Source organism: Rhodobacteraceae bacterium M382 (assembly GCA_025141015.1).
GTDB classification, from domain to species: Bacteria; Pseudomonadota; Alphaproteobacteria; order Rhodobacterales; family Rhodobacteraceae; genus Aliisedimentitalea; species Aliisedimentitalea scapharcae.
Window position 1 is genome coordinate 3,745,727 of record CP081098.1, and the last position, 57,671, is coordinate 3,803,397.

At 58.9% G+C, this 57,671-nt stretch carries 44 protein-coding genes and 2 tRNA genes (2 of these 46 running past the window's edge); 19 read left to right on the plus strand and 27 right to left on the minus strand.

The genetic code is table 11. The annotated features are described in order from the left end of the window. The 3 genes in view from K3727_17410 to K3727_17420 are tightly spaced (at most 53 nt apart) and all read left to right on the plus strand, a layout consistent with a single transcriptional unit that may run on beyond the window. A protein-coding gene (locus tag K3727_17410; protein ID UWQ90525.1) for a DUF1028 domain-containing protein crosses the window boundary here: on the plus strand, positions 1-632 show its 3' portion. It extends 46 nt beyond the left edge of the window; the window shows 632 of its 678 coding nt (coding positions 47-678); its start codon lies off the left edge, out of view; its stop codon occupies positions 630-632. Between the two features lie 53 nt (positions 633-685). After that, positions 686-1,807: a Rieske 2Fe-2S domain-containing protein gene (locus K3727_17415; protein UWQ93440.1), complete on the plus strand. Its 1,122-nt coding sequence runs from the start codon at positions 686-688 to the stop codon at positions 1,805-1,807. 44 nt (positions 1,808-1,851) lie between these two features. Further along, a complete protein-coding gene (locus K3727_17420) occupies positions 1,852-2,790 on the plus strand; it encodes a LysR family transcriptional regulator (protein UWQ90526.1) in 939 nt (312 codons plus the stop codon). Between the two features lie 42 nt (positions 2,791-2,832). On the opposite strand, the gene K3727_17425 is transcribed toward K3727_17420, so the two are convergent. From K3727_17425 to K3727_17455, 7 genes are all read right to left on the minus strand, one after another. Next, positions 2,833-3,180, minus strand: coding sequence for a RidA family protein (locus tag K3727_17425; GenBank protein ID UWQ90527.1), 348 nt, complete (start codon positions 3,178-3,180; stop codon positions 2,833-2,835). An 18-nt stretch (positions 3,181-3,198) separates the two neighbouring features. Beyond that, complete coding sequence (locus K3727_17430) at positions 3,199-4,314, minus strand: FAD-binding oxidoreductase (GenBank protein ID UWQ90528.1); 1,116 nt, start codon at positions 4,312-4,314, stop codon at positions 3,199-3,201. Next, on the minus strand, positions 4,311-5,705 hold the full coding sequence (locus K3727_17435) for an NAD(P)/FAD-dependent oxidoreductase (protein UWQ90529.1): 1,395 nt from the start codon (positions 5,703-5,705) through the stop codon (positions 4,311-4,313). The genes K3727_17430 and K3727_17435 overlap by 4 nt, the downstream gene beginning before the upstream one ends. Further along, positions 5,692-6,003 carry a (2Fe-2S)-binding protein gene (locus tag K3727_17440; GenBank protein UWQ90530.1) on the minus strand — a complete coding sequence of 104 codons (312 nt, stop codon included), beginning with the start codon at positions 6,001-6,003 and terminating at the stop codon, positions 5,692-5,694. Before K3727_17440 ends, K3727_17435 begins: the two co-directional genes overlap by 14 nt. Before the next feature lie 78 nt (positions 6,004-6,081). Next, positions 6,082-7,074 carry a TRAP transporter substrate-binding protein DctP gene (gene dctP / locus K3727_17445; protein UWQ90531.1) on the minus strand — a complete coding sequence of 331 codons (993 nt, stop codon included), beginning with the start codon at positions 7,072-7,074 and terminating at the stop codon, positions 6,082-6,084. A gap of 44 nt (positions 7,075-7,118) precedes the next feature. Next, the gene (locus K3727_17450) at positions 7,119-8,417 is read right to left on the minus strand and encodes a TRAP transporter large permease (GenBank protein UWQ90532.1); all 1,299 of its coding nucleotides are present in this window, start codon (positions 8,415-8,417) and stop codon (positions 7,119-7,121) included. Then, the gene (locus K3727_17455; GenBank protein ID UWQ90533.1) at positions 8,410-8,886 is read right to left on the minus strand and encodes a TRAP transporter small permease subunit; all 477 of its coding nucleotides are present in this window, start codon (positions 8,884-8,886) and stop codon (positions 8,410-8,412) included. Before K3727_17455 ends, K3727_17450 begins: the two co-directional genes overlap by 8 nt. A gap of 146 nt (positions 8,887-9,032) precedes the next feature. Here K3727_17455 and K3727_17460 point away from each other — a divergent pair, with 146 nt between their 5' ends. The 5 genes from K3727_17460 to K3727_17480 all read left to right on the plus strand — a co-directional run bounded on the left by K3727_17460 (position 9,033) and on the right by K3727_17480 (position 14,570). After that, positions 9,033-9,947: a LysR family transcriptional regulator gene (locus K3727_17460; protein UWQ90534.1), complete on the plus strand. Its 915-nt coding sequence runs from the start codon at positions 9,033-9,035 to the stop codon at positions 9,945-9,947. Between the two features lie 140 nt (positions 9,948-10,087). Continuing rightward, a tRNA-Arg gene (locus K3727_17465) sits at positions 10,088-10,165 on the plus strand. Positions 10,166-10,313: 148 nt separating this feature from the next. Next, positions 10,314-11,807 (plus strand): choline-sulfatase, encoded by a 1,494-nt coding sequence (betC, locus tag K3727_17470; protein UWQ90535.1) that lies wholly within the window; start codon positions 10,314-10,316, stop codon positions 11,805-11,807. A gap of 138 nt (positions 11,808-11,945) precedes the next feature. Next, the gene (locus tag K3727_17475) at positions 11,946-12,560 is read left to right on the plus strand and encodes an XRE family transcriptional regulator (protein UWQ90536.1); all 615 of its coding nucleotides are present in this window, start codon (positions 11,946-11,948) and stop codon (positions 12,558-12,560) included. A 45-nt stretch (positions 12,561-12,605) separates the two neighbouring features. After that, positions 12,606-14,570, plus strand: coding sequence for an FAD-dependent oxidoreductase (locus K3727_17480; protein UWQ90537.1), 1,965 nt, complete (start codon positions 12,606-12,608; stop codon positions 14,568-14,570). A 21-nt stretch (positions 14,571-14,591) separates the two neighbouring features. Here K3727_17480 and K3727_17485 read toward each other — a convergent pair whose 3' ends face one another. Together K3727_17485 and K3727_17490 are read right to left on the minus strand one after the other, a co-directional pair. After that, positions 14,592-15,242 carry a 3-oxoacid CoA-transferase subunit B gene (locus K3727_17485; GenBank protein ID UWQ90538.1) on the minus strand — a complete coding sequence of 217 codons (651 nt, stop codon included), beginning with the start codon at positions 15,240-15,242 and terminating at the stop codon, positions 14,592-14,594. Next, positions 15,242-15,895, minus strand: coding sequence for a 3-oxoacid CoA-transferase subunit A (locus K3727_17490; GenBank protein UWQ93441.1), 654 nt, complete (start codon positions 15,893-15,895; stop codon positions 15,242-15,244). Before K3727_17490 ends, K3727_17485 begins: the two co-directional genes overlap by 1 nt. A 413-nt stretch (positions 15,896-16,308) precedes the next feature. Here K3727_17490 and K3727_17495 point away from each other — a divergent pair, with 413 nt between their 5' ends. Beyond that, positions 16,309-17,031: a haloacid dehalogenase type II gene (locus K3727_17495; protein ID UWQ90539.1), complete on the plus strand. Its 723-nt coding sequence runs from the start codon at positions 16,309-16,311 to the stop codon at positions 17,029-17,031. Between the two features lie 291 nt (positions 17,032-17,322). Here the strand turns inward: K3727_17495 and K3727_17500 are convergent, their stop codons facing one another. After that, entirely contained in the window at positions 17,323-19,719 is a 2,397-nt protein-coding gene (locus tag K3727_17500; GenBank protein ID UWQ90540.1) for an FAD-dependent oxidoreductase, read from the minus strand. 3 nt (positions 19,720-19,722) lie between these two features. Continuing rightward, positions 19,723-20,346, minus strand: a complete 624-nt coding sequence (locus K3727_17505; GenBank protein UWQ90541.1) for a cupin domain-containing protein — start codon at positions 20,344-20,346, stop codon at positions 19,723-19,725. A 59-nt stretch (positions 20,347-20,405) separates the two neighbouring features. On the opposite strand from K3727_17505, the gene K3727_17510 reads away from it, so the two are divergent. The 4 genes from K3727_17510 to K3727_17525 all read left to right on the plus strand — a co-directional run bounded on the left by K3727_17510 (position 20,406) and on the right by K3727_17525 (position 27,825). Beyond that, positions 20,406-21,587: an aromatic ring-hydroxylating dioxygenase subunit alpha gene (locus K3727_17510; GenBank protein ID UWQ90542.1), complete on the plus strand. Its 1,182-nt coding sequence runs from the start codon at positions 20,406-20,408 to the stop codon at positions 21,585-21,587. Beyond that, positions 21,584-22,819, plus strand: coding sequence for a Xaa-Pro peptidase family protein (locus tag K3727_17515; protein ID UWQ90543.1), 1,236 nt, complete (start codon positions 21,584-21,586; stop codon positions 22,817-22,819). The genes K3727_17510 and K3727_17515 overlap by 4 nt, the downstream gene beginning before the upstream one ends. Positions 22,820-23,212: 393 nt before the next feature. Next, positions 23,213-27,079, plus strand: coding sequence for a tandem-95 repeat protein (locus tag K3727_17520; protein ID UWQ90544.1), 3,867 nt, complete (start codon positions 23,213-23,215; stop codon positions 27,077-27,079). A 449-nt stretch (positions 27,080-27,528) separates the two neighbouring features. Further along, on the plus strand, positions 27,529-27,825 hold the full coding sequence (locus K3727_17525) for a hypothetical protein (protein UWQ90545.1): 297 nt from the start codon (positions 27,529-27,531) through the stop codon (positions 27,823-27,825). 231 nt (positions 27,826-28,056) lie between these two features. Here K3727_17525 and K3727_17530 read toward each other — a convergent pair whose 3' ends face one another. Beyond that, positions 28,057-28,734: a hypothetical protein gene (locus tag K3727_17530; protein ID UWQ90546.1), complete on the minus strand. Its 678-nt coding sequence runs from the start codon at positions 28,732-28,734 to the stop codon at positions 28,057-28,059. A 34-nt stretch (positions 28,735-28,768) separates the two neighbouring features. Between K3727_17530 and K3727_17535 the strand changes: the two genes are divergently transcribed. Beyond that, positions 28,769-33,169, plus strand: a complete 4,401-nt coding sequence (locus tag K3727_17535; protein ID UWQ90547.1) for a CHRD domain-containing protein — start codon at positions 28,769-28,771, stop codon at positions 33,167-33,169. A 274-nt stretch (positions 33,170-33,443) separates the two neighbouring features. On the opposite strand, the gene K3727_17540 is transcribed toward K3727_17535, so the two are convergent. Beyond that, positions 33,444-34,514 carry an AraC family transcriptional regulator gene (locus K3727_17540; GenBank protein UWQ90548.1) on the minus strand — a complete coding sequence of 357 codons (1,071 nt, stop codon included), beginning with the start codon at positions 34,512-34,514 and terminating at the stop codon, positions 33,444-33,446. Positions 34,515-34,574: 60 nt separating this feature from the next. Between K3727_17540 and K3727_17545 the strand changes: the two genes are divergently transcribed. Both K3727_17545 and K3727_17550 read left to right on the plus strand, forming a co-directional pair. Further along, positions 34,575-36,071 carry a DUF1214 domain-containing protein gene (locus tag K3727_17545; GenBank protein ID UWQ90549.1) on the plus strand — a complete coding sequence of 499 codons (1,497 nt, stop codon included), beginning with the start codon at positions 34,575-34,577 and terminating at the stop codon, positions 36,069-36,071. 110 nt (positions 36,072-36,181) lie between these two features. Beyond that, the gene (locus tag K3727_17550; protein ID UWQ90550.1) at positions 36,182-38,182 is read left to right on the plus strand and encodes a DUF1214 domain-containing protein; all 2,001 of its coding nucleotides are present in this window, start codon (positions 36,182-36,184) and stop codon (positions 38,180-38,182) included. Between the two features lie 133 nt (positions 38,183-38,315). On the opposite strand, the gene K3727_17555 is transcribed toward K3727_17550, so the two are convergent. The 3 genes from K3727_17555 to K3727_17565 form a co-directional block, all read right to left on the minus strand. After that, positions 38,316-38,843 carry a hypothetical protein gene (locus K3727_17555; protein ID UWQ90551.1) on the minus strand — a complete coding sequence of 176 codons (528 nt, stop codon included), beginning with the start codon at positions 38,841-38,843 and terminating at the stop codon, positions 38,316-38,318. A gap of 342 nt (positions 38,844-39,185) precedes the next feature. Further along, positions 39,186-39,260, minus strand: a tRNA-Gln gene (locus K3727_17560). Between the two features lie 96 nt (positions 39,261-39,356). Continuing rightward, positions 39,357-40,355 (minus strand): NADPH:quinone reductase, encoded by a 999-nt coding sequence (locus tag K3727_17565; protein ID UWQ90552.1) that lies wholly within the window; start codon positions 40,353-40,355, stop codon positions 39,357-39,359. Between the two features lie 88 nt (positions 40,356-40,443). Between K3727_17565 and K3727_17570 the strand changes: the two genes are divergently transcribed. Next, entirely contained in the window at positions 40,444-41,349 is a 906-nt protein-coding gene (locus tag K3727_17570) for a haloalkane dehalogenase (protein ID UWQ90553.1), read from the plus strand. 12 nt (positions 41,350-41,361) lie between these two features. Here K3727_17570 and K3727_17575 read toward each other — a convergent pair whose 3' ends face one another. From K3727_17575 to K3727_17620, 10 genes are all read right to left on the minus strand, one after another. Then, the gene (locus tag K3727_17575) at positions 41,362-43,239 is read right to left on the minus strand and encodes a hypothetical protein (GenBank protein ID UWQ90554.1); all 1,878 of its coding nucleotides are present in this window, start codon (positions 43,237-43,239) and stop codon (positions 41,362-41,364) included. Continuing rightward, the gene (locus K3727_17580) at positions 43,236-44,498 is read right to left on the minus strand and encodes a phosphatase PAP2 family protein (protein ID UWQ90555.1); all 1,263 of its coding nucleotides are present in this window, start codon (positions 44,496-44,498) and stop codon (positions 43,236-43,238) included. Before K3727_17580 ends, K3727_17575 begins: the two co-directional genes overlap by 4 nt. A 42-nt stretch (positions 44,499-44,540) precedes the next feature. Beyond that, a complete protein-coding gene (locus tag K3727_17585; protein ID UWQ90556.1) occupies positions 44,541-46,199 on the minus strand; it encodes a transcriptional regulator in 1,659 nt (552 codons plus the stop codon). A 267-nt stretch (positions 46,200-46,466) separates the two neighbouring features. Then, on the minus strand, positions 46,467-47,390 hold the full coding sequence (locus K3727_17590; GenBank protein UWQ90557.1) for an MBL fold metallo-hydrolase: 924 nt from the start codon (positions 47,388-47,390) through the stop codon (positions 46,467-46,469). 183 nt (positions 47,391-47,573) lie between these two features. Then, the gene (locus tag K3727_17595; protein UWQ90558.1) at positions 47,574-48,746 is read right to left on the minus strand and encodes an ABC transporter substrate-binding protein; all 1,173 of its coding nucleotides are present in this window, start codon (positions 48,744-48,746) and stop codon (positions 47,574-47,576) included. Between the two features lie 44 nt (positions 48,747-48,790). Then, positions 48,791-50,671, minus strand: a complete 1,881-nt coding sequence (locus tag K3727_17600; protein UWQ90559.1) for a long-chain fatty acid--CoA ligase — start codon at positions 50,669-50,671, stop codon at positions 48,791-48,793. Positions 50,672-50,684: 13 nt separating this feature from the next. Further along, complete coding sequence (locus K3727_17605; protein UWQ90560.1) at positions 50,685-51,458, minus strand: ABC transporter ATP-binding protein; 774 nt, start codon at positions 51,456-51,458, stop codon at positions 50,685-50,687. Next, positions 51,458-52,225 (minus strand): ABC transporter ATP-binding protein, encoded by a 768-nt coding sequence (locus K3727_17610; GenBank protein UWQ90561.1) that lies wholly within the window; start codon positions 52,223-52,225, stop codon positions 51,458-51,460. The genes K3727_17605 and K3727_17610 overlap by 1 nt, the downstream gene beginning before the upstream one ends. Beyond that, complete coding sequence (locus tag K3727_17615; GenBank protein ID UWQ90562.1) at positions 52,222-53,307, minus strand: branched-chain amino acid ABC transporter permease; 1,086 nt, start codon at positions 53,305-53,307, stop codon at positions 52,222-52,224. Before K3727_17615 ends, K3727_17610 begins: the two co-directional genes overlap by 4 nt. Positions 53,308-53,310: 3 nt before the next feature. Then, positions 53,311-54,186: a branched-chain amino acid ABC transporter permease gene (locus K3727_17620; GenBank protein ID UWQ90563.1), complete on the minus strand. Its 876-nt coding sequence runs from the start codon at positions 54,184-54,186 to the stop codon at positions 53,311-53,313. 331 nt (positions 54,187-54,517) lie between these two features. Between K3727_17620 and K3727_17625 the strand changes: the two genes are divergently transcribed. After that, positions 54,518-55,150, plus strand: a complete 633-nt coding sequence (locus tag K3727_17625; protein UWQ90564.1) for a TetR/AcrR family transcriptional regulator — start codon at positions 54,518-54,520, stop codon at positions 55,148-55,150. A 208-nt stretch (positions 55,151-55,358) separates the two neighbouring features. On the opposite strand, the gene K3727_17630 is transcribed toward K3727_17625, so the two are convergent. Further along, entirely contained in the window at positions 55,359-57,050 is a 1,692-nt protein-coding gene (locus K3727_17630) for a thiamine pyrophosphate-binding protein (GenBank protein ID UWQ90565.1), read from the minus strand. A gap of 133 nt (positions 57,051-57,183) precedes the next feature. Here K3727_17630 and K3727_17635 point away from each other — a divergent pair, with 133 nt between their 5' ends. Next, positions 57,184-57,671, plus strand: partial view of a GntR family transcriptional regulator gene (locus K3727_17635; GenBank protein UWQ90566.1) — the 5' portion only. The gene runs 217 nt beyond the window's last position; the window shows 488 of its 705 coding nt (coding positions 1-488); it begins with the start codon at positions 57,184-57,186; the stop codon falls past the right edge of the window.

A 57,671-nucleotide genomic window follows, 5' to 3' on the forward strand; every position in this document is an offset into this window, starting at 1 on the left:
GAATGGCGATTTCGTCATCTTCGCCAGCAGTCGCGGCGCGATGTGCCTTTGCCCGGGCGGGCGTGGGCGCGGTGGCGAGCCAGAATGTGACTGATCCCTCGCTGGGGCCTTTGACGCTCGATCTGATGGAGCAGGGGCTGAGTGCGACCGAGGCGATTGCCCAGGTGCAGCGGCGCGGTGCGCATATCGACTATCGCCAGGTTCTGGCTGTGGATGCGCAAGGCGACACGGCGATCCATTCCGGGCCCAACAGTCTGGGCATCTGGACCCAGGCGCAGGGGCGTGATGTGGCGTCGGGCGGTAATCTGCTGGCCAATGACGGGGTCTGCCAGGCCATTGTCGACGGGTTCGAAGCCGCGACTGGCCATATCGGGGACCGGCTGATTGCCGCCATGCGCGCCGGGATGGCGGCGGGTGGTGAGGCCGGGCCGGTGCATTCGGCGGGCATGCTGATCGTCGACACCGTCAGCTGGCCGGTGGCCGAATTGCGCTGTGATTGGTCCCAGGACGCCTGTCCGATCGAAAATATCGCCGCCGCCTGGGACGTCTACAAACCGCAGCTGGACGCCTATATCCAGCGCGCCCTGGATCCCCGAGAGGCACCATCATACGGCGTGCCGGGCGATGAATAACCTAAAACCAAAACACACACCTCAATCCAACAGGGATTAGCACCATGACCCGCATTGACCAGATCCGTCAGGACTTGCAGCAGATCACTGCCCTGCCCGCTGACCGCCCCATGACCATGCCCGGCGCCTTTTACACAGACCCCGAGTATTTTGAGCTGGAGATCCAGACCGTGCTGAAACACGGCTGGCATTGCCTGGGCCGCACAGACGAGGTGCCGGAACCCGGTGACTATTTCACCATTCAGCTGTTCAATGAACCGCTGATCGTGGTGCGTGGTGATGACATGCAGGTGCGTGTGCTGGCCAATGTCTGTCGCCATCGCGGCATGCCGCTGGCCGAAGGTCGGGGCAAAGTGAAACGCTTTGTCTGTTCCTATCACGCCTGGGCCTATGGTCGGGACGGTTCGTTGTTGCGTGCCGCGCGGATGGAGAACGCCGGCTTTGACGCCAAATCCTGTCGTCTGCATGGGTTCAACACGGTGATCTGGCAGGGGTTCGTCTATATCAACCTGGATGATCAGGCCGCGCCCTTTACCGACAACACCGAGGCGCTGGACGCCCAGCTGGTGAATTACGAGGCCGACGATTTCCGTGTGGTGCATGTCGAGGAAGGCATCTGGAAGACCAATTGGAAATGCCTGGTCGAGAATTTCATGGAAGGCTACCACCTGTCTGTGGTGCACCCGCAGACCCTGCACGGATATACCCCCACCGGGTTGGCGCGCAAATCGGTGTCAGGTCCCGGGTTCACGTCCTATTGCGCCAACTACCCCGAAGGCATCGAATCCCGTGGCCTGGGTGGCCCGAACCTGACCGAGGCTGAACGCAACCGCTCGACGCTGTATGCAATCTTCCCGACCCAGGTGACCAGTCAGGCCGCCAGCCTTCTGGTGTCAATCTCGATCTTTCCGCTGTCGGCGGACGAAATCCGGGTAAAATGGACCATGTCGGTGCGCGGCGATGATCTGGACGAAGATACCATCCAGCAGCGGATCGCCCTGTGGACCGAGGTCAACCGCGAAGACCGGGAGAAACTGGAGCGGATGCAGGTCGCGCTAAAGTCGTCCCACGCCGAATCCGGGCCTCTGGCCGGAGACGATCTGGAAGGCACTATTCGCGACTTCCAAATGTGGCTGGCACGAGAAGACACAACACAGTTGCAGGCTGCCGAATAATTGGGGGGCTTGCGTCAGGATAGTACGCGCGGGATACATGGGTCATGACCCTGCGCTACACCCTGAGACAGCTGGAATATTTTGTGGCCGTTGGCGAATGCGGCTCAATCGCGGCCGCCAGCGAAAAGGTCAACGTGACAGCCCCGTCCATTTCTGCCGCGCTGAGCCAGCTGCAAAAGGAATTCGGCCTGCCGCTGTTCGTGCGCAAACATGCGCAGGGGTTGTCGCTGACCCAATCCGGGCGCCATTTCATGGTCCAGGCCAAACAGGTTCTGGCCGAAGCGCATGCCTTGAACCGGGTGGCTGACGGTATTGCCGACAGTGTTCAGGGCCCGCTGAGCATCGGGTGTTTGCTGACCTTTGCCCAGCAGTTGGTGCCGTCGCTGCGACGTGGATTTGCCAGGTCCTATCCCAATGTGCGAATGCGCCAGTTCGAGTTGAACCAGATGGAGATATTCGAGGGTCTGCGCCAGGGCGAGATCGACGTTGCGCTGACCTATGACATGTATCTGCCTCAGGATCTGGAGTTCACCCCGATCCGGTCGCTGCCCTCGTATGCGATGCTGGCAGAAACCCACCCGCTGGCGCATCTGCCAGCAGTGTCGGTCGAAGAGCTCGCCGCCCATCCGATGATCCTGCTGGATCTGCCGATCAGCAGCGAATATTTCATGTCGTTCTTTCGGCTCAAGGGGCTAAAGCCAAATATCGTCGAACGCACCCGTGACGTCGAAGTTCTGCGCGCGCTGGTGGCCAATGAGTTCGGGTTTTCAATTCTGAACATCCGGCCTTATGACGACCGGGCTCCGGATGGACGCAAATTGCGGTTCGTGCCCATGACCGGGTCGGTGCCACCGATGGAACTGGGGCTGATCATGGCACCTGATGCCCGCAACGCAGCGGTCATCGAAGCCTTTTCCAACCACTGCGAGGCGGAGCTGAACGCCTGGGATTTCCCGGGCCAGCCGCTGAAAAAGCTCGGCTGACCCCCGTCCCGTGCCGCGTGGCAATCCACGCAGCCAGCCCATTCAGCCGGCGCAGGCCGCAGTCACGATAATTTCGACCTTCAGGTCAGGGCGGGCCAGCTTGGCTTCGCCACAGGCACGTGCGGGCGCGGCTCCTGCGGGGACCCAGGCATCCCAAACCCCATTCATTTCGGCAAAATCTGCCATGTCAGCCACCCAGATGATGGCCTGTAGAATTTGCTCCTTGGACGACCCGGCTTTGTCCAACAGGGCTTCGACGCGCGACAGGCAATCGCGGGTTTGATCTGCAACCGTGGCACCATCGCCCACCTGGCCGCACAGATAGGCGGTTCCATTGTGTTTAACGATCTTGCTCATCCGTGTGCCGGTGTCGATACGGGTGATGGTCATAAGCGTATTCCTGTTGTGTCAGAGGGTTTTTCGGTCATATCGGTCAATGCGAAACGCATTCAGGTCATAGGGGGTCGCACCGGTCAACACCAGATCGGCCATGACCTGTCCCACGATCGGGCCCATCTGGAACCCATGCGCGGAAAAGCCAAAGGCGTGATAGGCATCCGAGGCATTCACCGCTGGGCCGATCACTGGAAGATTGTCGGGCATATACGCCTCAAGCCCCGCCCACATCCGGTTGATTGACGCGGTTTTCATGATCGGAAAGAAGTCGATTGCGGTTTTTGATGCAACGGCCAATTTGGCATAATCCAGCCGGGTTGTGTTGTGGTCGCGATCGGCAAAGCCCTTGGCCCCGCCACCGATCAGCACTGTGCCGTTCTCAAACTGTTTGAAACTCAGCTGCCGGCTGACGGCCCCGACGACAGGCCCGGCAAAATGCGGCAGGCGTGCGGTAATCATCAGCATCGGCGCTGCATGGCTGAGCGGGACATGGTCCCCGATCATCATTGCCACCCGATCGGCCCAGGCTCCGGCGCAATTCACCACCCTGGCCGCCTCAAAGGTGCCGGTTGGCGTGCGCGCAATCCAGGTCGATCCGACCTGTCTGAGGCTGGTCAGCTCGGCCCCTTCGACAACCTGCGCACCGTGGCGTTCAGCAGCACGACGAAAGGCCGACGTGGCCTTGTAGGGGATCGCATGGCCATCCAGTTCCGAGGTCACGCCGCCGACACAGGAAGGATGCACATGCGGCAGCGCGGCGCGCAATTCATCGCGATCAATGATGCGTTCGTGGGCGTATCCAGCGGCGCGCATCCGGATCTCGCGGGCCTTTAGCGTTTCGATGTCGGTTTCGTCAGCTGCGATATTGATCAACGTCTTGCGGCGAAATCCGGTGTCTTCACCCAGCGTTTCATCCAACGTCTGCCACATCTCCATCGACGCCTTGGACAGGGGCACTTCGGCCATGTCGCGTCCCAACAGGCGCACACCGCCTGCATTCACCCCCGAAGCGTGGCGGGCGACATAATCTTTCTCCAGAACAATGACCGACGCGCCCTGCCGTGCCAGGTGAAAGGCCGTCGCACAGCCTTGGATGCCGCCGCCGATGATCAGGATATCCGCATTCATTCCCCTGCCTCCGGCGTGATGGTCTGGAACCGGCTGAACTCTTCCAGGCTCAGCAATCTTTGGGGGCTGCGCAGCCGGAAATACCCGACATCACCGATGGGTTCACGTCGCCATTGCGCCAACAGACCACTGACAATCGGACCACATTGCCGCCCTTGACACGGGCCCATGCCACAGCGGGTCAAAGACTTGAGCGCATTGGGATCGCGGGCACCGGCGTCGAACCCGTCCCGCAGCGCCTGCACGCTTTGCTCTTCGCAACGACAGACCAATGTGTCCGGCTCCTGCGGGACGCTCAGCGCAGGCACCGGCGCATAGAGCCGGTCGACAAAACCACGGAAGGATGCCAGGTGCCCCAATGCTGCGCGGTCAGGGCGGGCCCACCGATCCCGATCTGCCACCGACACTTCGCCTAGGCGCATCGCGATATTCATTGCGGCCAGCCGCCCCGCCGAGCGCGCTGCATCAGCCCCAATGATCCCGGCCCCATCACCAGCCACCGACACATGCGGGGTCGATGATTGACCCCAGTCATCAGTTTTGACCTGCCAGCTCTGTTGTGCCTCGTTCCAGATGTGATCCAGCCCCATGGCACGGGTCATATTGGTTTGCGGGACCACGCCGTGGTGCAGGAAAACATGCTGTGCAGCAATCTGTTGCGCCCCCTTGCTGTCAAAGGCGAGCCCGCTGGCACGCCCCTGCCCCAGCACCCGCAAATTGGTGGCGGATTTGAACATCGGCACCCGCGCGGTCTTGATCTCGCGCAATAGCCCCAATCCTTTGCGCAGCATCGGCCAAGCACGCAAAGCTGATGGCCCATACGGCAGAGCGGACAAATAGTTTTCATGCGGCGTGGTATCCACCACCGCCGCCACCGGAACGCCAAGGCGCAGATATTGCGCGACAATCAGGTAGAGCAACGGCCCGGATCCGGCGAACACCGCATTCTCGGCCACAACCGCATCAGATTTCAACATCACCTGCGCCGCCCCGGCAGTCATCACACCGGGCAGCGTCCAGCCCGGGATTGGCATCGGGCGTTCCATGGCACCTGGGCACATCAGAATTTCGCGGGCCTGTAACTGGCGGGTTTCGCCATCGTGAGAAAAAAGGATCGTGCCATCTTCGCCCACATGCCAGACATCGGCCCCGGCCATATGGGTCACACCTGAGCGTTCGAATTCGGCAATCAGACCGGCACCATCGGTATAATCCGGCCCCAACACCCCCGCATCAGTCAAGGGGCTGTTGGCTGCCGCGCGAAAGATCTGTCCCCCAGCACCTGCGCCACGGTCCAGGACCACCACACGCAGACCGGTACCAGCCAGCAAGACGGCCGCGCTCATCCCGGCAGGGCCAGCGCCAATGATTGCGCAGTCAAAAATCATCAAGAGGGGCCTCGGTGGTTTCGGTAATCTGTTGGGTTTCAATGATCATTCCGTCACTGATACGACGCAGGCAGGCCTGTTGGTTGGGCAACCCATCGACCTGGACCAGACATTCAAAGCACACACCCATGGCGCAATAGGCGCTGCGGTCTTCGGCGGACAGGGCGGATTTGCGTGTGGTAATCTGCCCGGCCAATGCCATCGTTACCCAGACGGTCTGCCCCTCGGGGGCGGTGATCTGTTGACCATTGACGGTCACGGTAACTGTGTTCTCAGGTGTGCGGCGTAGCGACATGAACATCGGACATTCCTTAATCAACAGGGGGGAAAGGGCGAACCGGGAGGTGCCCGCCCTTTCCAGTGTCGCGCATCAGGGAGCTTACTGCGCGATTTGGTCGAGGATCGATTGCCCCCAGTCCTGGCCCACGTCTTCCAGAACCTGTGGCCATACCTGGGCACGGACATGATCAGCGGTGGCGGCCAGTTCGGCGTCTGTCAGCGCGACGATCTTGGCACCATTGTCGGCCAGTTTCTGTTCAAACGCGCCCTGATCCGCCTCGGCAGTGGTCCAGCGGGTGGCTTCGAATTCCAGCGCGGCGGCTTCCAGCGCGGCACGGTCGCTATCGCTGAGATCGGCCAAAGCGCCGGAATTGACGATCATGTACCAGACTTCGAAATGGGTGTTCACCGGCACATAGGCGGATGTCACATCGCGGAATGACGCGTAATACCCTTCGGCACCGGATCCGACGACACCGTCAACCACCCCGGTCTGCACCGCTGTGAACGCTTCGGAGAACGGAATGGGCGAGCTGATATAGCCCAGCGCATCGGCCGTTAGCTGAAAGCTTTTGATGCCAGGAACGCGGACCTTGATGCCTTTGGCGGCCAGCGGGTCGCCGGGTGAAACCGGATCGGTGTGCAACGCAACACCGCCGAAATACACCGGATAGGCGGCCAGCATGGTGATATCCTGCTTGGCGTAAAGCTCCTTCATCGCGCCGTGGATGGCACCACCGGGGCCATAGATTCTTTTGGCTTCGGCCCAGTTGGCGGCCACATAGGGGAACGCGCTGATCTGCATCCGGCGATCCACGGCGGTCGCGGCAGGCTGCACGGCCATGTCGATAGCACCCACCGAAATGCGTTCCTGCACCGACGTGTAATCGCCCAGCGCCGAGGCCGGGAACAGCTTCAGATCCAGCGAGCCGCCGGTAGCTTCGGACACATTGGCGGCAAAGGCGCGCAATTCATTGTCGATGGTCGCGCCCTGTGGGCGGATATGGCTGAGTTTCAGCGTATCAGCGGCGGCAATCCCGGCAGTGGCCAGCACAGCTGCGGCAAGGCAGGTGGATTTCAGGAAATTCATCATGGGTTTTCTCCTCCAGAGGTATGTGATGATGTGAGTGGTGGTATTCAGTAGCCAAAGAAACGGGGCAGCCCGAGCGACAGGTCCGGCCAAAAACTGGTCAGGAAAACGACCGGCAAATAGCCCAACAAGATCAGGGTCATGGCGGGGCGAATGACCTTGGTCACCGGCACCTTGCCGATGCGTGCGCCCAGATACAGGATCGACGCATAAGGCGGGGTCACGCCGCCCATCGCGGTGTTGACGCCCATGATCGCGGCGAATTGCACCGGGCTGACCCCGATGGCCTGCATCAGCGGCAACAACAGCGGCGCGATCAGGATGATGGCGGTGACATCATTGACAACCATGCCCACCAGAAACAGCAGGATATTGATCAGGATCAGCAGGATCATCTTGTTATCGGTGATCGCAAAGATGGCTTCGACCAGCGCCTGCGGGATGCTCTCCAACACGAACATCTGGCTCAGGATCATGGAAAACAGGATCATCAGCATGATCGCGCCCACGGATGTGGCGGCCTCGCGCCCTGCCCCGAGGAATGTTTTAACATCCAGACCCCGATAGATCAGGAACCCCACGGGGATCGCATAGATCACTGCCACGGCGGCGGCTTCGGTTGGGGTCATGATGCCGCCATAGATGCCGCCCAGAATGATCACCGGCATCAACAACGCCGGGGTCGCCTTGAATCCGCGGCTGCTGGCTTCGGCCACGAAGGCCGCGCCTTTGGGCGGTTCATTCAGTTTCAGAGGAAACTTGCGGGCCATACGGATGTTGACGATGGAAAACGACAGCATGATCAACAGACCGGGCCCCAATGTGGCCAGGAAGCAGGCCAGGATCGACGTGTCCGTTACCCAGCCATAGACGATCATGGTCACCGATGGCGGGATCAACAGCCCCAACAGGGACGCATTGGCGATCAGAGCAGTAGCATATTCACGGGGATAGCCCTGTTTCTCCATCTCCGGGATCAGCAGCGGACCGATGGCCGCGACACCCGTCAGGCCCGAGCCAGAGATCGCACCGATCAGGGCACAGGAAACGGTCGCCACCACGCCCAGCCCACCGCGCAGATGGCCGATAAAGATATTGACGAAGTTCAACAGACTGGCAGCGATGCCCGACACGGACATGATCGTTCCGGCCAGAACAAACAGCGGGATGGCCAACAGCACCGGGTTGCCCAATTGCTGGAACCCCCAGAGCATATTGCCCTTCATCACCACATCGCAGAGGTAATACATCACCATCAACCCGGCGCCAAAACAATAGGGCAGCGGTACACCCAATGTCAGCAGAACAACCAGGATCAGGACGGCAAGGAGAGCAATTTCAACCATCAAAACGGTCCTTTGCAAAAATCGTGCGCAGATGGGTCAGCAGGTGGCCGACGGTGAACAGCATCATCAGGATCAAACCGGCAACCAGCGCCATATCCACCCAGAACGTCGGCAGATACAGCGTCGGGCTTTCGCGCCAGACGCGATGCGAGTATTGGGCAAAATCCCAGGCCCAATAGGTCAGCCACACCCCGATGATCAGGCTGATCACCTCGCCAATGGCGGCCAGAATTTGATGCTGGCGATCTGTTGTCAGGAAAATTTCCAGCACATTGGCCCGGATATGCGTGTTCTCTCGCGACGCATTGACCGCCCCCAGAACGTACAGCCACAGGGTCGGGAACAGCAGGCTTTCCTCTAACCCCATCACCGGGATTTCCAGAACATATCTGGTGATCACCTGCACGAACTGACCCAGCGCCACAACGCAGATCAGAACAGTCAACAGGATGCTTGCAAAGCGTGTCATGAACCCCTCCAACAGATGCGCAATACGGTGCTGCGCGGTTCCCGGAGAGGGTCACGACGGGACAGTATAAAGTCAAAATGATAAAATTGATTACTAAATAGAGTTGCTTTATGGCATGAAAGAAACCTCAAGGAATTCAAAGCGCCATGAACCTCAGTTTTCGCCAACTTCAGGCCTTTCGCGAAGTGATGCGCACCGGATCCGTGTCAGAAGCCGCGCGAATCTTGGGCCGGACCCAACCCGCCGCCAGCGCCCTGATCGCCAATCTGGAAGGCGAATTGGGGCTGGCTCTGTTTCGCCGTCAGCGCGGAAAACTGGTTCCCACCCCCGAGGCGCGGTATTTTCTGCCGGAAGCCGAAGCAATCCTGGACCGGTTGGCGCTGTCGACGCGCACCATGCGCGAAATCGGAGAACTGTCGCAGGGCCGACTAAAGATCGCCTGCATGCCTGCCGCCGCCCCGGTGATGATGCCGCAATTGGTTGCCGAATTTCTTGACGACAAACCGGACGTCAGGGTTTCGCTGATGATGCGGGCGTCATCGGTCATCGAAGAATGGATTTCATCCCAGCAATACGACATTGGCCTGTCAGAAACCCCCAACCCGTCTGGCGCATTGGAGACCGAAGATTTTCGCCTGGCGTGCGTGTGTGCCCTGCCCGCCGATGATCCGCTGGCCCACAAGGAAGACATCACCGCGGCCGATCTGGATCGGCGTCCCATGGCCGCCCTGCAGGACGGACATCCGAATCTGATAGACACCCAAAGAGCATTCGCAGTGCAAAAGGCCAGATTTGTGCAACGGTTCGAATTGCGCAACTTTCAGCCGGCAATGACGCTGGTCGAGAACGGGTTGTGTGCCTGTATCTGTGACCCGATCACCGCGGCCGGGTTTATCAAGGCGCGTCCAGAGCCCCGTTCAGTCGTCTTTCGCCGTTTCACCCCCAATGTGGAGCTGGCGGTTTCAATCCTGCAACCGGCCCATCGCCCGCCATCAACGCTGGCCACCAGCTTTGCCCAATGTCTGAGCACCGAATTGCACGAAATTCAGAACCTGTTCTGAGGCCCCTGGTTCCAACCCGATGTGGTGCTGTGGTCCTGGGCGGGGGCTGATCCGCTCTAGGTTCAGAAAAGTTTCCCAACCGTGCCTCTGGCGGCGTTGACAATGCGGCTGACGTGTAAGAAATGTGGCCCTGAAAACGCGGGCCGTTAGCTCAGCTGGATTAGAGCAGGGAACTTCTAATTCTCAGGTCGGGGGTTCGAGTCCTCCACGGCTCGCCATTCACCCCAATTGATCCAAAATTTTCCGCCGCGGCGCAGCCATCCGTCATTTAACGCCTTCACAGCGTCCGCGCCCTGTTTGATGATGGCCGCAGCAGCCATGTCCCTGACAGGACATTGCCCTGCGCCACACAGCGGAGAAAACACCATGAGCGCCAGACCAAACATTCTGTTCATTCAGGTCGACCAACTGACCGCGTCGGCGCTGCGTGCCTATGGCGATCAGATCTGTCATGCGCCTACTTTGGACTCGCTCGCAGCAGGCGGGGTCGTGTTCGAAAACGCCTATTGCAACTTTCCGCTGTGCGCTCCGTCGCGATTTTCCATGGCCACAGGCCAGCTCTGTTCGACAGTCGCCGCCTATGACAATGCCGCCGAGTTTTCCGCCGAAATCCCCACATACGCCCATTACCTGCGCGCCGCCGGATATCAGACCGCCCTGTCTGGCAAGATGCATTTCATTGGCCCGGACCAATTCCACGGTTTTGAAAAACGCCTGACAGCCGATCTGTATCCCGGTGATTTTGCCTGGGTCCCCAATTGGGAACACGAAGGCAAGCGCGACACCAATGATCCGCGCGCCGTACGCATTGCCGGTATCTGTGAACGCTCGGTTCAGATTGATTACGACGAAGAGGTCACCTTCAAAGCGGTTCAACATATTTTCGATATGGCCCGGTCGGACGATGATCGCCCGTTTTTCCTGCAGGTCTCTTATACCCACCCGCACGAACCCTATCTGTGCCGCAAGGAATTCTGGGATCTTTATCAGGACGTCGAAATCCCCATGCCCCGCGTCGGGGCCCTGCCCGAACAGGACCATGATCCACATTCTGCCCGGTTGCTGCGCGACTTTGGCATGTTGGGAATCCAGTTCAGTGACGAAGACGTCGGGCGCGCAATCCGCTCATACTATGGATCGATCAGCTATATCGACAGCCTGGTAACCCGGGTTCTGGATGCGCTCAAATCCACCGGTGCCGATCAAAACACAGCCATCATATTCACGTCAGATCATGGTGAAATGCTGGGTGAACGGGGCATGTGGTTCAAAAAACACTTCTTTGAAAAGGCGCTGCGGGTGCCGTTGATCCTGTCAGCCCCCTGGATCACCCCGCAACGGGTCTCTGAGCTGTCGTCGCTGGTTGACCTGCTGCCGACGTTCAATGGAATCGCAGGGATCACAGCCGAGGCCGAGCCATTGGAAGGCGTTGACCTGACCACATTGATCGACCGCGGCAACCCGTCGCCGGGCCGGACTGTCTATGCAGAATACCTGGCTGAAGCGACCCCGGTACCGATTTTCATGATCCGGCAGGGCGCGTACAAGTTCATTTCCTCCTCTCACGACGGGCCAATGCTGTTTGACGTCGATGCCGACCCGGATGAACGCACCAATCTCGCCCACAACCCCGAACACAGTGATCTGCTGGCCGAATTTACCCGGCAAGTATCTGAAAAATGGGACGAAGCCGCCCTGACACGCGACATTCTGCTGAGCCAGAAACGTCGCGCCGTCGTGCGCGCGGCCATGGGACAGGGCCAGAAACAGCGCTGGAACCATGGCGAAACCGGCGCGGACCGGGTTCTGTGGTATCGCGGGGAACAGGGCTACAACGAATGGGCGTTCGACTACATCTGATTCCATCAGACCGCCCCTTTGACCTGAAATCAACCATCCGGCGGGTGTCTCATGACGCCTGCCATATACATTTTTATTGACAAAATTCATGATTGTAAAAATATTGGCACAAATTTTTACAAATCACGGTGTCCTCCTGTGCCCAATCACCACGAAGGTCAGCTGCTGGCCACCCCCCTCGATATCGACACATTGGAGAGCGCGCGACTGGATCCCCGGCTGGGCCAGGAGATCCATGATCTGCGCAAAGCCAAGCGCCTGACGTTGGGCCAATTGGCCACGGCCACGGGGTTGTCCACCGGTTTTATCAGCCAGATCGAACGCGGCCACAATCGCCCGTCCGTCACCGCCCTGTTCAAGATCAGCCGCGCGCTTGGAGTGTCGGTCGGCTGGTTCTTTTCCACGACCATCGCCCCCGGCACCTCAAAGGTCGTGCGTCAGGGAGAGCGCCGCGCGATTGAATATGATGACGGTATCCGGGACGAGCTGTTGACGCCGGGATTGGGGGGCAAGCTCGAGCTTTTGTCCTGTGTTTTTGCTCCCGGCAGCGGCGTGGACACTGTGTATTCTCACGAAGGCGACGAAGCCGGGGTCGTCGTGCGCGGCACGCTCGAATTATGGGTCGGAGACGACCACTACCTGCTGAACACAGGCGACAGTTTTGCCTTTAACAGCGCGACACCGCACCGTTATCGCAACCCTTCTGACACGGAAACCCACGTGATCTGGGCGATCACACCGCCGAACTTCTAATCCAGACCGACCCAATTCCCTACCAGGCACCCTCCCGAGGCACCCATGACAGACAAACATTTCCCCAACCTGTTTTCACCGATCACCATCGGCAACCTGACGCTGCGCAACCGGATCGTGTCCACGGGACATGAAACTCATCTGGCGGAAAAAGGGCGCGTTGGAGATGCAATGATTGCCTACCACGAGGCCCGCGCCCGCGGGGGCGCAGGGATGATCGTGACCGAAGTGGCCTTGGTGCACCCCAGCGCGGTGTTTGTCGCCGATCCGATCCGGATCGACACCGATGCCTGCATTCCGGGCTATCGCAAACTGGCCGAAGTGATCCACAGCCATGATTGCGGGCTGATCGCCCAGCTGTTCCACCCCGGGCGTGAAATGCTGGCCTCCGAAGATGGCACCGCGCCCGTGTCCTACAGCGCGTCGCCCACGCCCAACGAACGGTTCCACGTCCTGCCCCGCCCGATGACACCGGACATGGTTGCCGACGTGATTTCGGCCTATGGCGATGCAGCCGCGCGGATGCAAAGTGCCGGGTTGGACGGCGTGGAAATCGTTGCTTCCCACGGGTATCTGCCCGCACAATTCCTGAACCCGCATGTGAATAAGCGCACTGATGACTATGGCGGATCATTGGACAACCGGACCCGGTTCATCCGTGACATTGCCGCCGACATCCGCGCCAAGACCGGTGATGGGTTCGTTATTGGTTTGCGCCTGTCAGGTAATGAGATGAGCCACGAGGGCCTTGAGCACCCCGAGATGCTGGACGCCTGCGACCGCATCGCGGCAGATCAAATGTTGGACTACTTCAGCGTTGTGGCCGGCTCGTCTGCAACCTTGGCCGGATCGATCCATATCGCCCCCCCGATGTCCGAGGCTGTCGGCTATACTGCACCGCTGGGTCAGGCGATCCGCGAACGCACCGGATTGACGACCATCATCACCGGCCGCATCAACCAACCACAAGAGGCGGACCGCATCATCGGTTCCGGTCAGGCGGACATGTGCGGCATGACCCGAGCGATGATCTGCGACCCTGACATGGGGACCAAGGCGCACCTGGGCGCGGTGGACGATATCCGGGCCTGCATAGGGTGCAATCAGGCCTGTATCGGCCATTTCCACGATGGGTACCCGATTTCCTGTATCCAGAACCCGGTCAGCGGGCGCGAGCTGCGCCTGGGCACCCCCCCGATCCTGAATGGCAAACGACGTCTCATGGTGATTGGTGGCGGTCCCGGCGGGATGAAGGCCGCAGCCGAGGCAGCTGCACGCGGGCACGATGTTACGCTCTATGAACGCGAGAGCCAATTGGGCGGCCAGGCCCGACTGGCCCAGCTGTTGCCCCATCGCGTCGAATTCGGTGGCATCATCACCAATCTGGCGCACGAAATGCGCCGGGCTGGGGTAACGGTGCACAAGGGCACCGAGGTAAACGAAGCCACGATTGCCCAATTCGCCCCCGACGCAGTGATCATCGCCACCGGTGCCACGCCCCGCTGGCCGGATTTCGAGGGCCGGGATGACGCCCATGTGGTCGATGCCTGGCAAGTGCTGCAAGGACAGGCCAATGTGGGCAATTCCGTTGTCGTTGCCGATTGGCGCGCAGATTGGATCGGCATTGGTGTGGCTGAACTTTTGGCGCAAAACGGCCATTCAGTGCGTCTGGCCGTCAACGGGTACATGCCGGGGCAAACCATTCAGATGTATGTGCGCGATGCCAGCATCGGTCGACTGCATAGGCTGGGCGTCGAAACCCTGCCCTATATGCGGCTGTTCGGCGCGGACGAAGACAGCGTCTATCTGCAACATATCATGAGCAACGAACCGGTCATCTGCGGCGGCGTCGATACATTGGTGCTGTGTCAGGGTCATACCCCGGCCAACTCTGTCGAAGACATGATCCGTCGAATGGGGCTGGAACACCATCTGGTCGGGGATTGCATTGCCCCCCGTACTGCCGAAGAGGCCGTGCTGGAAGGGCTGAATGCCGGTCGCGCCGTCTGATACGCCGTCTGACACCTGGTATTAGAGCGACATCTCGGGCACCGTGTCAGGAATGGCCAGATCCGCATCCGTTGCCGCCCGGATCTGATCTACTGACACTCCCGGTGCCCGTTCGATCAGGTGCAGGCCGTCCTCGGCCGGTTCGATCACCGCCAGCTCAGTCACCACCAGATCAACCTGGCGCAACGACGTCAGTGGCAGGGCACATTCCTGTACGATCTTGCTGTGACCCTGATTGGTATGGGTCATCGCCACCACCACCCGCTTTGCCCCGGTCACCAGATCCATGGCCCCACCCATGCCGGGAACGAATTTGCCCGGGATCATCCAATTGGCCAATTGTCCCAACCGGTTGACCTCGAGCCCACCCAGAACCGTCATGTCGATATGGCCGCCGCGGATCAGGCCAAAGCTCATGGCGCTGTCGATGGCCGCAGCACCGGGCACCGCGGTGACAAACCCACCTCCGGCATCGGTCAGGTCCGGGTCTTCCATGCCTTCGGGTGGGCGCGCGCCCAACCCGATCACGCCGTTTTCGGCCTGAAAGAACACCCCCGCATCGGCCGCAACAAAGCCGGCCACCATACTGGGCAAACCGATGCCCAGATTGACAAGGGTTCCGGCACGCACTTCCTGTGCCACACGGCGGGCAATGATTTCCCTGGCTTCCATCAATGCGCCCTTTCCAACAGGTGATCCACCAGCACGCCGGGCGTCCGCACCGCATCCGGCGGGATCACCCCGACCGGAACGATATGTTCGGGTTCGGCAATCACCGTTGCGCCTGCCAGTGCCATGATCGGATTGAAATTCTGCGCTGTCAGCGCGTATTCCAGATTGCCCACATAGTCGGATTGATGCGCTGCGATCAGTGTAAAATCGGCTCCGATGGGCTCTTCGAGCAAAAAATCGCGGCCATTGGCGTGAATGATTTGTTTACCTGCCGCAACCTGGGTGCCCAGCCCCGTGGGCGTCAGAATACCTCCCAGCCCAACACCATGCGCCCGGATGCGTTCGACCAGCGTGCCCTGCGGAACAAGTTCGACCTCGAGCGTACCATCGTTCATCTGGGCCTGTGCTTCGGGGTTCAGACCGATATGAGACACCGTGATCCGGCGACAGGCACGGGCCGAGATCAACTTGCCAATCCCCCGCCCCGGCACAAAGGTGTCATTGGCCACCAACGACAGATCGCGCACCCCACGCGCCACGAGAGCATCAATCAGGCGCAGGGGCGCACCGACCCCCATAAAGCCGCCAATCATCACTGTCGCCCCATCCGGGATCAGCGCAGCCGCCTCCTCGGGTTTCAACGTGGATTTCATTTTGAACATGGTCTTCCCGCAGCAGTGGTTCCGCCCGGACGGGATTGGCCCATCCTGCCCGATCCGGCGCACACGCCGCACATAGGGCTCTCGGGCCTTCTATATCGCACACGCACTGAGCGAGACCAGACCCTTCTGTCCCAGTTGTAGGCTTGGAGTTGTCTTTGGTGTTCTCCGTCCGGCGCGCCGCCGCGTCGAACAATTTGACCTGACAACCAAACCTGCCAAGGATAAGAATGCCGCTGGACGGCTGGCCAAGGCCGGTTATGAAAACGGCATGATTTTCCGGGCCTTTGCCGATGATGTTATTGGCCTTGCCCCACCTATTTGCATCTCCGAAGCAGAGGTCGACCTGCTGATTGCCCGCCTTCGCGCAACCCTGGACACCATTCTGGACGTAAAAGGATAACCCCATGAAACTGTCTGACTTCAAAGCCCTCACATTCGATGTCTATGGCACTCTGATTGATTGGGAAGGGGGCATGATCACCGGTCTGAAACCGCTGACCGACCGGGTGAGCCGCAGCCTGACGCGCGATGACATCCTCGAAGCGCACGCGTTTTATGAAAGCACATCGCAGCGCTTTTCCCCGGCCAAGAAATATTATGAGCTGCTGCCTGTCGTGTATCGCCGTCTGGCCGAAGAATGGGGCGTCGAGGTGACCTGGGAAGAGTGTGAAGCTTATGGTATGTCAGCGCGTCACTGGCACGCCTTTGATGATACGATCAAAGCGCTGACCTATCTCAAAAGGCACTTCAAACTGGTGGTTCTGACCAACACCGACAATCTGACATTCTCGGGCGCGAACACGCGTCTGGGTGTGCATTTTGACGGTGTTTATACCGCCGAGGATGTCGGCAGCTATAAACCCGCGGACCGCAATTTCGACTATATGCTTGAGATGCTCGCGCGTCAGGGGATCGAAAAGGGTGACATCCTGCACACCGCCGAAAGCATGTTCCACGACCATGCACCTGCCAACAAGTTCGGGCTGGCCAATTGCTGGATCTACCGCCGCCACGACAAGGAAGGCTTTGGTGCCACCATGAACCCCGGCGAGATGCCGACATACAACTTTCGGTTCAACAGCATGATGGACATGGCAAAGGCGCATCAGGCAGAACTGGCCGGATAGTCCGGACACCTGCGCGAGTGGCTTCATCCAGTTCGAAAACGAACCCCGACTGTACGACAATGTGGTCGAATACCGTCTGCTCGGCGGTGGCTATGACCACGTGTAAAATTTGTCGTGGGCGGTGTGTCCCAATTCCAGGAGATCCTAGAGGATCTTCTGGAGCGGAACCGCGGGATCGACCCGTATTTCTCCTCCATCGGGATCAAACCGGTGGTCGAAAAACTCAGCGTGCCGATCCCAGATCACGTCAAGACATTGCCGGAAATTGAGCTCCACCCGGGCGGCGCAGTTTCAAGCTTTCAGTCGCGCGTTCTCGGGATCCCAGGGTGCGTCGGCCAAAACCGTGGCAGCAACCTGCTGGCCCAGCAACGACACGGTCAGAACCGTTCCTGATGCCCGCGCCACGTCCACGAGAAAGGCGATGGCCAGGGATTTGCCGACGCAATGCCCATAAGCCGCCGAAGTGATCGAACCCACCAGTTGATCGCCCAGAAACACCGCCTCGCCCAACAGCGCGTCGGTCTGTTCTCCGTTCAGCATCAACAGGGCAACGCGGCTGCGTGGCTGGCGTGCCATCATGGCATCCCTTCCCACGAACGCCTTGTCCGTGGCGGCAAACCGTTCCAGACAGATATCCTTGTGGCTGGCGTCATTGGTCAATTCATGGCCGCCGCGATAGAATTTCTCCAACCGCAGACTGTCCAGCGCTTTGGTGCCAAAGGTCCCGATACCATGGGGTTGCCCAGCCTCCCACAGCGCATCCCACAGCTCTCCCAGCTTGTCGTTCGGCGCGTGCAGTTCATAGGCCAGTTCACCGGTAAAGCTCAGCCGCATCGCCAGCAGCGGCAGGCCCGCCACATTTAGGGACGTGCAGCCCATCCAGCGCAGACAACCGTTTGAGACGTCAGCAGATGTGCAGGCCGCCAGAACCTTTCGCGCGTTGGGGCCCGCCAGACAGAGAATCCCGGTTTCATCGGTAATATTTTCGATCGTCACGCCATCCATCGGCACGCCGCAGTGCAGGGTCAGCCAATCCCAGACCCGGCGCTCGGACGGGGCACCGGTGACAAAATGAAAGCTGTCCAGGCTGGTGCGGGCGATCGTTGCTTCGCCTTCGATGGTGCCCTTGCGATTGAGCAAAAGCGTCAGGCAGATGCGCCCGACGCGTGGCATCCGGTTGGCACAGACAGCGTTCAACCAGTCCTCGGCCCGGGGACCTGATATGCGGAATTTGGCAAAGGCCGAAAGATCCGCCAACCCCACCTGCTGCCGCACCGTCTTGCATTCCGCCGCCGTCTGATCAAAAGCGGAGGTGCGCCGCCAACCTACCGGATCATCGCCATATAGGCGCGGACGTTCCCAGCCGCCTGCTTCTTCGAATACCGCGCCCAACGCTGCTGTGCGATCATGCGCGCCCGAGCGTTTTATGTCCCGGCAGCTGTTCCGCTGATGCTGCGGATAAGGCATCGCCTGTCTCAGGGTATAATCCTCAGTGGCGCGCCGGCGGGCAAAATCAGCGTCCGCCCATAGGCCAAACCGGCGCGGATCGAACGCGCGGGTAGAGATATTGGCACTGCCCTCCACCATCCATTCCGCCAGCGCCCTGCCCGCTCCGGGCCCCCATGCAATGCCGACCGTTGCCCCGCATGCCAACCAATAATTGTTCAACCCCGGGGCTGGCCCCAGCATCATCGCCCCGTCCGGCGTATAGGTGATGCCGCCGTTGACCACCCGTTTGATGCCCCGGTTCATCAACGCGGGCATCCGTTCAAAACAATTCTCCAGCCAGGGGGTGACACCGTCCCAATTCGGTTCGAACAGCGCGTTGACGCTGTCCCAGGGGCAGCCGTCCAACCAGACCGATTGCGGATCCTGTTTGTCGTACAGCCCGATCAACGCCGAGCCCTGTTCACGTCGTACATAGCCACAGAAATGATCGTCGCGCGTAACCGGGATTTCATGCGCCATGGCTTTGAACTCTGGCACCGCATCCGTCACCACATAGTGGTGCAGCATGGTGGTAATGGGCAGATCCAGCCCCACCATATGACCCAGCTGGCGGGCGTGATACCCACCGGCGTTCACCACATGCTGGGCAATGATGGTGCCCTGTTCGGTCTCGACAATCCATTCGCCTGACGGCAATTGGTGCGTCGCTGTCACGCGACAATTGCGCCGCACCTTGGCCCCCATCTGGCGCGCGCCCTTGGCCATAGCCTGGCAGGTCCCCGACGGGTCCACGTGGCCATCATCGGGCGTGTAGACCGCGCCCAATACCCCCGCAGCCTTGACATCATACAGCGGGTTCAGCCGCGCCACCTCGTCCGCGTCGATGATATGCGCGTCCTGTCCGCGGGCCAGTATTGCGTCGCGGATATGGTTAATCCAGTCCATGTGATCCGGGCTGGTTGCGACGCGCAAAGAACCGCAATTGTGCCAGCTGACACCGACATCGGTTTCGGCTTCGATCCTCTTGTACAGATCCACGCCATAGTCATGGATCGACCCCAGCGCCTGCCCGCCCACCATACGGCTGACCAATCCTGCCGCATGCCAGGTTGCCCCACTGGTCAGTTCGGCCTTTTCGATCAGAACGCAATCAGTCCACCCCATATGGGCAAGATGATACAGGACGCCGGCCCCCATATTGCCGCCACCAATCACCACCACGCGCGCGTGTTCGGTCATGTTCTACCTTTTCAGGGAAACCGGCGTATTGGCCCAGACAATCTGTGCCTCCACCTTGCCAGGGTTGTGGTATCGGTGGGGGATATCGGCAGAAAAGCTGAAACTATCCCCGGTTTTCAGATAAAAGACCGTCTCGTCCAGGGTCAATTCGATCTCACCCTTCAAAACCATTCCGGCCTCTTCGCCTTCGTGGGTATACAGATCATCGCCGGTGCTGCCGCCTGCCTCGTAGGTGGAAATCCCCATCGCCAGCTGCCGGTCCAGGCTGGCCGACAAAAGGTGATCTTCGCACCCCATGTAATCGGTTCCGGACAGACCTGAATATGTCAGTTTGCGCCGTCTGTCGGCGCGCACGATATAGGGGCGCTCCTCGGCTGGGGCCGGACCGTCGGTTTCAAAGAACCAGCCCACCGGCACCCCCAGCGCCTCGGCGATCTCTTGCAAGGCCGTGACCGACGGGCGCGCCTGGGCCCGTTCGATCTTGGACAGGAACGACACCGAACGACCGCTCGCTTCGGCCAGATCTGCCAGCGTCATGGACTGCGCCTTGCGCAAGGCCCGCAGATCCTCGCCCAGTTGTTGCAGCGGGTCAATTTTGTCCGTTTTTGAATTTTTCTTGACGTACATGAAAATTTATTGTGCAAATTTTTCCCAGAGTCGCAAGATTCTTTTCAAAGGAGCAACCAATGGACGGTACTTTCCCGGACAGTCCAATTTTGCAACGGGTCAAGGATCTGCTGGGAGAAGACGGTTTTGCCAGGACATTTGCTCCGCTCGAAGAGGCCAGCGGCCTGCCCAATGCGGCCTATTGGTCGGATGAGTGGCTGGCGCTGGAAAAAGAGCATTGCTTTCGCCGGTCCTGGGTGTTTGCGGGCGCGGCGGCCGAATTGCCCGAACCCGGCGATATGAAACCAATAGAGATCGGCGGCGCGCCGCTGATCATCCTGTGCGATCACGACAGACAAATCCGCGCCCTGCACAATGTGTGCCGCCACCGCGGCGCGAAACTGGTAACAGAGCCATGCCAGAAGCGAACTCTCACCTGCCCCTATCACGCCTGGGTTTACGGGCTGAACGGCAAGCTGCGGTCCCGGCCGCATTTCAACGGCCCCAACATCACCGATACTTTCAAGGACGGCGGCGGTGACAAGCTCGACCTGATCGAGGCCCGCTGCGAGGTCTGGAACGGCTGTGTCTTTGTCAATGTTTCGGGGGATGCGGAACCGCTGCTGGACTGGCTGGCTCCGTTGATGGAACGCACACCAGGCTATGACTTCCATGCAATCCGCTGGGCCGGAAAGCTGGAGTTCGAAGTCAACGCCAACTGGAAGTTGGTCTATGAGAACTACATGGAAGGCTACCACGTCTTTGCCGTTCACCCCAAACTGCTGGACTTTGCGCCGATGAACGTGCGCTGGTCCGGCGAATGGGACCGGCATGTTTTCTACAATGACTATGTCTTTCCTGCATTGGGCGAAGGTCGCGGAGACAGCTTGCCGCATTACCCCGGACTGTCCCAGGCAGACGCAAAACGCGGGCTGTGGTTCCTGTGCTTTCCACATTTTGCCGCAGAAGTGTTTCCCGACCAATTCACCGTTTTGGTGAGCTATCCCATCGCTCCGGACAAAACCCGCGAGGAATTGCATGTCTTCCTGATCGGGGACGCTGCCACCTCGGATGACCACGCCACCGCCCGCACCGCGCTGATGCAGATGTGGGACGATTTGAACCGAGAGGATCTGGGTATGTTGGAATTGCTGCAACAGGGACGGTTGTCACCGGCGTATGACGGTGGGCGGCTCAGCCCGCATTGGGAGGGACCCACCCATGACTTTGGTCGCCGGGTCGTGGAAAGGATCCTGACATGACACATTTTGCCGACGAATTGGTCCAATCGGATGATTGGAGCGACCTCAGCCGCTTCAAGGATATGCCCGAAATCGACTTTGACCGGATGCACCGGTATCGCATAGGTCGGATCCGGGATGAATTGAAACACAACGGGGCTGCCATGTGCGTTCTCGTCAGTCCGATCAGCCTGCGCTACGCGGTCGATTATCGCTCTTATGCGCTGTTTCAGTCGCACATCCCCACCACCTATCTGTTTGTCCCCCAGGAAGGGCCGGTGGTGATCCATGGCCTGTATGGTCCGCCACCCGCAATGGTGGACGAAATCCGCCCCAACCGGGCGCTTTCCTATTTTGATGGCGGACCGGTTCTGGGCGAAAGCGCGTCGCTCCTGGCCGATGATGTGGTCAATTTCCTCAGCGAAATCGGCACTGACAACCGTCGTGTCGCTGTTGAATACGTCAACCCATCGCTGACCCTGGCTCTCAATCACCGCGGGCTGGACGTCATCGACGGGGTGCTGATTTCGGAACAGGCCCGCGTCATCAAATCCATCGACGAAGTGGCATGTATACAATGGGCCGTCGACGTGGCCCAGCTGGGCATCGCAAAACTGAAGCAGGCGTTGAAACCGGGGGTCAGCGAGCTGCAGCTCTGGGGGCTGTTGAACTACACCAACCTCGCCAACAACGGCGATTGGCATGATGGCCGGATGCTGGCATCGGGACCGCGCATAAACCCTTGGCTTCAGGAGGCGTCGCCCCGCCGGGTCGAATCCGGTGATCTCGTCGGGTTCGACACGGATATGATCGGCCCCTTTGGCTATTTCGCCGATATTTCACGCACGCTGCATTGCGGCCCCGCCAAACCGACAAAACGACAGCGCGACGTCTATCAGCTGGCAGCAGCCGAGATCGCTCACAACTTGGACCTGGTCAGACCAGGGGTGAGTTTCGCCGAGTTTCAGGACCGCGCCTTTCCGGTTCCCGAGGAATACCGCGAAAACGCCTATACCTGTGTCGTCCACGCGGTTGGCATGTGTGATGAATACCCACGTATCAACCCAGGTTATCGCGGCGCCAACCCCTATGACGGTGTGATCGAATCCGGAATGGTCCTGTGCGTCGAAAGCTATATGGGCGCACAAGGCGAAACCGGCGTGGGTGTCAAACTGGAACAACAGGTGCTTGTGACCGATGACGGGTACAAATTGCTGTCGACCTATCCGCTGGAAGAGGCGTTGATGGAGTAACGCCCCGCCCCCTGCGCGCCAAGGATGGTGCCAGAACCCAGGTCCGCGTGTGATCTGACGGGGTCCGACCGTGCCCTTCTGAGGGCGTGGGGGCGGGTGTTACGCCCAAATTGGGTGCGACACTGGCCGACCACCAAGCCGTCTGTACGCCCAACAAACGCATCCGGGAACCTCTCCCGAAACACCAGACCGGCTTGTTGTCCTTCGCCCAAAGGCAGCAGACAGAAAGCGCTCTGCCCATTCATCACGCCAATCGGCCATCGTCCTTTACCTGGGCCAGCGAAGGTCCCGTATTTACCGCCAAACCGGTGCGCAAATGGCACCTAAAATTGTTTCTTTGTCAGAATCCGATGATCGCCTATAACCGAAACATACTTTCGAAAGGTGTATTTCATGGCAGATCTGGTTCCACGCCTAATTAACAATGGTCGAGAAGGTGATTCCGAAATTCTTGATCCGGTTATTCCGGTTGTTGGGTCCGCACTGCTTCGACCTGAGGAAGAAGGATCGGGAGAGGGCGGAACCGGGGGGCCAGTGGCGGACCGTATTCCTGATGTGCCGGAACCAGACTCTGAACCCGAAGAAGGGCATGAAGGCACCGATGACGCCTGGATTAATGACGCTTTTGGTGCTGATTTCATCGCGCCGCTTCCGGGCCCCTTTGACCCGACCCTGACCGCGCTGCAGCAATCGCAGGTGACGCAATTTGATGATGATTTGGATTTTTCCCTGTCGCCCCAGCCGGTCCTGATCGACAGCTTTGCGGGGAATGACCGGATTATCGGGTCCGTCTTTGGTGACAATATCCAAAGCGGTGCTGGTAATGATACTGTTATGGGCGGCCCCGGTGACGACGAATTGGACGGAGATAGCGGATTTGATATTGCTGTCTACAAAGGGTCGATCCTGCAATATGCCGTCACCCGGATCGATGGGGATGAATTCGACGTCTCGGACATGTCTCACAATCTGAGACACGATTTGGCTCCTAGTGCCCAAAGCGACGGCAGCGATCGAGTTGACGAAGGTACGGATGAACTGGAAGACTTCGAGGCCATTCGCTTTGCCGATTATCTCCTGCGTTTGGATGGGACGAACAACGCCCCCTTTGTTGTGGCTGAAGATCTGGTGATTCCGGAAAACGGACCTGCCCAGATAACCTTCCAAATCTACGACTTTGACGGGGATCCCGTCCTCATCGACAGTATTACGAGCGAAAGCGGCGCGGTGATCACCCCCATTATCCCTACCGGTGATCCGCAGATTCCGACCTTTTTCGGACGGGCCTTTCAGGCCTCCTATTTATACATTCCAAACCCGACCTCCCTGGTCGCGGGAGAATTTGCCGTCGACACGATCACCTTTAGTGTGACGGACACCTTCCCGGCGATTGCCATCCCTATCGGCGGTCCCGCCTTTGTTCCGCGTATACCGCAGACAACGACAGTCACGGTGAATGTCAACATGGTGGGGGTCAATGACCCGTTGACGGCCAACGACGACGTGGCCGCGGTCGACGAAGACAAAACCCTCGAGATCGACGTTCTGGCCAATGATACCAGCGATGGCAACGAGGCGCTTTTTGTGCGCGAGGCCACGGCCGCAAATGGCAGCATCGAGATTCTGGAAAATGGGACGCTGAATTACACGCCTGATACAAATTTCAACGGCGTCGATACGATCACCTATGCAATTTGGAATGGAACCGAAAGCAGCTATACCGATACGGCACAGGTGAGCGTAACCGTTGCCCCGATCAACGATCCGCCAGAGGCTCAGGCAGATCGGGCAAGCACAAACGAAGATGTTCCGGTCAACATTGATGTTCTGGCAAATGACACAGACATTGACGGGGATATTTTGACCGTCCTTACGGCCAGCGCGGCCAACGGAACGGTCAACGTCGAATCCGACAACACCCTGACGTACACACCCAATTTGAATTTCAATGGTCGGGATCAGATCACCTATATGATCAGCGACGGCAACGGCGGCACCGATACCGGATTTGTCGGCGTGACCATCACCCCGGTCAATGACGATCCAATTGGTGTTGACGACACTGTTGCACCAATCCTCGAAGACGGGATGGTCGTCATCGACGTCCTGGCAAATGACTTTGACGTCGACGGCGACTCGCCGCTGGTCATCACCGGGTTCGGCACTCAGCTAGGTGGCGTGGCTGCGCTGACCAATGACGGTCAGATGCGGTTTACTGCTGCCAAGGATTTCAACGGTCCGGCGCAGGTTCAGTATTTTATCAGCGACGGGAATGGTGGCACTGGATCAGCTCTTGTCGATCTTGTGATCACGCCGGTCAACGACGCCCCGACGACGACCTTTGGTAGTATCGTCGCCGATGAGGATGACGGGCTGATCACGATCCAGCTCAGGGATTTTGCCAACGACGTAGACGGCGACGTCCTGAGCTTTTCTGATATCTCCGCAAATCGGGCTGGTACCCTGATCCCGTTCACGATCACGGATGACACCGGCCCGGTCCAACCCTTTGAAAATGGCTTGATCACCTTTGATCCCGAAATCCTGGGCCTGGACAGCGGCGAAAGTGCCCAAACCACGTTTACCTTTACGGTGAACGACAACAGCGGCGATACGGGCAACGACACAGCCACAGGCACCTTCGATTTGACGATCAACGGGGCCGATGAACCCTCTACTCCACCGGTCTTTGACGGCGTTACAAATCTGGCTGTGACCGCCGATGAAGGCGACGGAGCGATCCGCATTCCACTCAGCGACCTTGTTACGGATGGCAGTATCGAAGCGAGAACAGCCAATTCGTTGATCACAAACAATTACCTTGGCCTTGGGATAACGACCCCAAGGTTGTTCACTGTTTCCGAAGGCCCGGACGGGCCGGTTTTGGTGATCGAGCCGGATCAGCTTTACATACAAGGGGGGGAGACCGAACCGTCTCCTCCTGCAGCCGGTGACTCTATCCTGTCCGAAGGCGAGACGGGAATACACACGCTAACCATCGATGTCCTGGCTGTGGACGGGTTCACGACAACGACTGCAACCGTATCGCTGACCCTGGTCGGAGACACACCCGGTGCAGACGACCCAACCAACCAACCTCCGACAGGCGGGGGGAGTTTGGGGGATATCATCGTTGATGACCCGTCAGCGACCACCTTTACTTTCGATCTGGATGCTTTTGCATCAGATGACTATTTCGGAACAGATTCGGCAACAAGCCCGCTGGCCTTTACCATTGGTGATCTTGTTGTCGGCAATGACGACAGCACCTGGACACTGACATCACCAACTGTCACTTTCAACAATACCACAAATGAGGTCACGATCGACCTGGCCGCTATCGACGCCTTGCTGGACGACGACACCAACGGCCAAGGCGTTCTTCACTTCACCATCAGTGACGGCACCTTCACTGTTAATGCCGAGATGCGAGCAAGCTTTGTCGATCCATTGGATTCACCCCCTGATCCTGTGCCCGTGCCCGATGAGTTCATTCTCGATTTCGAAGAATTTTCTTCGGATCCTGATTCAAACATTCAGATCACAGGATCCAAAGGGTTTGTCTTTTCCGGAAATGCCACTGTGGTCGAAACCGACGAAATTTCTGGAGCGCGCACCCCTGGCGGCACAATCAATGGTCAGACCACCGATCCCGGGGACAACATTCTCGTCGCATTGCCTTCGACAATTACCACAAGTGAAACGCTTCTGGATTCGACCGGTGCGCCTGAGCGCGACGAAGAAGGCAACCTCATTGTTGTTGAAACCACTGTGGTCGATGCGGAATTTGCGATCCAAGGGCCGGGCAGCGCGCTCGTAATCGGCGAAAACGGAGCATTTATTGGTTCTGGCTTGGCCGGCGGTACCCCACCGCCGTTGCCCGTTGCTTTGCCAGAAGACGTAGGTCAGGCATTTGACCTGAACAGTCTTTCTCTGAACCCATCTTCGGGTGAGAGCGTGATCGTGACCATGACAACCTACGATTTGGGGGTGACCGAAGTTGTCAGTCCCTTTAATACATCGTTTGCCAGTTTCTACTTGAACCTGGTCGAACGGGATAGCTTTGACTTTACAGTCAATGCCAGCACCCCCGCACTCGAGATCGATTTCGACGACGCCACCCTGCCCGGCGGTATCGCAAACCCCGATCCAACCGTGTTTGATGATCTATATGCGGTCGAATTTACAACCGCTGATGGCACTGCGATTATTTTGGACGATATCTCGCTGTCCCTTGTGTCGGATGCCGTGCCGATTTGATCGCTGCCGATTGCGTGATCAGCAACCCAAAGAGTTGGGGCGTCAACCTATGGTGCCTGTCTGCGTGCGCCGCGCGGTGATCTGACCAACGCAAGGTTTCCAACAGCGGGATGTGCTGCATGGGGCGTCCAGGTTTCCCGTCTTTTTCCTCTGGGTGGCGGAGGCGGGGTAACTTTGGTCTTTCGCTTTGAATTCACCAAATGTCCCCTGCCCCTTTCCTTGGGCCCCAAGGCTCGACGGAGCGCGTGAACCACATCCCAGAAGGTGTCTGCACATTTGCACCAAACGTGGCGGGATTTGCAGCGCCTGATCGGTGTTGTGGGAAATACGGTATGTCCCGATATCGAAATAAAATGTCCCAAATTCAAAATTCATTTGACGGTGGTTTCCTTACCTTCAGTGTCAGAAGGCGAACACATCGAACGCCACAGTCAAAAAGGTTGGAACCCATGACAAACGCACGCAAAAACACCGTACTCGCAACCCTCGCCGCCGCAATGATGTTGGCCCTGCCGATGAGCGCCCAGGCTGATTACGTCGCCGAAAAAGCCGTCCGTGGTGCCGTGGCTGGTGCGGCTGTCGCTGAAGCCACCGGTGGCGATGCCGCCCAGGGTGCCGCGGTCGGAGCCGCAGTCGGAGCTGTTGCTGGTGCGGTTCAAAAAGATGACTTCGAAGACCGGGTCCACCACAACAACAACAATCGCGGCAACAACGGCCACCACAAGGGCCAGCGCAAGCACCGCTGACAGAATAACCGGAACGGTTAACCCCTTCCAACCTGGGCCGGATCCCTCTGGCCTTCTGCTTCAAACCCGGTCGGCCGCGCGCTGATCGGGTTTGTTGCCTTTTGCCTGGTGCCACGCGACCGCCTGCCCATCGTCTGAGCGGGCTGACTTTTGGGTTGGGCCAATGCCTTCCTTGGCTCGGGTTCAGGACGCAGCTGCGCGCTCTGGTCCTCGACAAGACTGTGGGTTTCCTCAGCTTCTCGGCAGCCGACGCACTTTCGGGCGGATGAGACGGACATAACGAGGGGTCTTTCCGTTCTTTCCGTAGTCACGGACATAATAACATAGATCCATTGCCGCCAGTTGGTTGTCCCGCAATCCCTTGATCAGAAACCGGGCTGTTTCGGTGTCGATTGCCTGTACTGCGAGCACAACAACAGCAGCCCCTGGTGTAGCGGTTTCAAAGCTTTCAAACGGTATTCCCTTGCGCATCCAGTCCTCGGCACCTTGGGGCGCAGTAAATGCCCAGCAGGCAAAGCCGACCGCCTTGTTCGCCCGTCGCGCGAAAACATAATGATTCCGATCAATCGCGCTGAGCATTATGCCCCCCGACATGCCCATCGGCATATCGCGAAACGGCGTCTCTCCGGCAAGCAGACGCAGGGCAAGACCCGCCGCCTCATTCGGGTCCTTCAGACGCATTATCCCGAGCGTTTCTGTTTCTGTCATATCCTCGTGACACTCATGCAATTTAAGGAATATCAATACTTCGCGGCGCTCATCCAAGGGTGGTGCGCAGGGTTCAGCCACCTCTGACATTGCTGCCTGTTGCAAGTCAGATTGGGCCAGAATGGTATCTTTGTCTAAGTTTTTCTGATATTTAGTCGACCAACGGGCCTTTTTGCTTTCGGTAAAACCCATGATCGTCATGCCGCGGGGCCGCCTATTGGGTGGGGGATGGACGATGGCTAGATTTTTCCGGATATCGTTGGATGGACTACAGGAAGTGCCCGGTGTGGCGTCTACTGCGACAGGCTATGGTTACGCGCTGTACGAAAATACCGGTTTCTCCGAAACGCTGTGGTATCGCATTTTCCTGACCGGTCTGGATTACAGCCTGGTCTTGCCGGAGTCCGGACCTTTTCCAGCCGACATAAGTGATGACGTCACCGGAATCCATTTTCATTCCGGGGCACGTGGCACCAATGGCGAAGTCGTCTTTAACATCCAGACCGAGGATCCGAACGATCTGAACCTGTCGGAGAGCGGCGGAGTGCTGACGATCGAAGGGCAATGGGATGCCCTGGATCCGGCATCCACGCCTTTGGATTTCTTCTCTGTTCCGCTTGGCAACGCCATCGTCGGAAACGACGTGGATCTGTACGTTAATGTCCACACCACCGGAAACCCCGCAGGTGAAATTCGCGGACAGTTCGTTGCGCTTTCGGATAACGAGGCGAACACAATCACCGGCACACCGGAACTTGACTACCTCTATGGTCTGGGCGGCGACGATACTTTAGAGGGCCTCGGCGGTCCGGATCTGCTGGATGGTGGCGAGGGGAGCGACACTGCCAGCTACGCAAGCTCGGGCCAGGAGGTCAGCATCAATCTGGCGACGGGGACCGCCACGGGTGGCGATGCCGAAGGCGATGCGCTGGTTTCCATCGAGAACCTGATTGGAACGTCCCGGACAGACGGTTTGTTTGGCGACGCCAACGATAATGTTCTCGAAGGCGGCGACGGTGCCGACGATATCCAGGGCGAAGGCGGGTCCGACACGGCAAGCTACGCAAGCTCGGACGCAGGTGTGACGATCAACCTGGAAACCGAGGAGACAACAGGTGGGGATGCCACAGGTGATATTCTTGTCAGCATCGAGAACCTGACCGGTTCGACCTTTGCAGATGATCTGACCGGGGACGACACAGCAAACCGCCTCGAAGGTCTTGATCAGAATGACACTCTGGCCGGTTTGGCCGGCGCGGACACGCTGCTGGGGGGCGACGGTATCGACACCGCCGACTATAGCGCGTCGCCCGATGCCATCGACGTGGACCTCGGTGCCGGAACCACGACGGGCGGTGACGCCGAAGGCGACAGCCTGAGCGGGATCGAAAACCTCGAAGGGTCGGAATTCGCCGACAACCTACGCGGAAACGACGATGCCAACCTGATCAACGGGCTTGGGGGCGACGACACGATCGAAGGTGGCGGCGGTGGTGACACGCTGGATGGTGGCACCGGTGCAAATACGCTCAGCTATGGTGGCTCGGCCGCAGGCGTAACCGTGAACCTGCTGGACAACCTGGCCTCGGGCGGGGATGCCGCCGCGGACGATTTGCGCAATTTCGTGCACATTCTGGGATCTCTCTTTGCCGACGACCTGACGGGCGATGCCCAAAACAATCAGCTGCGCGGCGGCACGGGCAACGACGTGTTGGACGGCGGTGCGGGCCTTGATACCGCGCTCTTTTCCGGCCTGTTTGCAGATGCCGAAATCACGTTCGGGGCCGAACAGGTCATCGTGAGCTCTGTGGACGGGGTCGACACGCTGACCGGGATCGAGCAGTTGCAGTTCGACGATCAAACCGTCTCGACTGACGGATTGGCCCCGGTGCCGACGGTTGCGATCACCGGATCCGCCACACAGCGGGAAACGCTGACCGCCGTCCCGGCAAACACCAGCGCGATCGACACATCAACCATTGCCTATCAATGGTTAAGGGACGGGGTGGATATCGCCGGGGCAACGGCGGACAGCTATAGCCTGACGCAGAACGATGTGGGCCAGCCGGTTTCGGTCCGTATGTCGTACACCGACACGGGCGGAACGCAGACCGTTTCAAGCACGCCAACCGCCGCAGTGGCAAACGTGAATGACGCCCCAACCGGTGCTCCGGAAATCAGTGGGGCCGCTCATGTGGGCAACACTCTGACTGCCGATACCAGCGGGATCGACGACGCGGACGGGTTGGGGACGTTTTCATATCAATGGCAGCGCGACGGAGCCGACATCGACGGGGCAACCGGGGCGACCTATGAATTGACGGGTGCAGACTTGGGCGAAGACGTCAGCATTGCGGTGTCCTTTACTGATGGGCAAGGCACGGATGAGACGCTGACCAGCACGTCCGAGACTGTTCAGCCGCGCCTCACAATCCTGGTCACCACAACGTCCGATACGCTGGATCCCGACGACGGGGTTCTGAGCCTGCGCGAGGCCATCATACAGGCCAACGCCGAAGAGGGGCCAGATTCGATTCAGCTGGCTCCACTCACATATACCCTGAGCCTGGATTCCACGAGTTACTCAGTCGAAACCGGCCGATTGGACCGCTCACAACTTCTATCCAGCGAAGGCAATGCACGGAATGGTGACATTGACATCCATGGTGATTTAACAATTTTGGGCGCCCCAGGTGGCGGCACCCTTGTGGCCAATACAATGGGTACAAGGGCGTTTCACGTTCACTCAGAAGCGCAGGTATATCTGTCCGACTTCCGGATTGATGGCGGGGAAAGGATGGAACCACTGGCCCCCCTTTTGAACGCCCAGGATGGCGGGGCGCTGTTGAATTCAGGCGGTGACATCACAATTCACGAAATGGATTTCACCCGAAACCGGATGTATGCCTCTGAAGCCGTTGGCAACATCCCATGGGGAAAGAAGAGTTCTTATAACACCAAGACTCCATCAGAAGGCGGCGCCATTTTTAATGCGTCCGGAACAATTGAGATTACCGATTCACTGTTTTCAGGGAACATGGCAGTTCGTGGTGGCGCAATATCCGCAGAGGGTGGTGAAATCTCTATTGCGTCCACGCAATTCGATCAAAACGCTGTCTATAATCGTTGGCAGCGCTTAGAGGGCTTCGGCAAGGACGGTCCCAATGAGTATGAAAATGCTAGCCAAGGTGCGGCGATCTATTCGAACCCGTCTGCACAGGTAAATGTCCTGTCCCGGTCCGGCACCGACCCGACAGGGGAAAACGCCACAAGCTTCACCAACAATAAAGTAAGCGACGGGTCTGGGACGCTGATCGACGGGAATGTCTATCTGGAAGATCTGATTGACGTCACCGGCAAGGGCAATAACCCCGAAGCGCTCGGAACTGGCGTGACGCGCGATGCGCCGCTGACCCGTGACACGCTTGCGTCATCTCTGGTGGCCTCGGCCATTGCGGCAGCCACCGCTGGCGAGGCCGTGCTGACCCGGCTGGCCGGGCTGGACCTGACGGCTGCGGACCTGTTCGAGCCCGATTTCCTGCTGGCGGACAGCCCCTTGGTCTCCCGCTCTGCGACCGAGATCGTCCTGCAATTGGGCGGGGCGCGGTTGGTTATCGGTGGCACCGGGCTTGGCCTGCCAGATGATCTTTTGACACCAACGCGTGAAGACCTTCTTGCCGCCGCGCAGGGAACGGTAACATCGCTGGCGCTGACCAACGCGGATGGAACCGAGGTTCTGGCCACCCTCACCGGGTTGGAACAGGATCTGGGCGAACTGGTGGCAATCGCAACCGACGTTTACGATCCTGCGGTGCCACCAACAATAGAAGTCATCACCGGTGCGCCGGTTCCAACGGTAGAAAGCGAAACGCCACTCGACCTTCCCGGCTCAGAGGTGGATTTGACCGGCACGCCCGGCCCCGATGTTCTGATCGGCACGGCGGGTGATGACACGATATTAGGCTTTGCTGACGCCGACCGGCTGGTGGGCAATGATGGCAATGACAGCATCGACGGCGGCACCGGGCCGGATACGCTGAACGGCGGCGCGGGAAATGACACCATCATCGGCGGACCCGGAGACGACGATCTGCGTGATCAGATTTTCGGTGGTGAAGGCGACGACAGCATCGACGCAGGCGCGGGCAACGACCAGGTGTTTGGCCAGGCGGGCAACGACACCATCGCCGGTGGCGCGGGCGTCGATGACCTGCAGGGTCAGAATGGCAATGACGTGATCACCGGCTCGGCGTTTTCCGATCTGGTGTTTGGCGGCGCGGGCAATGATTTTGTCAACGGCGGCTTTGGTCATGACCGGATCAATGGTGGGTCGGGGGCGGACAAATTCTTTCACGTCGGTGTCGAAGGACACGGGTCCGACTGGGTGCAGGATTATGTGGCCGCGGACGGCGATGTGTTGCTGTGGGGGGGTGTCGCCGCCACGGCCAGCGATTTCCAGGTCAACCTGGCCCATACCGCCAACGCCGCCGGGGAACGGTCAGGCGATGACGCAGTGCGGGAGGCCTTTGTCATCTATAAACCAACCGAACAGATCATCTGGGCGCTGGTCGATGGCGGCGGCCAAAGCGCGATCAACATCCAGATCCGCGGCGATACCTTCGATCTGCTGGCCTAGGAAGCTGAAACCAGGACGCTCAGGCGGGAGCCGGGCAAGGGTCTTTTGTTCCTGACCGAAAGACCTATGGACGCCTGTCATCGCGGGGTGCGACACGGCGAACCATCTTGAACCTGCTGAAGCCACATTCGACCAGATCGCGCAAATGATAGAGCGACCGGCCCCCAGCCATACGTGTTTTGCAGCATGTGCGCACTCGCTGCCCGGCAGGCGTCATTGCTGCCGAAAGGCGAGATTTCGGCAACAGGGTGCGCGTCTGGCCCTGGGATCCAATTCACCTGACCAATGTGTAAGCGGAGCGAGCGTACTTTGATGGAGACGTTCCAAAGCGTGTCTTGAATGCGCGCGTGAAATTTCCTGGCTCTCGATACCCCAAGGCATCAGCCACTCCGGCTATGGAGCTTCCTTTCAGACGTAAAAGTTCACAGGCACGATCCATTTTTGCGGCATTCAAAAGCTCGCGAAAATGCGTTCCATATGTCGAAAGCTGGCGTTGAACGCTGCGAGGCCCAATACCCATTGCCTGCGACACGCGTTCGAGTGACGCGTTGCGGTCGGCAATCTGCATGTCCACGACAACCCGAATTGACTGAAGCATGTTCGCTGGCGGTGTTTGGCGTTCCCGGATGATATCGCTTCGCGTCGTCGGCATTGCGAGTCCAGGTTTCAGTGCCGGTGCCGCGAGAACGGATTTTGGGAAAACCAGTCGTAGCTTGGGGCGGTCGAACAAAGTCGGGCAACCAAATGTTTCTTCGGCCTGCCCACTCCCGCGTTCTTTTGGAAAATCAAACTCGATTCTTGAGGGAGACCAGTTTTGCCCGAGATATGATCGCGGGATGCTCAGCATGGCGGCAACGGCGCTGTATGCCATATCAGGGTAGCTAACATGGTTTTTTAGGCCGAATTTATATGCGTAGGATACCGTGTTACCTTGCTGGACGAACTCGACGCGGTCTGTGTTTGAATGCAACCTCATTTCGCGTTGCGCCCGCAAGAGGGCCGCTCCCAAATCGGGGGCAGCAAGTACGAAGCTGCCCCAAGCGCCATAATCCTTTACGGTTAGATATGGCGAGAATAATAAACCAAGACAGTCTTCGCCCAATGCGCGACCAATTCCAGTCACGAATTCGCACAGCGCGTTCTCTGGGATATAGCCCAATCTTTCTCTGATCAGACTTTCAGCCAATCCAGAGTCAGACAACAGACAAAGGGTTTTTCGTTCGCCCAATTCAGAGATAGCAAAATCGGGCATTGCTCCCAGTGCTTTTGCGGTAATCATTGCAGGCGGTTTGGACAGCGCGAAACTCCTTTTTTCCAGTCTGTCGTGAAATGATATTTCTGACAACCGTCTTTATGCAATAATCCAATCTGCTTTTAGGGTTCCCAAATTTCGACGGAGATTGCCATGTCATCTATCAAATTCCTGCCCACCTTCGCACTCGCCACGGGGCTGTTGTTCTCAGGCTATGTTGCTCAGGCGCAGACCTTTAATGACACGGGCGATATTCTGGCGCGGTCGGCTGAGGTCGAAGATATCGAATATCAAATCATGGTTCAGCGCGCGACGCAGACGGCGCTTTGGGGTATGCCTGCGGCTGGGATGATCGACTTTCTCAAAGGCATCCGCCGGGATCTTGGCGGTGACTACAACGATGTTATCTATTTGAATAAGCCCTTTGATTCCAAACACGGTTTTCTAACGGCCAATGACGTGACGGCCTATGCCTGGGCTTCGATGACTTCGGAACCGGGGCCGTTGGTAATCGAAGTTCCGGCAGCCACAGACACTGTCAGCTATTTTGGTACCATCGTGAATGCATGGGATCAGCCCATTGCTGATGTCGGGCCAGACGGTTTTGACAAGGGCGAAGGTGGCAAATACCTGATGATCCCTCCCGGTTATGACGGCGACATGTCGATCGAGGATATGAAATCCGCCGGGTATCTCCCTTTTGAAACCGACACCTACGAGTATGGCTTTTCGTTCCGTCCACGTCTTTACAACGGGGCCACCGATCTGGACGCCGCCGACTATGCGCAGACCATCAAGATCTATTACCTGTCCGAGGCCGACAACCCGCCCCCCAACACCTATCACGAGGCGTCAGAAGTCCCATACGACTCGCTGCCCTATTACAATCACACCTATTTTCAGGACTTGAACGACTACGTTCAGAACAACCCGATCCGTCCACAGGACAAGATCATGGTGAATTTCCTCAAGGATCTCGGGATCGAAAAGGGAAAACCGTTTGAACCGACCGAGCGTCAGGTGAAGGCCATGAACGAAGGGCTGGTTCTGGCCTATGCCGCCATGCAGCGCTATTTTGTCGAGCCGGGCCTTTCCACCGTTCCCTTGTGGAAGGACAAGGACGGCACCCTTAAAACCCAGTGGCTCGTCTGGGACTTTGCCGAAGGTCAGGCCGAAGCCGGTTTCCCTTATGAAACCGACACCGAAGTTTTGGTCGATGATCGCGCGGGCGGCAGCTATTTCTGGATCACTTACCTGCCCAAGAATTTGGGCGGCGGCACCTTTTATCTGACCGGACTGCGCGACAGCAACGGCGACATGTATGACCACAACGCCACCTACAAGCTGAACGTCCCCGCCGACACGCCTGCGCGGGATTTCTGGTCAGTGATCGTTTATTCTATGGAGACCAAAAGCTTCATCCGCAACGTCGATCCCGTTGGTCTGTCGTCACGCGATGCCGATATGATGCAGTCCAACGACGATGGATCATATGACATCTATTTTGGCCCAAAGGCACCGGAAGGGCACGAAAGCAACTGGATCCCCACCCCTGAAAGCTACTTCCTGTTGTTCCGCCTTTATGGGCCAGAAGAAGGTTGGCTGCAAAGCGGCTGGGTTCTGCCGGATCTAGAAAAAATCACTCAGTAATTTGGCGTTCCAAATGACAAAGACTCGTGGCCCTGGACGGGGCCGCGGGATGCGGGATGCGGGCCACAAAGTGGGTCAAACATTTGTTCACGACAAGGGAGAGATTCACCATGAAAACACGCTTTAAGCTCAAGGCCTGTACGGCTGCCTTGGCGTTGACCGTTGGATTGGCCGCCAGCACAGGACATGCGCAAACCGTGCGCAAACCCGGAACAGACATCCGTGCCCAAGCCATTGGAGAACTGACGGACGAACGCGTCCGCGAAGTTCTGGTCGAAGAGGGCCGCGTTTCCATGAGCGGCGGCTTTTTCGAAACCGACAGCGCCGATTTGGGCGGCACTTCAAATCAGGTGCTGTTCAAATTGGCAAGTGCTATGGGGCTGCATCCGAACATGAGATTGGCCATTGTTGGTCACACCGACAGCGTCGGCGATTTCAACTATAACGTCAGCCTATCCCATCGTCGCGCTGCGGCGGTGCGAAATGCGCTGATGGGTGAGCCCTACAATGTTGCGCCCGAACGTCTCGTTGCCATGGGGGCGGGTTCCATCAGCCCGGTCGCTTCGAACAAGAGCGATGAGGGTCGCGCCCTGAACCGTCGCGTCGAATTTGTCCTGCTGGATGAAACTGTAGAGGCGCTACCACAAGAAGAGATTGTCATGCCCGCGCAGTCGACTGCGGAATATGCGGCGGCTGTCCCGGAAAATGTTCTGACGCCCGATCTTGTCCGCACCAGAACTCTGGGTGATTTGCGGTTCTTTGACGGGATGCCTTTGCCAGAGACCGTGCAAAAGACTTTTGACAATCTGGATCTGATGCGGGCCACCACCGCGTTTCTTGATGGAATGAAGATCGCATCGCTTCGTGGCATGTTCCAGGGATACGAGGATGTAGGCGCTGCGCCGAATGACATTGTCATCACCGAGACCCTGATGAACGCAAGGTCGATCTGGCTGACGCCGAATACGACAACGATCTATATCGGATCCAACGTCGATATCGCGGACGGCCCGGTCGTCATCGAAGTGCCTGCCGGATTGCTGGGGCTGCTGGATGACGCGGCATTTGAATATGTTGCAGATATCGGTGCGCTGGGTGCGGACAAGGGCAAAGGCGGCAAGTATCTGCTGCTTCATCACGATGATGAAACGCCCGTGCCCGAAGGGTATTTCGAGCTGCGCACAAAAACCAATGAACACTGGCTGTTGTTGCGTCGTTCGCCGGATGCCGACGGTAGCACCGCCGGTCCCGTGGCCGAAATCAAGGCGGGTCTGAACGTCTATTCGCTGTCCGAGGCCGCCAATCCCCCGGCCGAGAACTTCATCAATGTCTCAGATGTTCAATACAACACGGTTCACGCCAACAACGAAGATTTCTTTCACGAAATCAAAGTTGCCTTGGACAACAATCCGATTGGCGCATTCAACCCTGAGATTGTCGGGACTTTCGCCTCTATCGGTCTGAAAAAAGGGGTACCTTTTGAGCCCGATGCCCGGATGCGGGACATCATGGTCGAGGCTGCGTCAATCGCCAATGCTACTGCGCGTTCGATTACATATGCGGCGCGTGATCCTGGTGTCTATTTCTATGAAGATCGCAAGTGGAACTCGCCTTTCCAGCGGCAAAGCTATTTGTTCGAGGAAGATGGCGCTCGTATTCTGGATGACCGGACCTACTTCTTTTACATGGCGACGGGCATTACGCCTGCGATGACCTCGCCGCCGGTCGGATCCGGTTCGGTCTATGCGATGACTGCGCGGGATGTGAATGGCGACTACCTGGATGGGTCCAAGACATACAGCGTAACGCTTCCTGGCCCAGTTCCTGCCAACAACTTCTGGTCCTTCATGCTTTACAGCGGCCAAACCCGATCAATCCTTGAAACCGATCAGAATTCCGGCGGAATCGATTCCAACCGCGAAGGGATAAAAGCGAATGACGACGGCAGCTATACCGTCTACTTCGGCCCCGAAGCTCCGGAAGGTCGGGAAAACAACTGGGCCCAAACCGCACCGGGTCGAAGCTTTAATGCGATGATGCGTCTCTATGGACCTCTCGAACCCTGGTTTGACAAAAGCTGGAAGCCCGGAGATTTTATTCCGGTCGAGTAGAACTCTCAAAGGCGGGCAACCAGAACAGTGAACAGACTGGTTGCCCGCGTTCCCAAGACTGGGGACAGCATAATCTTTGGTTGTTCAAACCCATGTCGGATAAACGCCATGGGTTTTGTTGGTCGGCCCAATTTCAAGAGCGCGTTAATTCAAAAAACCGAGACAGGAATTCGTCCTTGGACCGACTCGCAGACCAGGCCTGAATACGCTCAGGCCGCTTTGTGCTCGGGGCACCTTCGGGCCAAGGCGCAGGTTCGGGCACCATCAGCGACGCCTTTTCGTCAACAAGCAATTGCACATCAGCACGTTTCAATTCAGGGCATTTCAGGTCGTTGGCATCCATGCCAAAGGCTTCGGCAATGACCCGCTCCATCCTGTCCTCAAAAAGTTTGAATTCAGCCAAGTGCTTTTTGAGCGGAGACGGGACATCACCCAGGTAGGCTTCCGCCGCATCGTGCAACAATCCCGCAAGAGCGAGCTCCGGCTGTATTTCATAAGAAACGTGAACCGAATGTTCAGCAACCGAGTAGAACTTGGTACCGTGGCCATTGAACCGACATAACATCGAAAGAGCATGTGCAATGTCTTCGATATCAATCATCCAAACTTCAGGTTGAACGACACTGACCTGCTTGCCGCTCACGGACTGTATCCATCCCATTTTCATTTTCTCTTTTCTGATTTGGACTGGTTATCAAACAGGGCCAATTCAAACGCAATGTCGCTCTTGTATCGAAGGTACCCACCGCCTCCTATGCATTACTTATACCTATTCCCCAGCACCTTGGCTGCCCCCTCAGAAAAAGGAAGGGGGGCGGCGGAAAGAATGGGTCACCAGAGCGCGGCCAAGACCCTGAGGGCGGCCACATTCCCGTCCATCACCAATGATCTGATCTGGCAGGCGCCAGCACTCCGCCAATCCACTCAGAAGGCCCGAAAATAACTGGGTCACTTTCCGGTCAACTGGATCGCTTAGCTGTTTAGATCATTCAGGAAAGGCCGATGGCTGGGGTGGTAGGATTCGAACCTACGATCTTCAGTACCAAAAACTGTTGCCTTACCACTTGGCCACACCCCATCGGTGAGCGCGTATTTAGGCCGCCTTTTGGGGCGACGCAAGGGGGATTTTCAAAAAGAACACAACTTTTTTCCTCCCCCTTATACCACTTGGGAGTCAGCCGGTTCCACCGACCTTGAGCAGTACGCCACCGGCCCGATTTCCTGCCTCGAGCGTTTCATGGGCCTGCACAAAATCATCCCTGTCATAGATCACTGAAATTTCCGATCGCAACGCCCCGGACAGCAGCGCCTCGTTCAAAACCGCGATCGCGGCGGCGCGCTGTGCCTGTGGCAGCAGGTAGATCAGAATAACATCCAGCGTCACTGCCTTAAACAGCAATGGATAGAACGGCAGCGTCGGCGTCATATTCAGAGCCGAGCCATAGGCGGCAATTGTTCCATTTTCCACAATGACTTGGGTATCAACATCAATATTGGCACCCAGCTCGACTTCGACGATCAGATCGACAGGGCGACCGTCGTTGGCGGCCAAAATCTGGTCCCCCAGATCAGCTGCTGCGTAATCCAGAACCACATCCGCTCCAGAGGTCCTGGCCCGGTCCCGGCTTTTGGAGCTGCAGGTGGCGATCACCTTTGCGCCGCCCCATTTGGCCAATTGCGCCGCCAGATGGCCGACGGATCCGGCCGCGCCCTGCACCAGGACGGTTTTGCCGCCAACCGGTCCTGCACAGAATACGGCGTGCGCGGCGGTCAGCCCTGGAATGCCCAGGGTCGCACCGGTTTCCAGGCTCACATCCGCGGGCAATGCAACGGCCTGTTCGGACGGCAGGGTGATCTGTTCTGCTGCCGTGCCCATCGGGCGTTTCCACTGGCCGTTCCAGATCCAGACCCGTTCACCGATCCTGCCTGGCGACACCCCGTCACCCACCGCAGAAATCACACCGGATCCGTCGCTGTGGGGGATGATATAAGGCCAAGGCAGGTCGCTGACGCCGACACGGGTTCCGGCACGGGCCTTGAAATCGGACGGGTTGGCCCCGGAATAGACCAGATCGACGGTGACCTCACCCGAGGCTGGTGCCGGACAGTCGATCTCTTCGATCTGCAACACATCGGCCGCAGATCCGAGCCTGCGATACGTGATGGCTTTCATGGGGGCTGATCCTTTCGTGTCGTGGCGTTCCAATGGCGCGCTGCCGCAGAATTGTTACGCTTGGATAGAAACGGGAGGAGAGAGACAAATGCAAGTGCTGCGCACGCCCGACGATCGGTTCCAGGGGCTCAAGGATTATGATTTCGCCCCCAATTACCTTACGTTATCCGGCCCCGATGCGATCCGCATGCATTATCTGGACGAAGGTCCCGCCAGCGAAGGCCCGGTGTTGTGCCTGCATGGCGAACCGACATGGTCCTATCTGTATCGCCACATGATCCCGGTTTTCACAGCAGCAGGACATCGTGTGATCGCCCCGGATCTGGTGGGGTTCGGGAAGTCCGACAAACCTGTCGCACGGGCGGACTATAGCTATCAGACCCATGTGGATTGGCTGACTGACGCAGTTATCCAGCTGGACTTGCGCGAAATCACCCTGGTCTGTCAGGACTGGGGCGGGTTGATCGGGCTGCGGTTGTGGGCCGACATGCCGGATCGGTTTGCCCGTGTGGTGGTGGCCAATACGGCCCTTCCGACCGGAGACCACCCGATGAACGACGCCTTCAAAAGCTGGCGCGCCTATAGCCAGGCGGCCGAACCGTTCAATTCGGGGCGCATTGTCCATGGCGGAACGATCAACAAACTGACCGACGAGGAGATCGCCGCCTATAACGCGCCCTTCCCGGATGAAAGCCATTTGGCGGGCGCGCGACAGTTTCCGATGCTGGTGCCCGACAGTCCCGAGGATCCGGCAGCAGAACCGAACCGGCAGGCGTGGACAGTATTACACACGCTGGATACGCCGGTGCTGACCCTGTTCGGAGCAGAAGACAAGGTGATGGCCGGGGTGGATCGGGTGTTCCAAAAACTGCCGGGTGCCCACGGGCAACCCCATGCACTCCTGCCGGGAGCCGGGCATTTCCTACAGGAAGATGTGGGGCCGGAATTGGCCCGGCGCACCTGCGATTTCATCGCGAGCACGCCGGTGGGCTGAGCTGCGCCGCAGCTAGCGCATGGGATTGATCCCCGGCAGCGGAAAACTGTTGAGATGCCCCAGCCCCTGACGTTCAAACAAAGCCTGCACCAGGTCCGGGTCCAGCGAAAAATGCCCCTCGGCTGCCTCGGTCATGACGCTGGGCAAGCCGCCGCTGCGCAGCTGTCTGCTCAGCCAGCGCGCCACAACCGGCACTGCCGCACTGGTACCGGATCGCCAGCGTTTGCCACCTGACCGGTTGCTGGCCGACGTCAGCCCCGGTTTGACAATGGACACATCCGACACCGCGCTGACCAGGGGGGCAATGTGGCCGATCCCGCCAGAGTAATCCGCCGCCGAACTGTATTTCGACAACCGGCGGTCGCGCGCCCGTGCCCCCGCCACCGTCAACGCCCGACGCGACCCGGCAAAGCCGCTGATCGTGCCGCTGCGTTTGATCGGTGAGACGTCGCCATCGGGCACTGTGGTCTCGCCCTGCCCCTTGGGGCGATGGCGGCGCAGGGCCTCATAGGCTGCGTCCTCCAGATAGGATTGCGGCTCGAATGGTTGAAACCCAAAATCCTGGTCATCGCGGTGAATCCAGGCCCGAACCGTCTGTGGCGTGCTCCCCGAAATCCGCAGCCCCCAGGCCCCTGCAGGGGCTGGCGCGCGGTGTTTCGCCACCCCGGTCGTCGCGTCGCGGACCACGGTGGTATCGGTAGGTGCGAGGATCAGCAGGATCCGCCGCTGCCCGGTGCCAAAGCTGTCTTCGAACGCCAGCCGCCCGATCACATCACCGTCCCGTTGCAGGTCCCAGATGCCCGCATCGGCCGAAAACGCACTGCCATCAGGCAGTGTGATCGCCACCGTCGGGTCGGCCCCGTCCGGCACCCAGATCTCCAACACATTCGAGCTGCGATCCCCCGGCGGCAACCGCCACGACAGGTCGGTACCAACATCCAGTTGCCCACGGGCATGACGCTGGTCGTCATAGCTGTTGCCTGCCGGAATGATCGGAAACACCGGAGCGCCGCCTTCGGCCAAATGTGCCTCCACCGCAGCGTCCAGCTGGCTTTCGACATAATGGGTGCCGTCATGCGGGCCACCGGTTATGGAATAGGCAAATGTCACCACAACAGGGACACCGGGAAACTGGGTCCGGGCGTGGGCCAGCATCCGGCGCAATCCCTGAATGGCAAAAAAGCCCACCGTGGCCCCCACGGCGTCCCAATACACCATCGAGGGCAATTGCACCGCCATGATACCGACCGCCGCCCCGTCCGGGTCGCCAGCAGCATAACCTGCCGCCAGATCGGCGATCTGGGTGCCATGGGCGGTGTTGCCCCAGGCCAGCGGCAGCCCCGGTGCCTGCGACGGTGCCTGACCAAAGCTGCGCAACAGCGCGTCAAAATCATCGCCATGCGTGGTCAGCTGTGCGTCAATCTCAGACTTTTGCCACATCCGGCCGAATGGGACCCGCCCGTCCTGCCACTCTGCGTCCATGATCCACGCGGCGTGAATGCGACTGCTGGCCGGACCCGAGCGGAATCGTTCATGACCCAGCGAGATGGCATTGTCGATCACCAGGACCAGCACCTCGGGTTGTGCACCCGCCATCGGCAAATCGGGAGCTTGCGCCGCAACAGGCACCGGAAACTGGGCCTGCCCCAATGGAAGGGGGGCCGCCAACCGATAGGTCTGATCCGGGTCCAGCCCATGTTCGGCTGCTCCCAGAGTTGGGCCGCCTTCACGCACGGCGAACCACCATTCCGGCGCAGCCGCGTGTTTCTGCTTGTGCATCAAGAAATCGAGCCCGTCGCCGCACAGCCATTCAGCCAGCCGGTGGCGTATCTGTGGATGTCCTGCGGCCGAGCGTGGCACCGGCCGGGCCTGCCATGTCAGCGTTGTCACCGGATTTCTCCCAGCGCCTGTTCCCACAACCATTGCAGCGTCGGAGCCACGGCAATGTCATCCGCACCGGCAATTGCCGTCACCTCCAGCGCACCGTCAAACAGACTGTCACCGCCCGAACTGAGCCGCCGCTGACCGGTTGCCGCATCAACCACCTGTCCCATGGTGAACTCTTGACCGCCAATCTCCTGCCCGTTCAGGGCCACATCATGCACGTCAATCTCACGCCCAGCGGCCCGCACCATCAGCTCGGCCAAAGTAAGCCCGATCGAAGCGCCGGCAATCGAATCCGCCGGAAAATGCACCCCTGCGATCACCCGGTTGTCGGAAATGCGCGCCGCTTGACGATACAGCATCACCCGGCGGCGGTCGTTGGCCGCCGTGTAGAGCGCCACGGTTTCGGCATCCGCCCCATCTGGTGCCACCCGTTCACACAGCCGCCACAAAACACCTGCAACAATAAAGGCCTCGACCGCATGAGCCGCAGGAAAGCTGGGATGCCCCGGCGTCGGGATCATCGGTTGTACCGACACCGAATAGGCGTCCGGCCGCCGACAAGCCAATGCCCGTTTGATCCGCATCGAAACCGCTGCGGCAAATGTCTGGGCCAGCGAAATCAACTCCAGCGCAAAGGCATTGCGTTCCGGATGCAGCGACACGATTGCCCCGTAATAGGGTGTTGGAAAACCTAGCTGTGTGTGGATTTCCTCGAACCTGTCCAAACGCAGATCACCATAGCTGCGCACATGCGCCATCTGCGCCTGAAACACGTCTTCTCCAGGGCGGGAAATATGGATCAGTTTCTGTGCACTCAACCCGCTGCTGTCGCCACCAATCGCAAACAGATCAACCGTGGCCGCATCGTGATCTTCTTCGACGATGACCCGCGATTGCAATTCATGCAGCCCCAAAAAGCTGCGCACCCAGGGTGCGTGTTCCTTGAGAACGCCAGGAGCGTTCGGCGCAAGATGGGTCACCGGCAGTTCCGGACCGCCCCACAGGCCGGCGATCCCGTCCTGAGCGCTGATGATCCCGGCCGAAAGCGGCCCGCCATACGCGGTCACCCCCCCGTAAACAGAGGCCCCGACATCCAGTCCGCTTGTCCCCGACGCGCCACCGGACGCCCCGCCCGAGGCCCCACCGGATGCCCCGCCAGACGCTCCACCAGATGCCCCGCCGGATGCTCCACCAGACGCCCCGCCGGATGCCCCGCCCGATGCCCCGCCGGACGCACCACCTGAAATTCCGCTGATCGCCATCTCAATATTCCTCCCTTGGAACTTTGTTGTTTTATATGTGTTTTATTCCGGTACGCCCGCCGCTTGCAGGGCCTTGGCCCAATCCCGGCCGACCTGAAACGAGACCGCGGGATGTTCGCGCAGGTATTGGCCAACCGTGAACTGGGGTGTGATTTTCATCAGGTCATGCACCACCTTGCGCGCCTTGTCCCCCTGCCCTGACATCTCGAGCGCAATCGCCTTGGTCCGCAATGTAGAGGGATAGGCCTGGTTGACCTGCAATGACCGGTCCGCCAGAAAAACCGCCTGGTCAAAATTATGCGCGGCCAGCTGTGCAGTGGCCGACAAGGCATCAAAATAATAGCCTTGCGGGTCCAGCGGTGACAGGCGCCGCGCTGCATCGGTCAATTTCACGGCGTCCTTCGGAGCATCCTGAAAGGCCCGCATGGCCCCTTTGAGCAACAACGCAAGCGCCTCGTTCGGGTTGTCCTGAATCGCCAGGTCATAGGAATGGGCAGCCAGATCAAAGCGCCCGTTCAGATGACTTTGCACCATCCCTTTGAGCGTCAGCGCCAAGGAAAAACCAGGGTCGATCTGCAGCGCCTTGTCGGCAAGCTCTCCGCCCATGCGGGCGTCCTGATCCCGGTCCGGGGACAGGCCCTTTTGCACCCGCATGACATGCCAGAACCCCAACCAGGTCAGGGTCAGCGGATGGTTCGGCTCGCGCTGCACCAGCAGGGTGAACAATTCGTGCGCCGAATTGAACCGATGCGCCCGCATGTCCTGCAACAACGAAATCCCCGCCATCAGCAACGTGTGGCTTTCCAGTTGCTCAAGCGGTCGAAAGGTCGTCATCCGCAGCGCTTCGCCCACAGCAGTCCGTCCGATATGTCCGGTCAGTTCAAGCAGCGAACTTGGATCTCCGGCCAACAGTTCGGTCACATTGCCAGAATAGTCGCGCGACCACAGCACCCGTTCCCGCGTGGCGTCCTGCAAATCCGCCGTCAGACGAAAGGCCTGGCCGCTGACAATCACCGACCCGGTCAACAGGTATTGCACGCCACAGGTCTGGGCAATGTCACCGGTCAGCGCGGTGGTCGGATTGAATTGCCGGGTTGTCAGATACGAGGTCACGCTGAACCCCTGGCTGCGGGACAACAGGCGCGACATTTCTTCGGCCAGGATCGAGCCCAAAGGGTTGCCTCCTCCGGCACTGGCCCGATTGGCAAACGGCAACACCGCAATCGACGGCAACAGGGCTTCGACTCCGATCCGCCCCTGATCCCCGACAGCGCCGATCGTTGCGGCGTGATGGACCGCACCCGCGTCCTCGGGGCCCCGCATCTGCGCAATCCACAGCGAGAATTGTTCCTCATGCGGCAGGGCAAACCCCTCCATGAAAGGGCCCGCTCCCTCTTCGACCTCCACCCGGTCCATGTCCAGGATCACCCGTTCGCGATTGGCCGACAGCAAAGCACCTGCCTCGGGCCCCAGATTCCGGCGCAACGTCGAAAGCGCCGTTCTCAGGCTGGCCTTGGCCTGCTCTGGTTGCGCCAGGCTCCAGAGATGATTTTCCAGAAAACTACGGGTCCGCACGCCATCAGACGCCGAGCTGAGCAGCCCCAAAAGAGCCTGATGCTTGGCACCCAGCTGCACAACCTTGCCATCTGCCAAACGCACCAGAAATGTGCCATATAACCGAATGTGCAATAAAGATTTCACCGAAAAACTCCGAATAACATAGTTAATTCGGTATCATGATTCCGGGCAAAGTTACGCCATCGTGAAATTCGAAAAAGCTGAATTTCACGATTATTTTACGATAGCACTGCCTCTTGCGTCACCGATCACAACGGGGACACAGAGGCAGGTCTTTGAAACAAATCAATAAAAATTTAACTGAACCCAAAAACCCGCGTTATTTGAGCATCACAACTGAACCGATAACAAACCCCATCCAACACATGTCTGCGGATCAAATTCCAGTGTTCACACCGGATCAGGGATGAAACGGTAACCGTCATCTGTCTGCTCTGCGCGCCCGATCCCGCCTCCCGGCAGGTGGAACCCGATCAACTGCATCTGTTCCGAAGCCAGACGATCCAGCAACATTTGTCGCGTATCCGCCGCCTGGACCTGGTCCTGATCAGACCCGGAATGCCATTGCGGACGGGCAAACCCGACATGGTGATTCCCGATCGCGTCCCCGACCACCAGGACGCTGTTGCTGCCTTGGCGCAGTTCGAATGACATATGCCCCGGCGTGTGCCCGGGGCTGGCCACGGCTGCAACGCCTGGCAAAATCTCCTGACTCGCGCCGAACAGGGTCATCTGATCCTCCAACACCTCGAGCCGACGCCGGGCACCGACAGCCATTGTGGCCCGCTCCGTCTGGATGGTGTTCACGGTTTCGGGATCGAACCAATAGTCCCATTCGGTCTGGCCCATCATGTGTTCCGCATTGGCAAACAGCGGATCATCAAAATCATCCAGAACACCCCACAAATGGTCCGGGTGGCAATGGGTGAACACCACATGCGTCACATCATCGGGCACCAGCCCGACGGCATCCAGCGCATCCACCAACAGACCGGCCGTGTCCTGAAACGCCGGACCGGACCCTGCGTCGAACAGCACCACATTCTGACCATCCCGCACCAGGGTCACATTGCATTCCGGGGTCAGCGGTCCGCTTGCAATCCCGTTGGCCTTCAGAACCGGGGGCAACAGATCCTTGGGCATCGGACCAAAGATGAAATCCGGGGGCAAGCTCAGATGCCCATCCGACAGGGTTTGAATCTGCATTTGACCCAGAGTGATCTCAGATGCGGCCCACCCGCGGTTGGCACCCGATCCGGCCACAGCAATGCTGCACCCGGCGGTGGTCATGAAATGTCGGCGTGTCAGCATCATGGGATCCTTGGGAATGTCAATTAACCCATAATCACATTTGAATGTGATAATTTCAAGTGTTTCCGCATCCAATCTCGCCACCGACACCGGCGCGACGGCCCCCATGACACCCCCAACAGGTCTCGAACAAAAAAAGGGGCCGGACCCCTCCCGGCCCGGCCCCAATCCGATAAACCGCAGTGTTTACTGACGATCCAGTTCCTTCCACATGCCACCTTCGACAATGGAAATGACGATGTCATCCGCACCACGGTGATCGTCCGCGCTATAGGAGATCTGTGAATCGGTCAGTGCATCAAAATAATCCAGGCTCTCCATCCCCTTGATAAAGCTCTCATGGGTCAGATCCTGTCCTGCCGCTTCGAGAGCACGCACGACCGTGTCAGCCGCCGAATAGCCCAACATGGCGAACCCGCCAGCTGGCTGGTCATATTTGGCTTTGTAGTCCGCGATGAATTTGGCCGGGGCCTCGTCCGCCGCACGTGCATTCAGATCGACCCAGCCAGCCGAGGCATACAGCCCCTCGGTCACGCCACCCGGAACAGCCGCCACAACGCCCAGGAACCCGGCGGATGTGTTCATGAATTTCACGTCGGTCCAACCCAGCTTTTTTGCGGTGCCAACAACGGTGATCCCCTGACGCACACCCAGCGCCATGGTGATCACGTCACACCCTGCCGCCTTCAGTTTGGTCAGCGACCCGACAAAGTCGAGCTCGTCTGGTTTATGCGTGGTTTCCCCGCCAAATGTCAGACCCAGCCCGGCGGTCACATCCTTGGTGCTTTCGGCGATTTCCTTGCCGAAATCGGATGGGATGTACATGGTGCAAATCTCTTTGGAGTCGAATTCACCTGCCAGATATTTAACACCGGCCTGGACCTGATCCCAATAGCTCGAAAAACCCGAGAATTTGTTATCCAGCGGCTCGGACAACATTTCACGCGCAGCAGACAGCGGACCGACATTCGGGATGCCCTTGGGGTCCAACAGCTTGAAACCGGCGATGTTCATTGGTGTGCCCAGCGACAACAACATGCCAAACACCTTGTCGCGATTCAGCAGCTTGTTATAGCCCTGCATCGCGCGCGGGATCTGATACCCATTGTCTTCGACCACGAACCGGATCTGGCGACCATGCACACCACCCGCGGCGTTGGCTTCGTCGAACCGCAGGTTCGCGCCATTCACCGCCGGCACGCCCACGGCGGCAAAAATACCGCTCAGATCATTGACCGACCCAAAAATCACCTCGTCTGCGGTCACGCCCTGGGTTTCGGCCTGCGCCGCCCCGCCCAGACCGCCCGTCAGACCGGTCGCCATCGCTGCCGCCAGCAGCGTGGATGTCACTTTTTTCATAGAAATTTCCTCCCTTGGGTTCAACCGGCGCGGTGGGCCGCGCTTCAATACATGTCGTCAATCAGCGCCTTGTGTTTCTTTTCCACCAAGCCACGCTTGAGCTTCATGGTTGCTGTCAATTCATCGTCTTCAGCCGTCAACAAAACGTTGATCAGGCGAAAATCCTTGATCTGTTCGACGCGGGCAAATTCCTTGTTCACCGCATCAACTTCGGCGCGGATCAGGTCCACCACCGGCTGCGCCGCACAGAGCGACGCAAAATCACTGAATGGTATCTTATTGTCCTGTGCGAATTTTTCCACGTTTTCCTGATCAATCATGATCAGGCAGGTCAGATATTTGCGCTGATCCCCGATCACCACCGCGTCCGAAATGTAATGGCTGAACTTCAACCGGCTTTCGATTTCAGCCGGGGTGATGTTCTTGCCCCCTGCCGTGATGATGATGTCCTTGATCCGACCGGTGATGGTCAGGAACCCGTCCGCATCCAACCGCCCCACATCGCCCGTGCGCAACCACCCATCGTCGGTAAAGGTTTCGGCGGTCTTTTCGTTGTTGCGCCAATATCCCTGAAAATTGTTGGCCCCAAAAGTCTGGATCTCGCCATCTTCGGCAATACGGATTTCGATGCCCTCAATGGCCTTGCCCACGGTTCCGGGCCTGTTCACATCCAGCGTGTTGATTGCCGACAGGCCGGTGTTTTCCGTCATTCCGTACCCTTCGACCAGCGGCACGCCGATGGACCAGTACCATTTCAGCAATTCCGGCGAAATTGGTGCAGCACCGGTGCCGCCACGGCGCATCTTGTCCATGCCCAGCATTCGGCGCAGGTTGCGCAGCACCAGAAAATCCCAAACCGCGTACCTGGCCGCGACGCCCCCTGGCACCGGGCTGTTCTGCATCACATAATCGGCGCGCGCCTCGCCTGCCTTGATGGCGCGCGAAAACGCCCAGCGCCCGATCAAAGTCGCCTCCTGTGCCATGACCAGAACGCGGGAATAGACCTTTTCCCACACCCGGGGCACGGCGAAAAAGGTCGACGGCGACACCTCCTGGATGTTGTCAAACACAGTTTCCGGGCTTTCGGCGAAATTCACCGTGCTTTTCGCAGCCAGCGGAAAATAGACCGACACGTTGCGTTCCAGGATATGGCACAGCGGCAGGAAACACAGCTGTTCGTCATCCGTGTGCACCGCCAATCCACGGGCCCCGGATTCGATGGTGGCCAACACGTTTTCGTTGCTGATCATCGCCCCCTTGGGCATCCCCGTGGTACCGGATGTATAGATCAACAACGCCGTGTCACCAGGTTGGGACTTTTCGATCTCGGCCTCGAACACCCCACGGTTTTCCGCCTCATAGGCGCGGCCCGTGTCATACAGCTCGTCAATGAACACGCATTTGTCGTGGCGCAGATCATGCAGCCCATCGCGGTCCATGATGATGACGCGGGCCAATCCGGGCACCTGATCCTGGATCTCCAGGTATTTGTCCAGCTGCTCATCGTTTTCGACAAACAGGAACCGGCTGTCGCTGTCGTTGATCAGATAGGCCAGCTGATGCGCGGAATCGGTGGTATAAACGCCCGAGGCGATCCCGCCGACGCCTTGAATACCCATGTCGGCATACAGCCATTCCTTGTTGTCTTCGCTGAGGATCGAAACCACTTCGCCCCGTTTCAATCCCAGCGCCATCAGCCCCAGGCCAATCCATTTGGCGTGGTCCCAATAGCTGTGCCAGGAGTAGCTCTTCCAGATGCCGAAATCCTTTTCCCGATGCGCAGTGCGGTCGCGCAAATCGGCACAGCGGCTGGCAAAGAGTTTCGAAATCGTGTCACAGCCATCGACTGTCAGCGGGCGCTGGCCGGGTACGGCGTTGTAGGTGACACCGTATAGCTCAATCGTTGGTTGGGCCTGCATGTTCATGATCGTCCCTCCCTTACCGCCATGTCTTCTTGCGCTTCCAGCGCCGTTCGCCACGTTCCCCGACCTCTTGATGGCCCAGATAGAAATCCTTGATATCGTCGCTTTCCATCAGCCGGTCGGCGCTGCCGTCCATGACGATACGCCCTATTTCCATGACATATCCGAAATCGGCAGCGTCCAGCGCAATACGGGCGTTCTGTTCGACCAGCATCATGGTGACGCCTTCGTCAGTGTTCAGCCGTTTCAGAATGGCAAAGATTTCCTGAACCAGCAATGGCGACAACCCCAGCGACGGTTCATCCAACAACATGATCTGTGGGCGCAACATCAACCCACGCCCGATGGCCAGCATCTGCTGCTGCCCGCCTGACAATGTTCCTGCCTCCTGATCCCGCCGTTCGGCCAGGATCGGGAAATAGTCGAACACCAGCTGGCGGTCCTTTTCGATCTCGGATTTGTCGGACCGGGTATAGGCCCCAAGGCTCAGGTTTTCGTCGACCGTAAGCAGCGGAAACACTTCGCGCCCTTCGGGCACATGCACGATGCCCGCCTGAACGATTTTATGCGGCTCTTTGCCCTGGATTTCCTGCCCCTGAAAGACGATCTTGCCCTTTTCCGGGTCCATGATGCCGGAAATGGTTTTCAACAGGGTCGATTTACCGGCCCCGTTGGCCCCCAGAACCGTGACGATCTGGCCCTTGTCCACCTTGAGCGACACGCCCCGGATCGCCATGATCGGACCGTAAAAGCTCTCCAGGTTCTTGACCTCCAGCAATGTCTCGCCCATCACGCTGCCCCCGCGCCCAGATAGGCCTCGATCACCGCCGGGTCGGATTGCACTTCGGCTGGTGTCCCTTCGGCCAGTTTCGCACCATCGGCCAGCGCCAGCACACGATCGCTGACACCGGACACCAGCCCCATGTCATGTTCAACCATCAACACGGTGATCCCCATCTGTTTGCGGATGTCATCAATCCACCACCGCATGTCTTGGGTTTCCTCGACCGACAGACCCGATGCCGGTTCATCCAACAGCAACAACCGCGGCCCCGACGCCAACGCCCGGCCCAGCTCCACCACCTTGCGCACCCCATACGGCAGCCCGGCGATCATCTTGTTGCGATAGGGTTGCAGGTCCAGGAAATCGATCACCTCTTCGACCGCCTCGCGGTGGGCGTGTTCCTCGCGCCGGACGCTGGGGGTGAAAAACATCTGTTCGACCAGCGACGCCTTGCGGTGGCGATGGCGCCCGACCAACAGGTTCTGCAACACCGTGGCGTGGTCAAACAGTTCGATATTCTGAAACGTGCGCGCAATCCCCAGATCCGCCACCTCATCGGCCTTGCACTCCAACAGGTTCTGCCCGTCGAACTGAAAGCTTCCGGCAAAAGGTTCGTAGAACCGCGAAATCAGGTTGAACACCGTCGACTTGCCTGCCCCATTCGGTCCGACGATGGCATAGACCTCGCCCTCCTGAACAGAAAAGCTCAGGTCATTCACAGCGACCACGCCGCCAAATTTGAGCGTCGCGTTGTTGATCTCCAAAAGGCTCATCTCAAACGCTCCGTCTTCAGATAGGATTTCTGCCGCTTGAACATATCCTTGCGCGCAAAGGGGAACAGTTCGAACCAGGTGCGGATTTTCAGCCAGCGGCCGTAAATCCCCATGGGTTCAAACAGGATGAACAGGATCAGGATCAACCCGAACACCCCGGTTTCCAGCCCCGGAATGGCAACGCCGCCGCCGCCGATCATGTCCTTGCCGATCGACAATGCCTGCGGCAGGAATGCCACGACGACTGCGCCAAAAAACGCGCCGTGGATCGATCCCAGCCCCCCAATGACGATCATCATCAACAGCGTGATCGAAATCACCAACGAAAACGTCTCGTTATTGAACGTCCCGGCATAATACCCCATCAACGCCCCGGCCCAGCCGGTGATCATGCATGACAAGCCAAAGGCCATACCCTTGGTCCGGGCAATATGCACCCCCATGGCGGTGGCCGATACTTCGCTGTCGCGCACCGCAGCAAAGGCACGCCCCAAGGGCGAGCGCAGCAGGTTGCGATAAAACAGCGTGCAGATGATCGTGACGACCAGCACCAGATAATAGAAGCGCGCCGGCATCGACCAGCGTTCGATTTCGAACCCGAAAATGGTGATCATGTCAGGGAATTTCCCCGACACGCCGCCCGTCCAGGGCTCCAGCAGCACGATAATGTCATCGGCCAGAATGGACAGCGCGATGGTCGCAATCGCCAGATAGATCCCATGCAGCCGCAGCACCGGTATGGCGATCAGCGTTCCAATCACGCCGGTCAGCACGCCAGCCAACGGAAAAGCGACGATAAAGGGGAGCCCCAATTCAATCAGGATCGTATTGGCATAACACCCCACGGCCAGAAACGCCGCATGTCCCAGACTGGCCTGACCGGTCTGCCCGGTCAGCAGCATCAGCCCCAAACCCGCGATGGCCCAGATCAGAACATTCGTGACCTCGCCCAGATAAAATTCGTCAATCAGCCACGGGAGCCCAAAGGCAAGAGCCAACAGCGCCGCATAGACCGAGAACGTCCAGCGATCCGGGAACAGGCGGATGTCGTGCTCATAAGAGGTTTTGAAGTGAATGCGCATGACTTAGACCTTCTTGATCCGGACCTGACTGAACAATCCGTGTGGACGGAAGATCAGGACCGCAAGCAACAGCACATAGGGCGCAATCTGGGAGTAGCCGGCCTCTAGGTAACGCGCTGCGAACGGTTCAATGATGCCAACGATCAGCCCTCCGGCCAATGCGCCGGGCAGCGACCCGAACCCGCCAATGACGGCGGCGGCAAAGGCTTTGATCCCCAACAGACCCGCATTGGGGTCAATCGCGCCTTTAGAGGCAAACAGGATACCAGCCACGGCAGCCACCGCGCCCGCAAGCCCCCAGATCATGCCCTGCACCCGTTTGACCGGAATACCCATGTAATACGCCGCCATCTGGTTCTGGCTGGCCGCCTGCATCGCCAGACCCAATTTGGTGCGTTGAAAGAACTGATAGAGGAAAATGGTGAGCAGAACTGTCACGATGATCACCGCCACATCCGCCATGCCCAGAACAACTCCGCCCATCTGCAAATCACCCAGCGCCAGCGGGCTTTCCAGAGTTTGCGGTTCATGTCCCCAGATCGCCCCGGCAATGAACCGGATCACGAACCCCAGCGCAATGGTCAGGATCACCACCGCTGTCTGGCTTTGCCCGAACAGATGCCGCAGGACGAAGAGATCCAACAGATATCCAAGGATCGCCATGATTGCGATGGCCAGCGGTGCAGCGACCCAAAAGGGCAGGTGCATGTATTCGGCATTGGTGAGACCCAGGGTCACAAACGCCCCCAGCATCATGAAATCGCCCTGAGCGAAATTGACCGCCTCGGTGGCCTTGTAAATCAGCACAAAGCCAAGCGCGATCAGGCCATAAACACAGCCATTCGCAAGGCCGCTGACCAGCAGCTGCAATACGTCCAAATTGTCCTCCCTCCACCCCGCGGGGCGGTATGTTGCCGACACGTTGGCCAGCTGGTGCGCCTTTTGTTCTGAGGTCGACGATCAACGTCCGATCCTCATTGGCGTCAAAAACAGACTAGCGAGTATGTTTTTTCCCTGTCAATCCGCGCGACCCAGCGTCAAAATGGAAAAAACCGCAAAACACGGCAAACTGACGGCGGGGCAACATGTGATCCCGGCTGGAAGGGCGGGGGGCAACGGGCGTCACGGCCCAGACAGACCAGACTCAATGCGTCCCCATACCGGCTCCACACGCACCGGCTCGAACACAGCCTCCAAACCGGAAGGAAAAATGCTCGAAACTTTATCGACTTCCAAAAGTGAGATCCTGGACGCAGCCGCGTGGTGTTTTATGACGCTGGGCTGCGACTCGGCTTCGATTGATGATATCGCCGGACACCTGGGGTCGACCAAGGGGCGGATCTATCACCACTTTCCCTCCAAGGGCGCATTGCTGAGCGCCGTGCAATTGCGCGCCGCCCGGTTCACCTATCGTGCGGTTGCCCCGGTCGTTGATCTGGATCTGTCCCCGGATCGCTGCCTGCACCGGATGTCACGCACCCACGTACAGGAGGTCCTGCGCACCCTGCCCTATCACAAGGTCGTCCTGCAAAGCTTCAGCGCCGTCGATCCAAAGTCTCCGATCGCCTTTGAACAGGACCTGCGCACGCAGCTGCGCAAAGAGCAGCGGTATTATGCCGGGTTGTTTCTGGACGTCATCAAACGTGGACAGACGGACGGCTGTTTTACCATGGGCGGAGACCCGAGGGTCGCCATGGCCAGCGTGCTGACCCTGCTGAACGCACCACTGTTCTGGTATCAGCCGCGCCAGGACAATTCAAAACGCTTTGACACGGCCCTGGCGGGCCAACTGGCCGCCATGGCGGTGGCCTCTCTGAAACACCCCAGCGACGGCGCGCTGTGATCCATGCCGCACAGGGGCGCTGCCCCTCTGCCCCGTCGGGGCATTCACCCCGGAGTTTTTGGGCGAGATGAATGAAGGAGCGGGGTGCCCGGCTCCCTCATTGGTGTGTTGAAGAGCGGCATCGGGGCCCCGCCCAGCCGCGCCCAGTCCCCCCCAGTCCCGGCCAGCCGCGCCCGGACCGCTTTGCCAGTGCCGTGCGGTACGGCGTTCAGCCCATCCAGCGGCGCACTGGCGCATTGCTTTCTTCCAGCGCCTGCGTGACCACGTCGATCAGGGTCGGACCGTCATGGGCAATCGCCTCACGCAGCACCCGCTCGAGATCGTCGGGATTCTCCACCCGCCAGGACTTCACACCATAGGCCGCAGCAACGGCGGCGTGATCCGTCCGATTGAAGTCCACATTGTAATAGCGAGCGTCCTTGTCGGCAAATTGGCTGGCCTTGATCCAGCCAAAGTTCGAATTCGAGAACACGATATAGGTGATCGGCGCGCGCGCCCGACAGACGGTTTCCAGCTCGCCCACGGTAAAGCCAAAGGAGCCATCCCCCATCAGCGCCACAGTTTTCGACGCAGGGCGTCCGAACCACGCCCCCAGCGCCGCCGACAGCGAATAGCCCAGCGCGCCATGGGCCCGGTTGGTGATGAAATGACGCCCCGGTTGCGGCAGTTGGTAGTAGGCCGAGAAATAGGGGCAGCTGGTGCCGGGGTCCGACACCACGGTGGCATCCGCAGGCAGCGTGTTCATCAGCGCCTGGATCACCCGTTCCGGGCGGATCGGGGCCTGATCCGATTGTGCCAGCTTGTCAAAGATCTCGAACTTGCGCGCTTTTCGTTCGGCAATCGCCGCCGCGCCGCCGAATGTGTCAGCCCCCTGATCGCGGGTGTCCAGCACCGCGTTGACCTCGGCCAATGCCAGGCGCAGATCGCCCACCACCGCCACTTCGGTCTGGTAATTGGCGTTCATCACCATCGGGTCATTGTCGAAATGTACGATACGGGTGCCGGGTTTGGGAGCCTCCCATCGCGCTGTGGTGGTAGACCCGGCACGCGCGCCCATGAACACCACAAGGTCCGCGGCCTCCATCATCTCCCAGGTCTCATCGGTGCCGCCGTTCGACCCGACCACACCCAGACAGTTGGGGTGGGTTTCCGCCAGCGAGCCCTGCCCCGAGATCGAGGTGGCGACCGGAATGTCCAGACGGGTGGCAAGGCGGTCCAGCTCCTCCATCGCCCCGGCAATCACCACACCACCGCCGCAGACGATCAGCGGGTTTTTCGCCGAAATGATTGCCTCGACTGCCGCCTGCGCCGCGCCGGGGGCCGGGGCCTGAGGATAGGCCGGATAACTGTTGGTCGCGCCATCCGCCCAGATGTCCGACGGGTCCACCGCATCATATTGCACGTCATAGGGCAGACCAATATGGGCCGCCCCCGACCGCCCCGTGGTCATCGCACGAAACGCCGCACGCACCATGCGCGGGATATGGTCGGACCGTTTGATCACCGTGTTCCATTTGGTCAGAGGCGCCATCAGCGCCTCCTGATTGACCTCGGTCAGCGGGTATTTCCCATAAGAGGCCACCGAAATATCAGTGGTGATGCCCAGCACAGCATAGGAGCTCTCGGATGCTTCGATCAGACCCGGCAGGATATAGGTCGCACCACCGCCTGACGGCCCTTCGGCCACGCCGACCTTGCCGGTCACACGGGAATAGCCGTCTGCCATATAGGTGGCACTGCGTTCGTCGCGGGTCAGCACATGGGTGATGTTGTGATCCAGCCGCAGCATCGCGTCGTAAAACGGCAGCGTGGTATCCCCACACAGGCCAAAGATATGTTCGACGCCCTGTGCCTCGAGCATACGCACCATCGCTTCGGCACCATTCATCTGGTTTTCCATCGTCGGAAACTCCCCCGGTTCATCGCCCGCCACGGGCCTGCGTTCAAAATTGTATACAGCTTAAAATGCAATATTGCACACGAGTCAATCCCGTATTAAGGTCACCCTGAACACACACCCGGCGAGGATTGGGATGGCGAAACCAGAAAGCCCCAGATCAGAAAGCAATGTAGACCGGCTGTACGAGGCGCTCAGACGCATGGCGTCGGATTTCGCCTTTAAACCCGATGCGCGGATCAACGAAAGCGCGCTGGCCACACAGCTGGATGCCTCACGCACCCCGATCCGCGAAGCGCTGAACCGGTTGGTGGCCGAGGGGTTCCTGACCTTTCAATCGGGGCGCGGGTTTTTCTGCCGGTCCCTGTCGCCCGAATTGGTGATGGATCTGTACGAGGCCCGCGTCGCGGTCGAAGTCGAAGCCGTCCGGCTGGCCTGTGTGCGTGGCAGCGACGCTGAGATCACATCGCTGATGAACGAACTCGACGAAATCGCCCCGGATTATACCCCCGACGCCGACCCGGAATCCCTGTTGGCGATGGATGAACGGTTCCACGGCCAACTGGCCGCTCTTTCGGGCAATGGTGAACTGGGTCGGATGCTGGCCAATCTGAACGACCGGAT

Bases quoted from the DNA above. Each gene is read 5' to 3' on its own strand.
- K3727_17420 (UWQ90526.1), top strand. From the start codon at position 1,852: ATGACCCTGCGCTACACCCTGAGACAGCTGGAATATTTTGTGGCCGTT.
- K3727_17425 (UWQ90527.1), bottom strand. From the start codon at position 3,180: ATGACCATCACCCGTATCGACACCGGCACACGGATGAGCAAGATCGTT.
- K3727_17430 (UWQ90528.1), bottom strand. From the start codon at position 4,314: ATGAATGCGGATATCCTGATCATCGGCGGCGGCATCCAAGGCTGTGCG.
- K3727_17440 (UWQ90530.1), bottom strand. From the start codon at position 6,003: ATGTTCATGTCGCTACGCCGCACACCTGAGAACACAGTTACCGTGACC.
- dctP (UWQ90531.1), bottom strand. From the start codon at position 7,074: ATGATGAATTTCCTGAAATCCACCTGCCTTGCCGCAGCTGTGCTGGCC.
- K3727_17450 (UWQ90532.1), bottom strand. From the start codon at position 8,417: ATGGTTGAAATTGCTCTCCTTGCCGTCCTGATCCTGGTTGTTCTGCTG.
- K3727_17455 (UWQ90533.1), bottom strand. From the start codon at position 8,886: ATGACACGCTTTGCAAGCATCCTGTTGACTGTTCTGATCTGCGTTGTG.
- K3727_17460 (UWQ90534.1), top strand. From the start codon at position 9,033: ATGAACCTCAGTTTTCGCCAACTTCAGGCCTTTCGCGAAGTGATGCGC.
- betC (UWQ90535.1), top strand. From the start codon at position 10,314: ATGAGCGCCAGACCAAACATTCTGTTCATTCAGGTCGACCAACTGACC.
- K3727_17480 (UWQ90537.1), top strand. From the start codon at position 12,606: ATGACAGACAAACATTTCCCCAACCTGTTTTCACCGATCACCATCGGC.
- K3727_17485 (UWQ90538.1), bottom strand. From the start codon at position 15,242: ATGGAAGCCAGGGAAATCATTGCCCGCCGTGTGGCACAGGAAGTGCGT.
- K3727_17490 (UWQ93441.1), bottom strand. From the start codon at position 15,895: ATGAAATCCACGTTGAAACCCGAGGAGGCGGCTGCGCTGATCCCGGAT.
- K3727_17495 (UWQ90539.1), top strand. From the start codon at position 16,309: ATGAAACTGTCTGACTTCAAAGCCCTCACATTCGATGTCTATGGCACT.
- K3727_17500 (UWQ90540.1), bottom strand. From the start codon at position 19,719: ATGACCGAACACGCGCGCGTGGTGGTGATTGGTGGCGGCAATATGGGG.
- K3727_17505 (UWQ90541.1), bottom strand. From the start codon at position 20,346: ATGTACGTCAAGAAAAATTCAAAAACGGACAAAATTGACCCGCTGCAA.
- K3727_17510 (UWQ90542.1), top strand. From the start codon at position 20,406: ATGGACGGTACTTTCCCGGACAGTCCAATTTTGCAACGGGTCAAGGAT.
- K3727_17515 (UWQ90543.1), top strand. From the start codon at position 21,584: ATGACACATTTTGCCGACGAATTGGTCCAATCGGATGATTGGAGCGAC.
- K3727_17520 (UWQ90544.1), top strand. From the start codon at position 23,213: ATGGCAGATCTGGTTCCACGCCTAATTAACAATGGTCGAGAAGGTGAT.
- K3727_17525 (UWQ90545.1), top strand. From the start codon at position 27,529: ATGACAAACGCACGCAAAAACACCGTACTCGCAACCCTCGCCGCCGCA.
- K3727_17530 (UWQ90546.1), bottom strand. From the start codon at position 28,734: ATGACGATCATGGGTTTTACCGAAAGCAAAAAGGCCCGTTGGTCGACT.
- K3727_17535 (UWQ90547.1), top strand. From the start codon at position 28,769: ATGGCTAGATTTTTCCGGATATCGTTGGATGGACTACAGGAAGTGCCC.
- K3727_17545 (UWQ90549.1), top strand. From the start codon at position 34,575: ATGTCATCTATCAAATTCCTGCCCACCTTCGCACTCGCCACGGGGCTG.
- K3727_17550 (UWQ90550.1), top strand. From the start codon at position 36,182: ATGAAAACACGCTTTAAGCTCAAGGCCTGTACGGCTGCCTTGGCGTTG.
- K3727_17555 (UWQ90551.1), bottom strand. From the start codon at position 38,843: ATGGGATGGATACAGTCCGTGAGCGGCAAGCAGGTCAGTGTCGTTCAA.
- K3727_17565 (UWQ90552.1), bottom strand. From the start codon at position 40,355: ATGAAAGCCATCACGTATCGCAGGCTCGGATCTGCGGCCGATGTGTTG.
- K3727_17570 (UWQ90553.1), top strand. From the start codon at position 40,444: ATGCAAGTGCTGCGCACGCCCGACGATCGGTTCCAGGGGCTCAAGGAT.
- K3727_17580 (UWQ90555.1), bottom strand. From the start codon at position 44,498: ATGGCGATCAGCGGAATTTCAGGTGGTGCGTCCGGCGGGGCATCGGGC.
- K3727_17590 (UWQ90557.1), bottom strand. From the start codon at position 47,390: ATGATGCTGACACGCCGACATTTCATGACCACCGCCGGGTGCAGCATT.
- K3727_17595 (UWQ90558.1), bottom strand. From the start codon at position 48,746: ATGAAAAAAGTGACATCCACGCTGCTGGCGGCAGCGATGGCGACCGGT.
- K3727_17600 (UWQ90559.1), bottom strand. From the start codon at position 50,671: ATGAACATGCAGGCCCAACCAACGATTGAGCTATACGGTGTCACCTAC.
- K3727_17605 (UWQ90560.1), bottom strand. From the start codon at position 51,458: ATGGGCGAGACATTGCTGGAGGTCAAGAACCTGGAGAGCTTTTACGGT.
- K3727_17610 (UWQ90561.1), bottom strand. From the start codon at position 52,225: ATGAGCCTTTTGGAGATCAACAACGCGACGCTCAAATTTGGCGGCGTG.
- K3727_17615 (UWQ90562.1), bottom strand. From the start codon at position 53,307: ATGCGCATTCACTTCAAAACCTCTTATGAGCACGACATCCGCCTGTTC.
- K3727_17625 (UWQ90564.1), top strand. From the start codon at position 54,518: ATGCTCGAAACTTTATCGACTTCCAAAAGTGAGATCCTGGACGCAGCC.
- K3727_17630 (UWQ90565.1), bottom strand. From the start codon at position 57,050: ATGGAAAACCAGATGAATGGTGCCGAAGCGATGGTGCGTATGCTCGAG.